This is a genomic window from Salipiger sp. ABF4_146 (assembly GCF_056161345.1).
This window is the reverse complement of record NZ_JBSWYX010000003.1, coordinates 110,156-165,357: the sequence shown is the minus strand read 5'-3', so window position 1 is coordinate 165,357 and position 55,202 is coordinate 110,156. Positions and strand designations below refer to the sequence as shown.

The following is a 55,202-nucleotide window of genomic DNA, read 5'->3' as shown; positions in this document are numbered from 1 at the left end:
TGGGACCACGCCAAGCTGCTGCTGCTTTTCGGCGTGGCAGAGGACCACGATAGCAACCCGATCAAGATGGGGCTGTCGCGGCTCAAGGCGCGCGGCGCCAAGGTGGTTTCCATCAACCCCGTGCGCTCGGGCTACAGCGCCATCGCCGACGAGTGGGTCGGCATCACCCCCGGCACCGACGGGCTGCTGATCCTGTCGCTGGTGCATGAGCTTTTGCGCGCCGGGCGCATCGACCTGCAGTTTCTTGCGCATTTCACCAACGCGCCGGTGCTGATCGATTGTGATCCGAAATCCGAAAGCTACGGTCTGTTCCTGCGCGACGCCGAGGGCCGGATGCAGGTCATCGACGTGCGCAGCGGTCGCCCCGCGCCGTGGGATGGCGAGGGCGTGGAGCCCAAGCTGACCGGTCACCTGCGCCGCGCCGGGATCACCCATCGCTCGGTGATGCAGATGATCGCCGCGCGCTACATGGTGCCGGATTACGCGCCCGAGGCGGTTGCCGAGCGCTGCGGCCTGCCTGTCGCGCGCATCCGCTGGCTCGCCGCCGAACTGGCGCGGGTGGCCTTCGAGGCGCCGGTGGAGCTTGACCGGCCGTGGACGGACTTCCGGGGCCGCGCGCATCGCAGTATGCCGGGCCGTCCGGTGGCCGTGCACGCCATGCGCGGCATCTCGGCCCATTCCAACGGCTTTCAGACCTGCCGCGCCCTGCACCTGCTGCAAAGCCTGCTCGGCGCGGTCGAGACACCGGGCAGCTTCCGCTTCAAACCGCCCTATCCGAAACCGCCCGAGGCGCACCCCAGGCCGCACGCGCAGTCCCGCCCCGGTCAGCCGCTGGAAGGTCCGCCGCTGGGCTACCCGCTTGGCCCCGAGGATTTGGCCGTGGACGCGGCGGGTGCGCCCCTGCGCATCGACAAGGCGTTCAGCTGGGAGGCACCACTGGCGGTGCACGGCATGATGCATATGGTCATCGCCAATGCTGTCGCGGGCGATCCCTACCGCATCGACACGCTGTTCTTGTATATGTCGAACATGGCATGGAACTCGGCGATGAACACCGCCGGCACCATGCAGATGCTCACGGCGGAGGATGAGGACGGCAATTATCTCATCCCGCACATCATCTACTCGGATGCCTACAATTCCGAGATGGTCGCCTATGCCGATCTGATCCTGCCCGACACGACCTACCTCGAACGGCACGACTGCATCTCGCTGCTCGACCGTCCGGTATCCGAGCCCGACATGGCCGCCGATGCGATCCGCTGGCCGGTGGTGGCTCCGGACCGCGACGTGCGGCCGTTCCAATCGGTGCTTCTGGACCTCGGCGCCCGGCTTGGTCTGCCGGGGATGTCGAAAGATGGCGCGCCGGTCTATGCCGATCACGCCGACTACATCACCAACCACGAGCGCAAGCCCGGCATCGGCCCGCTGGCCGGGTTCCGCATGGGGCCACGCGGGCTGCAGGACGGGCGCGGCACCCCCAACGCGGCGCAGCTTGACAGCTATATCGCGCAGGGCGGCGTGCACGGCATCCCGGTGCCGCCCGAGGCAGCCTATTACAAGCCCTGGAACCGCGCCTATCAGGACTGGGCGGTGGCGACCGGTCTGCTCGACGCCCCGTCGGCCGCGCTGGTGCAGCTTTGGTCCGAGCCGTTGCGCCGTTTCCAGCGCGCCGCCGAGGGGCAGGGCCCGCACCAGCCACCAGAGCATTTGCGGGAGCAGGTCGCCGAAGCGATGGAGCCGTTGCCGACATGGCGCGCGCCGGCCGCCGCGCCTTTCGAAGACCCGGCCGACTATCCGCTGCATGCGATCACCCAGCGCCCCATGGCGATGTATCACAGCTGGGGCGGTCAGAATGCGTGGCTGCGGCAGATCCACGCCGTGAACCCGCTTTATGTGCCCGGCGTCTGGTGGCGCGCGCTTGGGCTGGCCGAAGGCGACTGGGTCCGGGTCATCTCCAGCCATGGCGAGATCACCGTGCCCGCCGCCCGCATGGAGGCGCAGAGCACCGGCGTGGTCTGGACATGGAACGCCATCGGGAAGCGCAAGGGCGCATGGGGCCTCGACCCCGCGGCCCCCGAGGCCACGCGCGCCTTCCTGCTCAACCACCTGATCCCCGAGCTTCTCCCGGAGCGCGGCGATGGCCATCGCTGGTCCAACTCCGATCCGGTCACCGGGCAGGCGGCATGGTTCGATCTGCGTGTGCGGCTGGAAAGAGTCGCCCCACCGCCCGAGGCGCAACCCGCCTTCCCGCCGCTCTGCCGGCCTGCCTAGGCGCTTCGTCTAGACGCAAATATCCCGGGGTCCGGGGCAGCGCCCCGGTCCTTCGCCCGCCACCAAGACGAAACGCCAGACCATGACAGACCACCCCGACCACACGCACAGGCAACTTGGCCTCGTCATCGACCTTGATACCTGCGTCGGCTGTCATGCCTGCGTGGTGGCCTGCAAGGGCTGGAACACCGAAAGCCAGCCCAGCCCGCTGTCGGATCAGGACCCCTATGGCGCCGATCCCTCCGGTACCTTCCTCAACCGGGTGCACAGCTACGAGGTGATGCCAGAGAGCGGTCCGGCGCAGCTGGTGCATTTTCCCAAGTCCTGCCTGCATTGCGCCGATGCGCCCTGCGTCACCGTCTGCCCGACGGGGGCGAGCTACAAACGGGTCGAGGACGGCATCGTGCTGGTCAACGAAAGCGATTGCATCGGTTGCGGGCTCTGCGCATGGGCCTGCCCCTATGGCGCGCGCGAGATGGATTTGGCTGAGGGCGTGATGAAGAAATGCACCCTCTGCGTCGACCGCATCTACAACGACACCTTGCCGGAAGAAGATCGCGAACCCGCCTGCGTGCGCACCTGTCCGGCCGGGGCGCGGCACTTTGGCGATCTCGCAGACCCGGAAAGCGCCGTCAGCCTGCTGGTGCAGGAGCGCGGCGGGCTCGAGCTTATGCCTGAACAGGGCACTAAGCCGGTCAACCGCTACCTGCCGCCCCGCCCGCGCGATGCGTGGCAGGGCGAGGTGGACGTGCTTGCGCCGTTCCTCGCCCCGGTGGCCGAAGAGCCGCGGGGCCTGCTCGGCTGGATCGACCGCACGCTCGCGAGGCTCTGAGAATGCATCCGGCGCCCTCGCTTGTGCTCTTCACCACGCTCTCGGGCCTTGGGCTGGGACTGCTGTTCTGGCTCGGCATCGATCTGTCGCCGCCCACGGGCTGGACCGCCTTCGCCTTCCTCGGCATTGCCGTTACGCTGACGCTCGCCGGGCTGGCGGCCTCGGCGTTCCATCTCAAGCGCCGCGAGCGCGCGCTCAAGGCGTTCAGTCAATGGCGCAGCAGTTGGCTCTCGCGCGAGGCTTGGGCGGCGGTCGTGACGCTGCTGCTGGGGGGCAGCTACGGGCTGACCTTGCTCGTCGGGACGCCGTTTCTGCCGCTGGGCTGGCTGGCGGCGCTGGCCGCGCTGGGCACGGTCGGCTGCACCGCGATGATCTATGCGCAGCTTGCATCCGTCCCGCGCTGGCACCACCGCTCCACGCCGGCGCTGTTTGTGGTCTACGCGCTGGCTGGCGGGGCGCTGTTGTCGGGGCGGGTGAGCGCGGCGCTGGTTTTGCTGACCCTCACTGGCGCGCTGCAGATCTGGGTCTGGATCGACGGCGACAGGCGCTTTGCCCGCAGTGGCAGCACGCTGGCCAGCGCCACCGGCCTCGGCGGGCAGGGCGCGCCGCGGGCGCTGTTCCCGCCGCACAGCGGCAGCAACTACCTTATGCGCGAAATGGTCTTCGTGGTCGCCCGCCGCCACGCCCGGAAACTGCGGGGTCTGGCGCTGCTGCTGGCGGTGGCGCTGCCGGCGCTGCTGCTGCTCGCCATGCTGCTTGCGGCCCTTTCGGGGCCGCTGCTGCACCTTGTCGGCCTCATTTCTCTTGTCTCGCACGTGGCGGGCGTGCTTGTCTCGCGGTGGTTGTTTTTTGCAGAGGCCGAACATGTGGTGGGCCTCTACTACGGGAGTCGTTGAGTGTGCCGTTTCTCGCCGGGTTCGATGCGCGCTGGCCGGATCTGGCCAGCTATCTTGCCGGGCTGACCCGCGATCTCGACGAAACCCGGCGGCTCGACCGTCTTGCCGAACATCTTGCGCCCGAGGTCCTCTCGCATGATGGCATGGGCGCGCTGACCGGTCCCGAAGAGCTCGGCGCCGATCTGGCGGCGCGCGGTGCCGCGCTGAGCGACACGCGGCTGCTGCCCGAAGAGCGGGTCTGGCAGGTCACCGCGCAGACCGGTTTCGTCTCGGCCGAGCGGTTTCATGTCACCGCTCTGCACAATGGCGCGGGGCTCTATGGTGCGCCAACGCAGAGGCCGCTTGCGTTCACCCAGATGATGGAACGCCACTGCGTCGCGGGGCAACTGCGCGAGCAATGGGTGCTGCGTGACGAGGCGGCGATTCTGCGCCAGATCGGGATGGATGTGCTGGACGGCGCGCGCTGGCGGCTCGACGCCGCGCCGCGCGAGATCTGCCCGCCGCGATTTGCCGGGACCGGCAATCAGGACGCATGGGGCGGGGCGCTTGCCGCGCTTCTGGAGCGGGTGATGGACGGTGAACTGGCGGCGCTTTCGCAGCACTACGACCCGGCGGCGGAATTGTTCCTGCCCGGCGGCGCGATCGGCTGCGGTCCGCGCGAGGCCGAAGCCTTCTGGCTGGGGTTGCGCGCCGCCTTCCCGTCGGCCCGCTTCGAAGTTCAGCATGCGCTCGGCGCCGAGGACCCGCTGACGCCGCCGCGCGCCTGCCTGCGATGGTCGCTTCGTGGCACGCATGACGGTCATGGCGCTTTTGGCGCGCCCACCGGGGCGCCGGTCGACATTCTCGGCATGACGCAGACCGAGTTCGGCCCCGACGGGCTGCGCCGGGAATGGACGCTTTATGACGTGCCCGGTGTCTGGGCGCAGATATTGCGCGCAACGGGGAATTTCTGAGCCCGAGATCACCACCGCGCTGCGGGACGTCTGGTGGCCCGGCTCAGCCGATCAGACCGGCGGCGCGGTGCCGCCCAGCGGGTCCTCGCCAAAGCGGTTGCGTCCCGGGGTGCCTTTCGCCGCGAGCCAGACGATCAGGATGATGATCCCTATCAGCGGGATCAGCGCCAGCCAGTACCACCAGCCGCTCCGGTCGGTGTCATGCAGCCGTCGCACGGTGACCGAGATATAGGGCAGCAGCACCACCAGCCCGAAAATCGACGAGAAGGGTGCGAATTGCGTCTGCGACGATACGGCAGTGGTGGTTTCGGTGCTGACCGTGGTGGTCTGGCCAAACAGCGTGAGGTCGAGCAGCCCGAGCAGCAGCCCGCCGCCATAGACGAAGAGCGCGAACCACCAAAACTCGGATCGCGGTGCGCGCCCCGAGAAGGTCACATATTTGCGCAGGCAGGCTTTGACGGCGTCGGTGAACCCCACGGCGGGACCTCCTTGTGATGTCGATTGTCACGTCACCGGCAGGATAGGGCTCCATGCCCGCAGGTCCAACAGCGCAATAAGGCGCGGCTCCGCCTCAGCGCTTCTTCTTGCCGCCGAAGAAACCACGGATACGCCCGCCCGCCTCGTCGAGATTGTCGCCCATCTCTTCCAGCGCCGGATCAATGCGGGCGCGGCGGAAGCGCCGCCAGCGCACCCAGACCGCCCATGTGATCGCCGCCAGCAGCGTCAGGATGATGATATTGGTCCACGGGATAATGCGCACGTCCGGCCCGTCAACGGGCCGGATCTTCACCGCGTTGGGGTAGATCGACAGCACCTCGCTGCGCCAGCCGTAATGTTTGATCGCCACCCATTGCGGCTCGGCGGCGCCCGAGCGCAACTCGTTGGCTTCGGCCTGCAGGTTCGAGGTGTCGAACTTGAAATAGGGCGGCCAGCCCCAGCTAGTGTCCTCGTTGCGGTAGACCATCACCTCGTCGCTGGCCAGCCGGGTCTGGATGAAGAACACGTCGCGCCCGCCGGTGGCGGCGGCGCTGTCGCTGCCGGCCTGATTCCAGAACCAGCGGTTGAAGGTGCCGGGGGTTTCGCGGCGCTCGTAGGTGTCGGTGATCCGCGCGATGTCGTGCTGCGGCAGCGTGTAATGCAGGAACGCCCCGACAAGCACCCAGAAGAGCACGATGAAGGTCCATTTCACATAGGTCACGGGGGCTCTCCTGATGACTGCGGCTTGGGTGCGACCGGGGGCGATCGGGGTCGACGGGGCGGCATGCCCTTCCCCTCAGGTGACCTGTCGGGCCGGGAAAATCAACCGTCTAGCGGGAAAACAGGCCAAGCACCGCCGCCGGTTCACGACCGGCCCCCCTGCAACTTCGTCTAGATGGAAATATCCCGGGGGGCGAGGAACGCAGTGACGAGCGGGGCAGAGCCCCGCGCGCAGCGCCGAAGGGGGCATCCCCCCTCGACACCGATCTCTATCCGACCACGTTGAACGCCGGGCCGTAGGGGTAGCCGGTGATGTTCTCGGCCCCATCTTCGGTGATCACGAGAATGTCGTGCTCGCGGTAACCACCGGCGCCGGGCATGCCCTCGGGCAGGGTCAGCATCGGTTCCATCGAGACCACCATGCCCGGGCGCAGCACGGTGTCCACATCCTCGCGCAGCTCCAGCCCGGCCTCGCGCCCGTAATAATGCGACAGCACGCCAAAGCTGTGGCCGTAGCCGAAGGTGCGGTATTGCAGAAGATCGCGTTCCGACAGGAACGCGTTGAGCGCATGGGTCACCTGCGCGCAACTTACGCCCGGCTTCAGCAGCGACAAGCCAAGCTCGTGGGTGGCCACATTCGCCTCCCAGATCGCGCGGGACGCGGGATCGACCTCGCCGACAAAAAGTGTCCGTTCGAGCGCGGTGTAATAGCCCGAGATCATCGGGAAGCAGTTGAGCGAGAGGATGTCGCCGCGCTGCAGCGCGCGCGCGGTGACCGGGTTGTGCGCGCCATCGGTGTTGAGCCCCGACTGGAACCAGACCCATGTGTCGCGGTACTCGGCATTGGGAAAGCGCTTGGCGATCTCCAGTTCCATCGCGTCGCGCCCGGCCATGGCCACATCGATCTCACGCGCGCCGATTTGGATTGCCTCGCGGATGGCATAGCCGCCGATGTCGGCGACCTGCGCGCCATGGCGAATCAGAGCGATCTCGGCGGGCGATTTCATCATTCGCTGGCGCATGGTGGCCGGGGCGATGTCCTGCGTGGCAGACGGTACAAGGAAGTCATCGAGCAGCGCCTTCTGCGCCAGTGTCAGGTGATCGCCCTCGTAGCCAATGGCCTTGCCGGTGCCGGTCACCTCGCGCACCGCGCGCCACAGGTTATCGCGCGCCCAGTCGGTGTAGGTGATGTTGTCGCCATGACAGCGCCGCCACGGCTGGCCCGCGTCGATGCCGGCGCTGATCGTGACGCTCTCGGTTGGGGTGACGACCAGCGCGTAGGGGCGCCCGAAGCTGCAATAGAGAAAGCCCGAGTAATAGGCGATGTTGTGCATCGAACTGAGCACGCAGGCGTCGATGCCCTGCGCCGCCATTTCGGTGCGCAGCCCGGCGAGCCGCGCGTCATATTCCGCAGGTGCGAAGGGCAGAGATGCTTTCTCGCCGTTGTGGAAACGGTAGCTGGTGGGACGGGGGTTCGCTTGGTGGTCCATTTGGCCCTCCTTTGGATGCGGAGGGCGGGAACCCCGACCCTGCCGCAGTGGCAAAGCAAGGTCCCGGCGTTCAGGACGGATGTGTCTGAAGATCGACAGGGCGTGCCGCGCGGCACCGGCGACGCCATCGCCTGCCCGGTGGCAAGGATGCTGCGGGGCGGCTGGTTTGGCAAGAGGGCTGTTTCACGTGGAGCGTTCCGCTAGGACAGGCTCCTGCGGCGGGTCTTGCGCGAGGAGACCGCGCGTAGCGCTGGAAAAGAGGCGAGGGGCCAGCCCCTCGCGCTCCCCGGGATATTTTCGTCTAGACGAAGGGCAGGAGTTGACCTTCGGTCCGGCGTGTTCAGACGCTCAGGCAAACGTATTTCATTTCGAGGTAGTCCTCGATGCCGTGGTGGCTGCCCTCGCGGCCAAGGCCGGACTGTTTGACGCCGCCGAAGGGGGCGAGCTCGGTCGAGATGAGGCCGGTGTTGACGCCGACGATGCCATACTCCAGCGCCTCGGCGACCTTGTACACGCGGCTCAGGTCGTTGGCATAGAAGTAGGAGGCGAGGCCGAAGATCGTGTCGTTGGCCATCTCGATGACCTCGTCCTCATTCTCGAACTTGAACAGCGGTGCCAGCGGGCCGAAGGTTTCCTCGGTGGCGAACTTCATCTCGCGCGTGGCGCCGGTGACGATGGTCGGGCCGAAGAACTGACCCTGCATATCCTGCGCCTCGCTGCCGAGGATCACCTTGGCGCCCTTTTCCTTGGCGTCGGCGATATGCTCTTGCACCTTGTCGATCGCCTTGGAGGTGATCAGCGGGCCAAGATCGGTGCCCTCTTCCAGCCCGTCGCCGACTTTCAGCTTAGCCACCTCGGCGGCGAGCTTCTCGGCAAAGGCGTCGTAGACACCCGCCTGCACATAGATGCGGTTGGCGCAGACGCAGGTCTGGCCGTTGTTGCGGAACTTGCAGGCGATGGCGCCTTGCACGGCCTCGTCGAGATCGGCGTCGTCAAAGACGATGAAGGGCGCGTTGCCGCCCAGTTCCATCGAGCATTTCATCACCTGATCGGCCCCCTGACGCAGCAGGATGCGGCCCACCTCGGTGGAGCCGGTGAAGGTCAGCTTGCGCACCTTGGGGTTCTCGCAGAACTCCTTGCCCGCCTCCGAAGCCGAGGAGGTTGGCACCACGTTGAACACGCCGGCCGGAATCCCCGCGCGCTTGGCCAGCACCGCCAGCGCCAGCGCCGACAGCGGGGTTTCCGAGGCCGGGCGCGCGACGAAGGAACAGCCCGCCGCCAGCGCCGGACCGGCCTTGCGGGTGATCATCGCGGTGGGAAAGTTCCACGGGGTGATCGAGGCGGCAACGCCAATGGGCTGCTTGAGTACCATGATACGCTTGTCGCGGGCGTGGCCGGGGATGGTCTCGCCATAGACCCGCTTTGCCTCTTCGCCGAAAAACTCGATGAAGGAGGCGCCATAGGCGATTTCGCCCTTGGCTTCGGGCAGCGGCTTGCCCTGCTCGGCGGTCATGATGGTGCCGAGGTCGTCCTGATTTTCCATGATCAGGTCGAACCATTTGCGCATCACCTGCGCGCGCTCCTTGCCGGTCCATTGCGCCCAGCTTTTCTGCGCGATGTAGGCCCCGTCGATGGTGCCGGCGATCTGGTCGCGGCTGAGGTCGGCGACCTTGGCGATCACGTCGCCGCGCGCCGGGTTGGTCACGTCGAACTCGCCGTCGGCGCCGGTGATCCACTCGCCGTTCACGTAGGCGTGGGTCTCGAGCAGGGAGGGGTCCTTCAGCAGTCCGGGAAGATTGGTGGTCTGATCGAGCATGGCAGCCTCCTGTGTGCGTATCGCGCGGTCCGCCGCGTTTTATGCTGCGGGCGGCTGCGCATCTGTTATTTCCAAGTCTAGTACGAGAACGGAGAAAGACGATGGACCTTAGCGACGCATATGCCAATGCGGCTCATATCGACGGGGCGGCGGAGTATCCGCCGCGGTGGGCGGCTGCAGCCGAGGTCTTTCGCGACGAGATGCAGGCGGCAGGTCGGATGCGCAGCCTGTCCTATGGCGATGGTCCGCGGCAGGCGCTTGATCTCTTTCTGCCGCAGGGCGCGCCGCGCGGGCTCGTGGTTTTCGTGCATGGCGGCTACTGGCTGAAATTCGACCGCTCGGTCTGGTCGCATCTGGCGGCGGGGCCGCTGGCGCAGGGCTGGGCGGTGGCCATGCCGTCCTATGATCTTTGCCCTGACGTGCGGATCAGCGAGATTACCCGGCAGATCGCCGCAGCGGTGAGCGTGGCGGCGGGCGAGGTGGCGGGGCCGCTGCGGCTCACCGGGCACTCTGCCGGCGGCCATCTGGTGGCGCGGATGCTGGCGCCGGGAATGCTGCCCGATACGGTGGCGGCGCGGATCGCTGGCGTGGTGCCGATCTCGCCGCTTTCGGATCTGGCCCCGCTGATGCAGACCGACATGAACGCCGGGCTGAAGCTGGATGCGGCCGAGGCGGAGGCGGAAAGCCCGATCCACCAGCCCGCGCCGCAGGTGCCGGTGACGGTTTGGGTGGGTGGCGAGGAGCGTCCGGTGTTCCTGGATCAGGCGCGCTGGCTCGGCGAGGCTTGGCGCGGCACGGGGCGATGCGACGTGGTGATCCCGCCGGGGCAGCACCACTTCAACGTCATCGACGGGCTGGCCGAGCCCGAAAGCAAGTTGTGCCGGGCGGTGACAGGCGCCTGATCGGCGCAATCTGGGGTGGCGCGGCTGTGCCGCGCCTGCGCTGTCGGTGTATGCACGGCGGCGCTCTGGTGCCGCGCCGTTATTCAGAGAGTTCGACGATCTGCAAGAGTTGCCACACCGTCATGTCGTGCACCGGCTTGATGTCGAGCTCGGGGTGCGCGTCATAGGGAAACATCACCCACAGCGGGCCATTGTTCTCAAGGGGGAAGGGCTCGCCGTCGATGCGCGTGGTGATGATCGGATACTCGCCGGTCAGGTACTGCGCGCTTTTCGCCAGATCGATTTTCGCGTGGTAGCCGTCATCGGCGACGAACTCGATGGTTCCGCCCGCAGCCGGGTCGCGCAGCCCGGCTTCTTTCAGCACGTCGAGCAGCAGCGGGCCGCTGAAGCTCTGCTCTTCCCACGTCCATTGGGTCTCGGTGCTGAACTCGTGCTGGGGCAGTGCTTCCAGCGCGTCCCGGTCCAGCGCGGTTTCGGTGCCATCGGCTGAAATCAGCGTGAGCAGGGTTTCCGAGGCAAAAGCAGGGCAGGCGAGGCTGACGCAGAGCGCCAGCGCGCTGGCTGCGAGGCCGAGGCCGGAGCGGGGTGAAAATGCGGCCTGAGGCAGGATGCGAAATGCAGTCGACAAATCAAATCTCCTTCGTGACTCCAAAAGCTTATGGCTGAAGCAAGGACCGCGGAACATGTGATCGTGCCAGACCCTGCATAAGCTCGAAATTCCGTGAACCGTAGCCTGATTCTTCGGCATTTTGAGGGCCTTCCGCGACTTTCGGAAGCGCCGTGTGCTCGTCCCTCGTCATGAAGGGGTCACCTTACCATCACGCAGGCGTTACATCCCGGCCCCATGGCAGTGCGGACCGAAAACAGGGGGACGCCCAATGACCTTCCGCACGCTGTGCCTGACCTCGGCGCTGGCGCTTTTCGCCGGTGCCGCGCAGGCCGAGATGACCTTCAACCGCATCGCCAGCTTTGCCACGCCCGAGAACATGGCTGAGGGCGAGGACCGCGCCCGCGTGACCTCGGCCGAGATCATCTACGCCTCGGATGATGGCAATACGCTGGTCTACACCGACAGCCCGCTGGGCGTGATCGGTCGCATCGACATCACCGACCCGCGGGCGCCGCAACCGCTTGGCAACATCGAAGTGGGCGGCGAGCCGACCTCGGTTGCCGTGGCGGGCGATATCGCCTTTGTCGGGGTGAACACGTCCGAGAGCTACACCGATCCGTCGGGCAGGCTCGAGATGGTCAATATGGAGAGCGGTGAGATCACTGGCGCGTGCGACCTCGGCGGTCAGCCGGACAGCGTGGCACTGTCGCAGGACGGCAGCTTTGTCACCGTGGCCATCGAGAACGAACGCAACGAGGATGCCGGGGATGGCCGGGTGCCGCAGATGCCCGCGGGGTATGTGGCGATCCTCGACGTGGTGGATGGCGTGGCAGAGTGCGCCAGCCTTGTGAAAGCCGATGTGACCGGCCTTGCCGAGATCGCGCCGGAAGACCCCGAGCCCGAGTTCGTCGACGTCAACGGCGCGGGCGAGATCGTCGTGACCCTGCAAGAGAACAACCACATCGTCGTGCTGGACAAGGCGGGCGAGGTGCTCAGCCACTTCTCGGCGGGCAGCACCGACCTGACCGAGATCGACGCCACCGACGAGCGCGGCGCGCTGATCTTCACCGAGAGCCAGATGGGCCGCCTGCGCGAGCCCGACTCGGTGCAATGGCTTGACGACGATCACTTCGCCATCGCCAATGAGGGCGATATGGACGGCGGCTCGCGCAGCTTCACCGTCTTCAACAAGGACGGCACCGAGGTCTACGACAGCGGCAACAGCTTCGAACACGCCGTGGTGCAGGTGGGCCACTACCCGGACAAGCGCTCTGACGCCAAGGGCGCCGAGCCCGAGGGCATGGAGGTCGCGACCTTTGGCGGCACGCCCTACATGATCCTGCTCTCCGAGCGCGGCTCGGTCGCCGGGGTCTACGACATGGCCGATCCCGCCGCCCCGGTGCTGAAGCAGATGCTGCCCTCGGGCATTGCCCCCGAGGGTGCCGTGGCGATCCCGCAGCGCAACCTGCTGGTCACCGCCAACGAGGAAGATCTGATCGAAGACGGCGGTGTGCGCGCCCATGTGATGATCTACGAGTACGCCGAGGGCGCGGCAATGTATCCGACGCTGACCTCCGAAGGCGCGGACGAGCTGATCGGCTGGGGCGCGATCTCGGGCATGGTCGCCGGCGATGACGGCATGGTCTACGCGGTCAACGACAGCTTCTATGGCTTCCAGCCGCGGATCTTCACCATCGACCCCTCGTCGAAACCGGCACGGATCACCAAGGCGCTCGACGTGACCCGCGCGGGCCGCCCGGCGCAGAAGCTCGACCTCGAGGGCATCACGCTTGATGGGGAGGGCGGCTTCTGGCTGGCCTCCGAAGGGCGGACCGACCGGCTGGTCCCGCATGCGCTCTACCATGTGACGGCAGAGGGTGAGATCGACGATGAGGTGAGCCTGCCTGCCGAACTGCTGGCCGAAGAGAAGCGCTTCGGCTTCGAGGGCATCACCATGGTGGATGGCACGCTGTGGATGGCGGTGCAGCGCGAATGGGGCGATGACCCCGAGAACCATGTGAAGCTGGTGGCCTACAATCCCGAGACCGAGGAATGGGGCGCCGTGCGGTATGCCAAGGCGACGCCGGAAAAGGGCTGGGTCGGCCTGTCGGAGATCACCGCCCACGGTGAGCATGTCTATGTCATCGAGCGCGACAACCAGATCGGCGCCGAAGCGGTCACCAAGAAGGTCTACCGCATCCCGCTGTCGCAGATGGTGCCCGCACCGCTGGGCGGCGATCTGCCGGTGGTGAGCAAGGAAGAGGTGCGCGACCTGATCCCCGACCTGAAGGGCTGGGGCGGCTATGTGGTCGACAAGGTCGAAGGGCTCGCCATTGCTGCCGATGGCACAGCCTATGTCTCGACCGACAACGACGGCGTCGACGACAGTTCGGGCGAGACCTTCTTCTGGTCGTTCAAGCTCGACTGATTTTTCGGATCGACGGAGGGGCGCCGTGCGGGAGACCGGGCGGCGCCCTTGCCGTTTGGTGCGCTCGTGGCGGTGGTGTGCCGTGCGTATTTGGAAAGAGAAGAAGGATCAGGACGCGCGCAGGAGCGGAGGGATCAAGTCGGCCAGCAGGTCAAAGACGAGGCGGATGCGGCGCGAGCTGTGCAACTCGCGGTGGGCGACCAGCCAGACCGGGTAGGGAATTTCCAAAGACGGCAGGGCGCGGGTGACCTGCGGGTCGGGATCGCCGAGCCCGAGCGGGCCGACGCCAATGCCCAGCCCGGCGCGCGTCATCTGCCAGTGCACGAGGTGGCTCGAGCTGACCAGCGGGAAGTTCGCCTCGGTGACCGGCACCCCCAGATCGCGCAGGAAGCTCCGGTGGCGGCCGAGGTCCTCGAAGGCGATAAATTCGGCGGCGGCCAGATCGGGCAGGGCGGTGATCGGCGGCAGCGAGGCAAGGTAAGCGGGCGTGGCGTAGAAGCTGCCCCGGTCCTCGGCGATGCGTTTGGCGATGAAGTCGGGCTGCTCGGGGCGGGCGTTGCGCAGGGCGATATCGGCCTCGCGGCGGCGCAGATCGCGGATGGCGTTGGAGGCGAGGATCTCGACGGTCAGCCCGGGCGCGGCGGCGCGGATCTTCGGCAGGATTTGCGGCAGCAGCCACGCGGCGTAGATTTCCGAGGCGGTGATCGTGACGTGCCCGGCGATCTGCTGCTGCTGGCCGGAGGCGACGCGCGACAGGCGCTCTGCCGCCTCGCCCATGGCGCGGGCGTGTTCGGCCAGTTGCATGCCCGCCTCGGTGAGCGCAAGCCCGGTGCCGTGGCGTTCGAAGAGGGTGAGGCCGAGCTCCGCTTCCAACGCCGCCACCTGCCGTCCGAGCGTCGGCTGGCTCATCTGCAGCGCCCGGGCCGCGCCCGAAAGCGAGCCCTGCTCGGCGGTCGCGAGAAAGCCGCGCAGCCGGTTCCAGTCAAAGCGGAGGTTCTGCCAGTCCATATGGGAGATCCATGCAAATACGTATGGGTCTGGTGCATAATCGGTCAATATGCCTGCGTAATCATGGGGTGTATTTGCGGCGCATCCAATCAAAACCTGACTCTGAACCCATAGGAGCCCGTCATGAAAGCCGCCACAGCCCGCCGATACGGCCCCGCCGACGTTCTGCGCATCGAAGACCTGCCGCGCCCCGAGCCGGGGCCGGGCGAGATCCTGATCCGAGTGCGTGCGGCCTCGGTCACCACCGCCGACTGGCGTCTGCGCGCTGCCGCGTTTCCCGGGGGGCTGGCGCTGGTCGGGCGGCTGGTCGCGGGTCTTTGGAAGCCGCGCCATCTGGTGCCCGGTTCGGATGTGGCGGGCGAGGTGGCGGCTGTGGGCGCAGATGTCGGCGGCGTCGAGGTGGGGCAGCGCGTGCTCGCGGTGCTGGGTCATGGCGGGCACGCGGAATATGCGCTGGCCAAGGCCGACGGCGCGGTGGTGCCGATCCCCGAGGGCATGGGGTTTGACGCAGCGGCGGCGCTGCCCTTTGGCGGGCTGACGGCGCTGGAATTCCTGCGCGATGTGGCTGGCGTGACCGATGGGCAGCGGGTGCTGATCCTCGGGGCCTCTGGTGGCGTCGGGGCCTATGCGACGCAGATCGCCGCTGCGCTGGGGGCGCAGGTGACCGCCGTGGCAGGGCCGGGGCGCGAAGCCCTGCTGCGCCCACTCGGTGCGGCGGAGGTTTTGGACTACACGCGCGACCGGCCTGCCGGGCGGTATCATCTGGTCTTCGATACGCTGGGGGCGATGGACTGGCCGCAGAGCCGGCGGCTTCTGGACAAGGACGGGCTGTTCCTGCCGCTCAACTTCGGGCTGCGAGAGCTCGGGCACATGCTGCGGGCTAAGCTCTCCGGCGGGCCGCGCATGGCGCTGCACGTCAGTGGTGACAGCCGCGCGGGGCTTGAGGCTCTGCTGGACCTGTGGCGCGCGGGCAAGCTCCGCCCGGTGATCGACAGCCGGTTCGCGCTGGATGAGATTGCCGAGGCGCACCGCTTGGTGGAAGGGCGGCACCGGGCGGGCGCGGTGGTTCTGGAGGTTGCCGGAGAGTGATGTCCCAGATGGCTGCGCGGGCCGGTGGAAGTCAGCTACATGATCTGCCGGTGCCTCGCACGGGCCTTCTTCAGAACCGAGACCGCCGAGGAAAACCCGGCCGTCATCAAGCCGTGTTAGACTACCGCTCTCCATAGGCGGGAATGTCACGCGTCATATTCGGGAGTGGCTATGATGAAGGTGGTGAACTGGAACATCGAGTGGATGAACAAGTGGTTTTCGGGAAACCGCGCGCCAAGCTGGGGATCCGGGACGCTGAGCGAGGCGGACGCGCGTCTGGTGGCGCAGAAGGTGGCGCGGGTCATCAGGCGGCTGAGCCCGGATATCCTGTGCATTCAGGAAGGGCCGAGCGCGATTCAGGAGATGCAGCTGTTCATCGACACCTTTCTCTCCGAGGGCGGCGTTCCGCTCTATGAGGCGCTGATCGGCAGGGCCGGGGGTGCGCAGAAGCTTTATGTTCTGCACAAAGTCGGTGGCGAGGTCGATCTGCTGGATCACGCCACCGATGCGCTGACGCTGGAACTTGAGGATGTGTGGCTGGCCGATGTCGACGGCGACCTGCTGCTGCAGCCCTATGATTTCACCCGCGTGCCGATGGTGGTGGATGTCAAACCCAAGGTCGGCGTGCCGTTTCGGATCGTCGTGCTGCATACGAAGTCGAAATACGTGCACAACGGCGAGGCGCTGTTCAACAACCCTCTGCGCCGTCACGAGTTCATCGCGGCGGCGATGAAGGCGCGGCGGCGCATCGCGGCAGAGGGCTTTCGGATGCGGGCCTATCTGGATGAGGTGATCAAGCGCGACGGCGCGGAGCGGGTGATTGTCACCGGCGACTGGAACGACGGTCCGGGCCCGGACTTTTTCGAGCGCCAGTACCTGTCGCACAACATCGCCGACATCGTGCTGGGCAGCACCTTCTATCCCGACCTGATCTTCCACCACCCGATCCTACGCTTCGTCTCGCCGGCGTTGCAGTTCACCGCGCGGTTCGACGATTTTGTCGATCAGGTGAAGGACCGTCCACTGCTGCTGGATCACTTCGCCACCTCCCCCGCACTTGCCGCAGAGATCACCGATGCCGGTATCGCGCATGAGGCATACGAGGAAGAGATCGAAGGGTCGGGCGGCGCCAGGACGCAGCGGGCCAGCGACCATCGCCCGATCTGGCTGCAGTTCTAGCGGTGCCCAACGGCGACACGAAAAGGCCCCGGTGCGTCCACCGGGGCCTTGGTGCGCGCTCAAAGCGGGCGCAAGGGGATCAGTTCACCGACTTGCTGTCGACCACGTCCCTCTCGATCGCCGCGGTGCGCTGCGGGCGGGCGATGGCGATGCGGCGGGGTTTCAGCGCTTCGGGAAGCTCGCGGCGCAGGTCGATGTGCAGCATGCCATTCTCATGCGTGGCGCCTTCGACGCGCACATGATCGGCGAGCGTGAACCGGCGCTCAAAGGCGCGGGTGGCGATGCCGCGGTGCAGGTAGCTGCGGCCTTCACCCTCATCGGATTTCTTGGCCGAAACCACGAGCGCGTGGTCCTTCACCTCCACCGACAGATCCTCGTCGGAGAAGCCGGCCACCGCGATCGAGATGCGATAGGCATCGTCGGCGGTCTTTTCGATGTTGTAGGGCGGGTAGCTGGGTTGGGCCACGTCACTGGCCAGAGCCCGGTCCATCATGTCGGCGATCTGGTCGAAACCGACGGTGGCACGATAGAGCGGGGCAAAATCGAAATGTCGCATGGGAATCCTCCGTTGAGCGAAACCATTGTGATGCGCCTTTCCATGGGGAACAGGCGGCTGGGTTGGCCGGAGCCCTGTCTCAGGCGCCCCGGTAACTCTCAAATGGGGAGGGATTTTGCCGCTTTCAAGATCTGCGCGATGCGGGTCGCGCGCCAGCCTAGGGCCGCACGAAACGGGCCCCGGTGCTGTCGCGCCCGCCGCCCACGGTGATGCGTCGCGCGCCGGTGCTGGGGGCAGGGCGGGCTTGCTCGGCGCGTAGCCGCGCGGCCAGCGCGGGCACGAGGCCCGAGACACCGGGCCCGTAGGCGGTACCGCTCCCGGCGGAGGAAATCACCGACAGGATCCGCAACCGGCCGTTCTCGCGCAGGAACACAGGCGCGCCAGAACTGCCGAAGGTCACGTCGCAGTCAAAGCCAAGCACATCATCGGCGTAGCGCGCGGTGATGGCACAGGAGGGCTCACGCGAAAGCACTTCCTCGCGCCCCTGCCCATACGAGAGCACGGTCACCTCGGTGCCCTCGGGGGCGTGACCGAGCAGGCGGAAGGGATCGGCTTCGGCGATTGTCACCGGTGCCTCGAGTTGCAGCAGCGCCACGTCGGTGGCCACCATCTCATGCGTCGGTTTCGCCTGCTGCACATACGCTTCGGGCGTCACCCAGCGGCGCACCCGCTGGGCGACGATCTGCGTGCCATGGTGATAGCCTGCGCGAAAGGTCAGGCTGGCGGGCGGGCGCGGTCTGCCTGCGGCATCGTAGACGCAATGCGCGGCGGTCAGCACGATATCGCGCGAGATCAGCGCACCGGTGCAGATCGAATTCTCGCCCTCGAGCCGGCCCACCGCCTCCCACCCAAGCAGTTCGCCGCGCTGGTCGAGCACGTCGAAATTGGCGCCGCTGCCGGTGCGCGAAAGCGATTGCGCGTTGGCCCATGCGGGCAGCGCCAGCAGAGCGGCTATGAAGAGGACAGGCGCTTTCATGGCTTGATGAACTTCGCGCCGGTATCGCGGCGGCTGCCGGCGCTGAGCGGGTTGAACACGTCATCCTCATCAAGTGCGCCGCGCAACTGCGCCAGCGGTGTCGAAAGCCCGGTCGCCAGCGACACCTGTGCGCCGCCCGCCTGCGCCTTGGCCGAGATCACCGAGACAATGCGCGGCGTGCCCTCGGCAAAGGAAAAGACCGGCGAGCCGGAACTGCCGAAGTCCACCGAGCAGTCGAGCACGAGCATGCTGTCCCGCCGGTCGAGAACGCCGCAATAGTCCTGCAGAGCGGGCGCTTCCGAGCGGTCGTGGGCATAAGAGACGACGCCCAGTTCGTCGCCCGCCTCGGGCAGCGGGCCAAGGCCGAAGGGCGCGATGGCCGTGTTGCGGATTGGCAGCTGCAGTTCGATCACCGCCACGTCGTGGCGCACCCGCTCGGGGCTGGCGGGGGCCATGAAATCATACTCCTGCAGTGCCACCGCCCGGCGCACGCGGCGATAGGCCGCGGCCCGGCCATTGCGCCATCCGGCCAGGAACTGGATCTGATCCACCGGCACCCGTGCGCCGGTGCCCGCGTCAAACAGGCAATGCGCGGCGGTCAGCACGAGATCCGGCGCGATCAGCGCGCCGGTGCAGAACGCCTTGCCGCCGATCTCCAGACGCCCGACGGCTTCCCAGCCCCGCCCGTCCTCGCGGCTTTCCATGGAAAAGAGGCCGCCGCTCTGCGCTATGGCCGGCATGGCCAGCAGCGACGCGAGCAGCGCAATAAGGTATTTCACGCCGGTGACTCCCTGTTCGCCGGGTCACGCTAGGGAAACTCTGAGGCGAAATTTGGGCGCCGCGCCGGTGTGGCGCGGGCGCTTTCGCGGCGGTCAGGCGGTCTCTTCCAGCGCCCTCGGCTTCGGCCCGCCGGTGGCCCAGTCGAGCAGTTCCACCGTGTGCACCACCGGCACGCCGGTGCCCGAGCCGATCTGCATCATGCAGCCGATATTGCCCGCGGCGATCACCTGTGGTGCCTTCGCCTCCAGCGTGCCGACCTTGCGGTCGCGCAGCTGTTTGGAGATCTCGGGTTGCAGCAGGTTGTAGGTGCCGGCGCTGCCACAGCACAGGTGGCTGTCGGCCGGTTCCACCACCTCGAAGCCGGCGCGCTTGAGCAAGTCCTTCGGCGCCGATTTCACCTTCTGCCCGTGCTGCAGCGAACAGGCGGCGTGATAGGCCACGCGCAGGTCCTTCGGCCCTTCGGCCAAGGCGGCGTCGGGAATCTCCAAATCGCGCAGCAGCTCGCTGATGTCCATCGCCTTGGCCGACACCTCCGCCGCCGCCTCTGCGTGCGGGCCATCGCGGAACATATGGCCGTAGTCCTTCACCGTGGTGCCGCAGCCCGAAGTGTTGATGACGATGGCATCAAGGCCCGCGCCGTCGATCTCGGCCTTCCATGCGCGGATATTGGCCTCGGCAGAGCCATGCGCCTCGGCCTCGCGCCCCATGTGATGGGTCAGCGCGCCACAGCAGCCCGCCCCTTTGGCCACCACCACCTCGCAGCCAAGCCGCCGCAGCAGCCGGATGGTGGCGTCGTTGATGTCGGTGTTCAGCGCTTTCTGCGCGCAGCCGGTCATCAGCGCTACGCGCTTGCGCTGCGGCGCGGTGGCGGCAAAGTTTTGCGGGTCGTCGTTGCGGCTTACCGGCGGAATGCGCTTCGGCGCCATCTCCAGCATCGCCTTGATCCGCGCGTCCGGGATCAACCCGGCAAAGGGGCGCCCCAGCTTGGCCGCCGCCAGCGCGAGGCGGAAGCGCGTGGGATAGGGGATGATCCGCGCCAGCACCCAGCGCAGCGCCCGGTCGTGCCAGGGCCGGGTGTAGGTCTTTTCGATGTAGGCGCGCGCATGGTCCACCAGATGCATGTAATGCACGCCCGAGGGGCAGGTGGTCATGCACGACAGGCACGACAGGCAGCGGTCGATGTGCTTGACGGTCTTCTCGTCGGGCACCCGCTCGTTCTCGAGCATGTCCTTGATCAGGTAGATGCGCCCGCGCGGGCTGTCGAGCTCGTCGCCCAGCACCGCGTAGGTCGGGCAGGTGGCGGTACAGAACCCGCAATGCACGCAGGACCGCAGGATCTCGTTGGAGCGCTCGATCGCCGGATCGCGCAGCTGGTCGGGGGTGAAATTCGTCTGCATGTCTTGGTCCTCAGCTCACGCCATCAGCCCGGGCCATCAATCCGGGGTTCAGCACCCCGCGCGGATCGAAGCGGGTGCGCAGCCCGGCGCTCAGCGCGGCGACCGGCGCGGGCTCGGGGGGGAAGGCGGGCGTTTCGCCGCTGCCACGGACCCGTGTCGCATGGCCGGAAAAGCCGCCAAGACGGGCGCGCGCGTCGGTGCCTTCGGGCAGCAGCGCCCAGATCAATCCGCCGCCCCAATCGTAGAGCATTGCGTCGGCCTGCAGCCGCGCCGCCAGCTTCGGCGCATCCGAGGGTTTGCACGAGATGCGCCAAATATCCCCGGCGCGCCCCTGCAGCGGCGCCACATCGCGGATCCCGGCCCAGAGCGCGGCGCCATCTTCGGCCACATGGCTCTGCACGTCAGAAAACAGCGCGCGCATCTGCTCGAGCCGGTAGCCGACGGATTTCTCGAAGCCCTCGATGCGCAGCGCGGTCTGCCCGCTGGAAGGATCATGCGCGGCGCCGGTCACATCGAAGGGCGAGCCAAGCGCCTTTGCCATCGCCGCCACCGCAGCCTCGTCCGACAAGCCCTGCAGCAGCAGCGTGGCGGCGGTTTCGGGGCGGGGCAGTACCTTGAAACTGACCTCGGTCAACACGCCAAGCGTGCCGTGGCTGCCGGCCATCAGCTTCACCAGATCATAGCCGGTGACGTTCTTCATCACCCGCCCGCCGTTCGACACGATGGTGCCTGCGCCATCGACGAACCGCACGCCCAGCAGGAAATCCCGGCAGGCGCCCGCGGCGATGCGGCGCGGCCCCGAGGCATTGGCGGCGGTGATCCCGCCAAGGGTGCTCGCTCCCTCGCGGCCCAGCAGCGCGCGCAGGTCGGGCACCTCGAAGGGCAGGCGCTGGCCTTCGGCGTCCAGCGCGGCCTCGACCTCGGCCAGCGGCGTGCCCGCCTTGGCCACTAGCGTCAGAGCGCCGGGCTCATAGAGGGTGATGCCGCGCAGCCCGCTGGTGTCCAGCGGCTCGCCCTCGGCCATGGCGACGGCGCGGGTGCCGCCACCGCGGATCGACAGGGCGCCATTCGCGCCGAGGATCGCCTCGGCTAGATCTTTCTCTGTCTCTGGTCTCATGCCACTTCGTCTAGATGAAAATATCCCGGGGGTGCGGGGGCTGGCCCCCGCTGTTGGTGCGTGCGGGGGCTGGCCCCGCTGTGTGCTGCGTGCTGGGCCAGCCCGCGCCGCTCACTCGGCGGCCAGCGCCGCGCTGCGGCGCGCGTCCGAGGCGTCCAGAGGGAACACTTTGGCGGGGTTCAGCAGCCAGCCCGCGTCGAAGACGTCCTTCACCGCCATCTGCGCCTCAAGATCGGCGGAGCCATACTGCGTGTGCATCAGGTCGCGCTTCTCGATCCCCACGCCGTGCTCGCCGGTCAGGCAGCCGCCAACCTCGACGCAAAGCTTGAGGATCTCCGCCCCCAGCCGCTCGCACAGCTGCAGCTGGCCTTCCTCGTTGGCGTTGAACAGGATCAGCGGGTGCATATTGCCGTCCCCGGCGTGGAACACATTGGCCACCTTCAAGCCGAACTGCTCCGACAGCTCGCCGATGCGGCGCAGCACGTAGGGCAGTTCCGACACCGGGATCGTGCCGTCGAGGCACATGTAATCGTTGATCTGCCCCATGGCGCCAAAGGCGGATTTGCGGCCCAGCCAGATGCGGCCCGCCTCGTCCTCGTCCTTGGCTTCACGCAGTTCCACCGGGTTGTGGCGGCGGGCGATCGCGGTGATCTTTTCCAGTTGCTCGGCGATTTCTGCCTCCGAGCCTTCGACCTCGACGATCAGCAGCGCCTCGCACATCGGGTAGCCGGCGTGGGCAAAGGCTTCGCAGGCTTCGATGCAGGGCCGGTCCATGAACTCGATGGCCACCGGCAGCACGCCCGCCTTGATGATGTCCGACACGCATTCCCCGGCGACCTCATTCGAGGCGAATCCCATGAGCACGGGGCGCGCCCCCTCGGGTTTGCGCAGGATGCGCAGCGTGGCCTCGGTGACGACGCCAAGCTGCCCTTCCGAGCCGCAGACCACGCCCAGCAGGTCGAGCCCCGGCGCATCGAGATGCGCGCCGCCCAGTTCGATCACCGTGCCATCCATCAGCACCATGGTCACGCCCAGCAGGTTGTTGGTGGTCACCCCGTATTTCAGGCAATGCGCGCCGCCCGAGTTCATCGCGATATTGCCCGCGATGGCGCAGGCCAACTGCGACGACGGGTCGGGCGCGTAGAAGAAATCTTCCTCGGCCACCGCGCCGCTGACCGACAGGTTGGTGCGCCCGGTCTGCACCCGGATCACCCGGTTGGCGTAATCCGTCTCAAGCACTTGGTTCATCCGCGCCACGCCGAGGATCACCGAATCGGCGGTGGGCAGAGAGCCGCCCGCAAGCGAGGTGCCCGCGCCGCGCGGCACCACCGGCACGCCTTCGTCGTGGCAGATCTTCAGCACCTCCGAGACCTCTTCGGTGCTCGATGGCAGCACCGCGCACAGCGGCGGACAGCGGTAGGCGGTCAGCGCATCGCATTCATAGGCGCGGGTTTCGGCCTCGTCCGAGATCACCGCGCTGGCAGGCAGGACCTCGCGCAAGCGCGCGACGATCCGATCCTTGCGCGCAAGAATGCTGGCGTTGGGGGCTGGCATCTCCATCGGGGTCTCCTCCTCGAATTGGTAAAGTCATATAACCAATTCTGTGCGAGGCCAAGAGATTTTGCCACAGAGGGCCGGGCCGGCTTCGGGGCCTCTTGCGCGGCGTGGACGAATGATAGCAGGTAAACCCATGGACTGGCTCAAGATCATACATATTCTCTGCGTCATGGGGTGGATGACCTCCATTTTCGCCGTGCCGCGCGCGCTGATCTACTGGAAGCGCGACTACGCCAAGACCGGCGCCTTCGGTCCGCTGGGCGATCTCACCTACCGGCTCTATCGCTTCTCTGCGGGTCTGGCGGTGATTGCGGCGATCACCGGCGTCTGGCTGGGCGTCTACTGGGGCTTTCCGCCGTGGCTGCACGCCAAGATCGGCCTCGTGGTGCTGCTGGCGGCGCATTACGTCTGGACCGGCGTTCTGGTCGGTCGGGCCAAGCGCGGCGAGTTCCGCGAGTCGGACATGTTCCTGCGCATCTTCAACGAGATCAGCGTGGTCGGCACGATCGCCATCCTGTGGCTCGTCGTGGCAAAGCCGTTCTGACCATGGGGCCGTGGCTCGATACGCTCACCTCGTTTTCGCCGGTCGATCTGGCTGGTGTTGCACTGCTGCTGACCTGCTGGCTGGGGGGCTCGTGGTTCATCGAGAACCCGCCCAAACGCCGCCCGTCGGTGACTGTGCTGATGGCGCGATACCGGCGGCAATGGATGAAGCATTTCGTCACCCGCCAGCCGCGCATCTTCGACTCGCAGATCGTCGGCAGCCTGCGGCAGAGCACCGCCTTTTTCGCCTCTACCTCGATGATCGCCATCGGTGGGATCTTCGCGCTGCTGGGCAACCCCGAACAGGTGCGCGGCGTGGCCGAGGATCTCTCGGCGGGCGGCGATGCCCCGGCGATCGTCTGGGAAGCAAAGCTGCTGCTGATCCTCGTGTTCGCGGCCAATGCCTTTCTGAAATTCGTCTGGTCCAACCGGCTGTTCGGCTACTGCTCGGTGATGATGGGCGCCACGCCCAACGACAGCAGCGCCACCGCCTACGCCCGCGCGGCGAAAGCGGCGGAGATCAACATTCTGGCGGCCCGCAGCTACAATCGCGGCTTGCGGTCGGTCTACTTCGGAATCGGCTCGTCGGCTTGGTTGCTGGGCGCGTGGCCACTGGTCGTGGCGGCGGTGATCACGCTCGGGGTGATCCTGCGGCGTGAGTTCACCTCGCAATCGCGCGAGGTGCTGCTGGCCGCCGAAGACGAGTAGGCACGAGCCTTCGCAGGCTTTTGCACATCTCTTCGCTGGCATCTGTGCCATACTGCCGAGCATGAAACCCATGCTTGCCTTGCTGCTTTGTCTTGCCGCGTTGCCACTTGCCGCCGCCGAGCCAGAAGTGCTGTCGGCCGAGGCAGAGCGCGTCGGAGAGGGCTGGCGCGTGTCGGTGACGCTGGCCCATCCCGACACCGGGTGGGAGCACTATGCGGATGGCTGGCGGGTCGAGACCGAAGACGGCACCGTGCTGGGCACCCGTGTTCTGGCGCACCCGCATGAGGCCGAGCAGCCTTTCACCCGCAGCCTCTCCGGCGTCGCTGTCCCCGCGGGGACAGGGCGCGTGTTTATCCGCGCGCGCTGTCTGATCGACGGCTGGGGCGAAACCCGCCTTGCGCTTGATCTGCGGTGATCAGCGCCGGCCTTCGCGCAGCCATGCCCCGACGATGAAGCCCGCGGCCAGCAGCAGCGTCAGCCAAGCGGGCAGCAGCGGGATGCGGGTGATGTCCATGGTCTCAAAGGCCTCGCGCGGGGTGATGCCGAGCCAGCCGCGACCGGCGGCGGGGCGTCCGGCGCTGACCGTGCGGATGCTGGGAAAGCCGTCTTCGATCCGCGCCTCGCCACCGCGCAGCGACGACACCACCGGCTCCAGCGCCGCGCCGCTGGCGATGGTCTGCTCAAACTCGCGCGGGGCGGCGGGGCCAAGGCCGATCACCGCCTCCTGATCACCTTCGCTCAGGCGGTAAAGGCCGATCTCGGGGCCCTGATAGATCGCCTCGAAGCGCCCGGGCGACACCTCTTCGAGAGGCACCTCTTCTTCGGTGCCATCGGGCCGCGTGACCGTCACCGCACCGACACCCTCTTCCAGCGTGCGGCGGATAATGCGCATCGACTGGCCGGTGGCCTCGGCCCAGAGCGCCTCTTCCTCAAGTTCGGGCTCTTTCATCATCCAATGCGCCAAGCGGCGCAGCAGGTCGAGTTGCGGGCCGCCACCCTCGAACCCTCGTGACCAGAGCCACGCCTGATCCGAGGCGATGAGCGCCACGCGCCCCTCGCCGACCCGGTCGAGCACCAGAAGCGGGCGTTCCTCAGCGCCGGACATCAGCACTTCGGCGCTGTCGTTCGGTTCGACTTCGATCTGCCGCATCCAGCGGCCCCAACTATCGGCGCCGGTCAGACCGGCGGTCACCGGATGACGCTCGCCAAGGTCTGTGACCTGCGGGCGATAGCCTTCGTCGATGACGCGGGCGGTGGGTTCGGCGGGCAGAATTTCGGAAAGGGGAGAGCGGTAGATGGAATCGGCGCTGGCGAAATCCGGGCCGGCGGCAACCAGCACCGCGCCGCCCTGCTCGACATAGTTGCGCACATTGTCGAGATAGATGGCGGGCAGGATGCCGCGCCGCTTGTAGCGGTCGAAGATGATCAGGTCGAAATCCTCGATCTTCTCGAGGAAAAGCTCGCGCGTGGGGAAGGCGATGAGCGAAAGTTCGGTCACCGGCACGCCGTCCTGCTTTTCCGGGGGGCGCAGGATGGTGAAGTGCACCAGATCAACGGAACTGTCCGATTTCAGAAGGTTCCGCCACGTGCGGCTGCCGGAATGGGGCTCGCCCGAAACCAGCAGCACGCGCAGCCGGTCGCGCACGCCGTTGATCTGCACCAGCGCGGTGTTGTTGCGGTCGGTCAGTTCGCCCTCGGCCTCGGGCACGGTGAACTGGATCACGTTGAGCCCGCCGTGCGGCAGGGTGACCGGCAATTCGATGTCCTGACCAAGTGGCACGCGGAAAGTCTCCGGCTCGCCGCCATCGACAGAGATCTCCAAATCGGTCTCGGATTCCTGCGGCGCGGCGCCGTCATCCTCGACGCGCAGCGTCAGGGTGACCGGCTCGCCGAGAATGGCGAAGGCCGGCGCGTTCTTGACGATCAGACGGCGGTCCCAGTCGGTCTCGCGCCCGGTCAGCAGCAGGTGCAGAGGCGCGGGCAGCGACGGGGCGCGTTCAAGATCGTGCAGCCGCCCGTCCGACAGCAGGAAGATCCCGGCGATGCGGCCGCGCGGTTCCTCGGCCAGCGCTTCGGACAAGGCGGTCATCAGTAGGGTGCCGCTGTCGCCATCGCCATCGGGCACGGTGATGCGGCGCACCTCGGTGTTGGGGCGGGCGGTGAGCCGCGCTTCCATCACATCGGCGGCCTCGGAGGTGGTTTCGAGCCGGTCACCGAGGCGTTGCGAGGCGCTCTGGTCCTCGAGCATCAGCACGATGTCCGAAAGCGGTGCGCGGTCCTCCTCCTGAAACGACGGCTGGGTCAGCGCGGCCACCAGCACCAGACCGGCGCAGAGACGCAGCGCCCAGCCGGGCATGCCGCGCCAGAGCGCCAACAGCACCGAGGCCAGCGCCAGAACGCCCAAGCCGGCGATCAGCGGCCAGGGCAGCAGCGGGTCGAAGACGATTTCGCCGGTCATAAAGCCTGCCTGTTCATTGTCTTGGTCGGGGCCGCCGTCATTGGCCCAGCCTGTCGAGCAGCGCCGGGACGTGCACCTGATCGGATTTGTAGTTGCCGGTCAGCACGTGCATCACGAGGTTGACGCCAAAGCGGTAGGCAATCTCGCGCTGCCGCTCGCCGGCAAAGCCCGAGCCGATGCGCACCAACGGGTTGCCTCTGTCGTCCACCGCCCATGCCGCGGACCAGTCATTGCCGCCGATCACCACCGGGGTGACGTTGTCGTTGAGGTTGCGGAAGGGCATCCCCTCGATCAGTTCGGCATCGGGCGGCGCCGCCTCGACCCAGACGTCACGGCTGGTGTAGCGACCGGGGAAGTCCTGCAGCAGGTAGAAAGTGCGCGTTAGAACGTGGTCCTGCGGCACCGGCTCCAGCGGCGGGATGTCTAGCGGTCCGGCCAGTTCGCGCAGCTTGCGCCCCTCGGGAGAGGCGGCGCCGAAGCTGGCCACATCGGCATCGCGCGTGTCAAAGAGGATCATCCCACCCGAGCGAAGGTATTCGTTGAGCTTGGCATAGGCGGCGGGCGACGGCGTCGGCTGCGAGGGCACGATCGGCCAGTAGAGCAGCGGGAAGAACGCCAGTTCGTCGGTTTCCAGATCGACGGCCATCGGATCGGAGGGCTCGACCGAGGTGCGGAAGTAGAGCGTATCAGACAGGCCGCTCAGACCGGCCTGCGCCAGTTCGTCCACCTGCGCATCGCCGGTGACCACATGCGCCAGCGTCAGCTCGCCGGTGGCGGCCTCGGCAAAGGCATCGGACACGGGGCTGCTGCGCGTGTTTTCCTGCGCCTGAGCCGGGCCCGGTGCGGTGAAGGAGCCGGCCGCAAGCGCCAGAAGCACCGCGGCTGCCGTGCCGGTGGGCCGGGCACCGCGCAGACGACCCGAGAGGGCTAGCGACGCGATCACATCGGCCAGCAGCAGCGCAATGGCCAGCGCCAGAAGCCAGCCTGCAAGCGGGGTCTCCTGCGGTCGGCTCAGCCCTTCAACCGGCACCGTGTCGGGCCATGTGGCCGGCTGCAAGGCGGTGTCTGCGGTGACGACATTGCGCGCGAGACTGCGGTCGTCGCCCTGATAGAGGCCGGGGCGCAGTTCCGGGCCGAGCGGATCTGTGAGCAGCGCCTCGCCCGCGACGCCGGGCAGGGTGCCAGCGTCGGTGACCGCGCCGAAGCCGTCGAGCACGCGCAGCGGCTGCCAGACCGTGCCGGCCAGATCGCCGGGCTCGGGCGTGGCGGGCATGGCAGAGATCGCCAGCCGCTCAAGCATCTGCACGAAGAGGCCCGACAGTGGCAGGGTCGACCATTCGGCGTTGGCGGTGACATGGGACAGCACCACCTGACCAGAGCCGACGCGCTTGCGGGTGACCAGCGGCGTGCCATCGCTGAGTTGCGCGATGACCCGGTCGGCCAGCGTGGGATCGGGCTGCGCCATGACCTGACTGGTGACGGTCACATCCTCGGGGATCTGCAGCCCTTCGAAGGGGCTGCCGGCGGGGAAGGGGGCCAGCGTCTTGGGTTCGCCCCAACTCATCGCGCCGCCAACGGACCGCCCGCCCGCGCGCAGGCGCACGGGCATCAGCGGGTCTTCGCGGTCGCGCGAAAGATCCGATGCAGCGAGGCGCGGGCCGGCGAAGCGCAGCAATGTGCCGCCCCCTTGCAGCCATTCGGTGACGCCCTCGGTCTCGGCGGGGCCGAGCGTGGCGACATCGGCCAGCGCGATCACATCGGGGTTGGCGGGCAGGACCTCGGTCAGCGCGCCGTCGAGGATATCGACGTCCTGCTCCAGCGCCTTGTGCAGGTAGTAGAGCGGCGAGAGCAGTTCCAGCCCCTCGCGGTTCTCGTTGCCGGCGATCAGCGCGACCTCGCGGCGGCGCAGGCTGTCGTCCGGCAGGCTGACAGCGCCGGCATTGCGCGCGCCGTCGATCTCGAAGCGGGTGATGCGGGCGCGCAGTTCGGCGGGCAGCGACAGGTCGAGCGTTCCCTCGGTGGCGCCGTCTTCGAAGGTCAGCGGAGCGCGCACCAGAACCGCGGGGTTGCCCGCCGGGTCGAGCCCGTGCGCGGCGATCGAGATCTCGCGCTCGGCGCCCGCGTGCAGGCGGCGTGCCGTCACCTGCACATTGCCGTCGGCAAAGCTGGGCGGCAGCAGCGCGGTCAGGTTTCGCGGGCTTTCGAAGACGGTGACCTGCCCGTGGTCCATCAGCGCATTGAGCAGCGGCTCGCGGCTGTCGCGGGCGAGCCCGTCGGACATCCAGTAGCTGTCGAAATCGCCGTCGGGCAGCAGCGCCATGGCGCGGCCAGTCTGGCTTTCGCCCGGCTCCCATGCTGCAGGTTGCAGCCCGCCGAGACGGCTGCGCAGCACCGCGGCCTCTTGGAATTGCGGGGGGTCGGGTTCGGTCAGGCGCAGCACGGCGACACGCCGCGCGTCGCGTTCAGCGCGGGCCAGCAGCGCATCCAGCGCCGCCTCGCGGGCGCGCCAGTCAGACGCCGACGACCAACTGGCATCCATCACCACCAGCAGCGGGCCGCTGCCGGCGGTCTGCGCATCGTCCTCGGGGTTCAGGATCGGCCCGGCAAGGCCGATGATCACCGCCGCCACCGCCAGCATGCGCAGCAGCAGCAGCCACCACGGCGTGCGGTCGGTGACCTGATCGTCGTCTTGCAACCCGAGCAGCAGCGCCACCCCGGGAAACAGCCGCCGGATCGGTGCGGGCGGCACCGCGCGCAGGATCACCCAGAGCACCGGCAGCGCCAGCAATCCAAGAAGCAACCAAGGGGCCGTGAAGCCCAGGGGGCCGAGAACGGTCATCCGTGCCCTCCGTCCATCGCGCGGTACACCCACAGCAGGGCGTTCTGCGCGCTGTCACTGGTATGATGGCATAAAAACTGCCAACCCGTTAAGCGGGCAAGATGTTCAAGCCGCGCTTTGCGTTCCGCCAGCCGTTCCAGATAGCGCGCGCGCAGGTCGCCCGCCTTCAGCGTCTCATGCGCCAAGGTCTTGCCAACGCTTTCGAAAATCGTGCGCCCCTTGAACGGGAAGCTCTCTTCCGACGGATCGAGCACCTGCAGAAGCACACCGCGCACGCCGCGGTCGGCGGCCTTGGTCAATGCCGCCTCGACCGGGGCAAGATCGCCCATGAAGTCCGAGACGAACATCGCGCGGGCGTGCGGGATCATGCCGCGCGCCTCCGGTTCGGAATAGTCGTCCTCCCCCTCTTCGCTCATCGCCTCGGCGAGCCTGAGGATCTGCACGTCGCCGTTGCGCGGCGGCAGGGACCAGCCGGTGAAGCCCACCCGCTCGCCGCCGCGGATCAGCAAGATCGCCGTGGACAGCGCCACCAAACGGGCGCGGTCGCCCTTGGCGGGCAGGTCCTTGTCCGACGAGAATCGCATCGAGGCGCCGCTATCGACCCAGAGCTGCACGCTCTGCGCGATCTGCCATTCGCGTTCGCGCACGAATTGCTCGTCGCCGCGACCCGAGCGGCGCCAGTCGATGCTGCGGTAGGTGTCGCCGGGGCGCAGCGGGCGGTATTGCCAGAAATCGTCGCCCAGCCCCGAGCGGCGGCGGCCGTGTTCGCCCAGCAGGACGGTGCCCGCCAGATGCTCGGCCCGGGCGAGAAGGGCCGGGAAACGGGTGGCTTCTTCCTGTGCGCTCTGCCGGAGCTGGGCGATGGGGCTGATCAAGCCGCAGCCTCAGAGGGCGTGAGCGTGGCGCAGACCTCGTCGATGATGGTGCCCAGATCCTCGCCGCGGGCGCGGGCCGAGAAGGTCAGCGCCATGCGGTGCACCAGCACCGGGCGGGCCATGTCGATCACATCGGCGGGGGAGGGCGCGAGGCGGCCCTGCAGCAGCGCGCGGGCGCGGACGGTCAGCATCAACGCCTGTGCGGCGCGCGGGCCGGGGCCCCATGCCACGGTGTCTTTCACGCGTGTCGAGGCGGAGGGATCGGCCGGGCGGAAGGCGCGCACCAGATCGAGGATCATCTCGACCACCGAGTCGCCCACCGGCATGCGGCGCAGCAGATGCTGTGCGGCGATCAGCGTGGCAGGGTCGAACACCTGATGCGCCTGCGCCTCTTCGGTGCCGGTGGTGGCCAGAAGGATGTCTTTCTCGGTCTTGCGGTCGGGATAGGCGACGTCGATCTGCACGAGGAAGCGGTCAAGCTGCGCTTCGGGCAGCGGGTAGGTGCCCTCCTGCTCGATCGGGTTCTGCGTCGCGAGCACGTGGAACGGCAGGTCCAGCGTGCGGGTCTCGCCGCCGATGGTCACCGATTTTTCCTGCATCGCCTGCAGCAGCGCTGACTGGGTGCGCGGCGAGGCGCGGTTGATCTCGTCGGCCATCAGCAGCTGGCAGAAGATCGGGCCGGGCAGGAACTTGAAGGCGCGCGAGCCGTCGGCTGTGGTTTCCAGAACCTCCGAGCCAAGAATATCGGCGGGCATCAGGTCGGGGGTGAACTGCACGCGGTTGCCATTGAGGCCCATCACCGTCGACAGGGTTTCCACCAGCCGGGTTTTGCCAAGGCCGGGCAAGCCGATGAGCAGGGCGTGACCGCCGCAGAGCAGTGCGGCAAGGGTCAGGTCGACGACCCGCTCCTGACCGATGAAACGCCGGGTGATCGCCGCTTTGGCTTCGGCGAGCTTTTCTTCCAGCGCCTCGATCTCGGCAACCAGGTCTTCGGACATGGGGGAGACTCCCTTGCGTAAATCCTTTACCGAAGCGAGTGTATCGCGGGGGTGGAAAATGGCAAAAGTAATGCGCACACAAAATTACGTGACTCCCTCTGCTGAGGGCATAGCTGCTGCAGCACGCGCCGCTTCGGGCCGCGGAGCGCCGCCGGTGGAGCAATGGAACCCGCCTTTTTGTGGCGATCTCGACATGAGAATTGCCCGCGATGGCACGTGGTTCTACCTCGGTACGCCGATTGGGCGCTTCGAGTTGGTGAAGCTTTTTTCGTCGATCTTGAGGAAAGACGGCGACAAATACTTCCTCGTGACGCCGGTCGAGAGGGTCGGGATCACGGTGGAGGATGCGCCGTTCGTGGCCATCGACTTCGAGGCCGAAGGCGAAGGAACCGCGCAGGTGCTGACCTTCCAGACCCATGTGGGCGATTTTGCCGTCGCCGGGCCAGAGCATCCGATCTGCGTGGTGCGCGACCCCGCCAGCGGCGAGCCGTCGCCCTACATTCACATCCGTGCCAATCTAGAGGCGCTGATCGACCGCAAGAGTTTCTACCGGCTGGTCGAATTGGGCGCGCACCATGAGCATGAGGGCGCGAGTTGGTTCGGACTGTGGTCGTCCGGTGAGTTCTTTCCGATGATTCCCTCGGAGGAGTTGGACGTCTGAGGATCGGGCACTCGGCCCGCCCCCCTGTGCTGTCTTCGGGATGTCTGGCGCGACTATGACCGAGGTCGGCGGAGGCGAGACATCCATGCCGCGCGATCGCGCCGGGCCCGGCCTGAGACTCAGTCGCCGAGCTTGGCGTGCACCTCGTCGAGGTCGATCTCGCCGATCGGCATCTTGTTCGCCGGGTTCTCGAAATCGTAGCGGAAAAGATCGAAGTCGCGCTTGTAGATCTCATAGACCAGATGCATCGACAGATCGTCGAAGTAGTCTTCGACCGGATGCGCGCGCTTCGGCCCGTGGCTTTCGGATTCGTTGAAACGCGGGATCGCCGAAAGGTCGACGGTGTGACGGGTCTGCACGCGATCAAGCACGCCCTGCATGCCTTCGTCGAATTTCTCGGTCCAGACTATCTGGTCGTAGCGCCCGCCACCCGCGATGAAGGTCGAGACATGGCCCGATACCGAAGACCAGTGAATGTCGGGGTCCATCGGGCGGCGCCAGCGGATGCTGTCGCGGGCAAAAAGCAGGAACCGCCGGAACGAGCGGATCTGGTCGAAGTCTTGCTTGCCGTCCTCGCCGCCGACCTCGATGCCGTATTTCTGCACCAGCATCGGGACCATATTGCCGCGGTAGCGGTTGCCGTTGCGCTGGATGCCGCAGATCTTGTCGAAGAAGCTCGACAGAATGCGCGTGTAGGGGTTGCGCACGCAGGTGAAGGCGGGCGCGCTGCGGGTCTTCACGTTGGCCTTGATCGGGTTCTGGCTCTCGTCGCGGTTCCACTTGTGCAGGCCGCGCTCGGCGTCATGGATGTCGCCGTCGAAGAACTCCCCATGGTCCGAGTAGTACATGATCTGGCCGATGGTGGAGCAGGCGCATTTCGGCACGACCCGGTAGATCATGCTTTCGCTCTCGGTCATCCAGGTACCCGGAAACCCCATACTCTCAACTCCTTGCATCGGCCCCGCTTGTCGCAGGCTCCATGGGCATGCAAAAAAGCAAAAGACACTGGCCTGTACAACGTCTTCGCAGCGGTAAAGGCGAAGATGCGGGCGAAAATTGGGCGGACCTCATCCTTTGGCGAAGATTGCCTTCATACTGCTGTGCCACAAGGATCCGGACGCGATCATCCGGCAGGCGCAGAGCCTGACCGCTGCGGGCGATTGCATGGCGATCCACTTCGATGCGCGCGCGCCCCTCGCCGACTATCAGAAAATTCGCGCCGCGCTTGCCGACGCCCCCAATGTGACCTTCGCACGGCGGCGGGTGAAATGCGGATGGGGGCAATGGTCGCTGGTGCAGGCCACATTGGCCGCCCTGACCGCAGCGGTCGATGCCTTTCCACGGGCGACGCATTTCTACATGCTGTCGGGCGACTGCATGGCGATCAAGTCGGCGCAATACGCGCATGATTTTCTTGATGCGCGCGAGGCCGATTACATCGAAAGTTTCGATTTCTTCCGATCGGACTGGATCAAGACCGGCTGGAAGGAAGAGCGGCTGATCTACCGCCATCTGTTCAACGAGCGCACCCAGAAGCGGCGCTTCTATGCGATGTTCGAGGCGCAGCGGCGGCTCGGCCTGACGCGGCGCATCCCGGCCGATCTGGAGGTGATGATCGGCTCGCAATGGTGGTGCCTGCGGCGGCGCACCGTCGAAGCGATCCTGAGCTTCGTCGCCGCCCGGCCCGACGTGGTGCGCTTCTTCCGCGGCACGTGGATCCCCGACGAGACCTTCTTTCAGACGCTGGTGCGGCATCTGGTGCCCGAGGCGGAGATCGACAGCCGCACGCTGACCTTCCTGATGTTTTCGGACTACGGCATGCCGGTCACCTTCTACAACGATCACTACGATCTCTTGCTGGCGCAGGATTTCCTCTTTGCCCGCAAGATCAGCCCCGGCGCGCAGGACCTGCGCCGACGGCTGGGGGTGCTCTACGCCTCGGAGGGCGTGCAGTTCCGGATCTCGAATGAGGGGCGCTCGCTCTACAGCTTTCTCACCAAAAAGGGGCGCATCGGGCGCCGCTTCGCGCCGCGCTTTTGGGAAACCGAGAGCTCGCTGGGGCGTGAGCGCGAACTGCTGATCGTGGTCAGCAAGAAATGGCACGTGGCGAAACGGCTGATCGGCCACATCCGCGACAAGACCACGCTGCCCTGCGTCGATTACCTGTTCGACGAAGAAAGCTGCCCGCTGCCCGATCTGGGCGGGGTGCAGTCGACCATGGACAAACGCCACCGGCATCGCCGGGCGCTGATGCGCATGCTCTATGACTATTTCGGCGACGCGCGGCTGGTGATCTGTATCGATCCCGGCAGTCTCGATCTGATCGAGGATTTCTGCCGTGACCGCGCGGTGACGCGCCTGCTGCAGATCGACTGCGAGTTCTCCGACGGCTTCCTTGCCGGGCATGCCACGCGCATGGGCCTTGCCGGAGAGCGCACTTCCGAGGCCGCCATGGCGCGGCTGATTCCGACCATCCGCAACGACATCGAGCACGAGAGCGATCAGTTGCGCGATGCCAACCTGCCGGGCCACATCCACCTGCGTGAGCGCGACCCGCGCGAGGCGCAGGTGCGGGCGCTGGCGCAATTCCTGTCGGTCGCCCCGGACACCGCGCGGGCGATCGCCGCCGACGACAAACTCTTTTGCGACTGAGCAGAAATCAGAGGACCCCCATGGCTTACAGCTACGACGACCAGAACATCTTCGCCAAGATCCTGCGCGGCGAGATCCCCAATGACACCGTGCTGGAAACCGAGCACAGCCTCGCCTTCCGCGACATCCGCCCGCAGGCGCCGACGCATGTGCTGGTGATCCCCAAGGGCGCTTACGTCTGCTACGACGATTTCGCGCAGAACGCCTCGGAGGCCGAGATCGTCGACTATACCCGCGCCATCGGCAAGGTCTGCGAGATGGAGGGCGTCGCCGCCGACGGCTTCCGGATGATCTCGAACGCGGGCGTCGACGGGGTTCAGGAAGTGCCGCATCTGCATGTGCACATCCTCGCCGGGCGACCGCTGGGACGGATGCTCGAGAAGGGCTGACCCCCGGCGCTGCGCCTGCCGCCCGCGTCGGACCGCCTCCGGCGGGCGTATTTGCCAAAGAGAAGAAGCAGGGGCGGCGCGCGCTTGCCGCCACCAAAAAGCAGCCCTACGCAAAAAGAAAAGGCGGCGCCGGTGTTCCGGCGCCGCCCTTTCATTGTTCCCAAAATACGCCCGCGGCAGGCCCGTCAGGCGGCGGGGCGGCTGCGGGTCAGGTCAAGGAAGACATCTTCCAGATCGGCCTGCTCGGTCCGCACGTCGCTGAGCGAGATGCCATGCGCGCGCACCAGCCCCAGCACGTCCTCGGCCGAGGTCTCGCGCGCCCGGTAGCTGAGCGCGATCAGCCCGCCCTCGCGCCGCTCGGCGGTGATGCCGGGCGCTTCGGGCAGGGTCTCGGGCATCGTTTCGGGGGTGATCACCATGGTCTTGGCGTCGATGTTGCCCAGCAGGTTGGCGGTGGTGTCGCGCGCCGCCAGCTCGCCGTGGTTGATGATGGCGATCTCGTCGCACATCTCCTCGGCTTCCTCGAGGTAGTGGGTGGTGAGGATGATGGTCATGCCGCGCTCGCGGTTGAGCCGCCGCACGTTGCGCCAGAGCATCTGCCGCAGTTCGATGTCGACCCCGGCGGTGGGTTCGTCGAGCACGAGGATATGCGGATGATGCACCAGCGCCTTGCCCAGCAGCAGGCGGCGGCGCATGCCGCCCGACAGCGTGCGGGCGTAGGCTTCGGCCTTGTCTTCCAGACCGACCATCTCGAGGATCTCGTCGGTGGTGCGATCGGCTTTCGGCACACCGTAGAGCCCGGCCTGCACCTCCAGCGCGGCGCGCGGGGTGAAGAACGGGTCGAGGTTCAGTTCCTGCGGCATCACCCCGATCGAAGCGCGCGACTGGCGCGGGTTGCGGTCTTGGTCCCAGCCCCAGATCGACACCTTGCCGGCGCTTTTGGTCACCAGCCCGGCGAGAATGTTGATCATCGTCGACTTGCCGGCGCCATTGGGGCCGAGCAGACCGAAGATCGAGCCTTGCGGCACGGTCAGATCGACGCCCTTCAGGGCCTGCTTGCCCCCGGCGTAGGTCTTGGTCAGCCCTTCGATGCGGATCGCGTCATCGCTCATGCGCGCTTGCTCCTGTGCCAGAGTTGTCTCATAACGCAAGTAGTGCAAAGCCAGTGAAAAGGGAACCGGAGCATGACCACCGAGGCGCCCGAGACAAAGCTCGTCGACAGCTACCGCATCGCCTGTGATGGCGGCGAGGGGGCGCTTGGCCACCCGCGCGTCTGGCTTTCCATCCCGCAGGACACCGGTTTCGTCGAATGTCCCTACTGCGATGCAAAGTTCGTGCACAAGGATTTCGAGGGCAAGGTCTGAGCACGCGCCGCGCTGCCTGACGTTCCTTCATGATTGCCGTCCTTCTCAAGGTACTTCCGTTCTTCGCTTTGATCGGCCTCGGCTACGGGGCCGCGCGGGTGCGGTTCTTTTCCGAGGAGTCGGTAGCCGCGATCACCCGTTTCGTCTTTTATTTCGCGCTCTCGGCGATGCTGTTCCGCTTTTCCGCGACGCTGTCGTTTTCCGAGATCTTCGATCCCAACGTCGCGTCGGCCTATCTGCTGGGCACGGCGGCGGTTTACAGCGTGGCGACGGTGGCGGGGTTCGTGCGGCGTCAGGACGTGCAGACCACCGCGATCGAGGCGCAATCGGCGGCGATCGGCAACACCGGCTTTCTGGGTGTGCCGATGCTGGCGGTGCTGCTGGGCCAAGAGGCGGTGGGTCCGATCATCCTGATGCTCTCGGTCGACCTGATCGTGTTTTCCTCGCTGCTGGTGATCCTCGTGTCGGGCGCGCGCGGCGGCGGCTTTTCCCCGGCGCTGCTGGGCACGGTGGCGCGCGGGCTGGTCAACAACCCGATGATCGTGTCGATCGTCGCGGGGCTGGCGGTCTCGGCCAGCGGGCTGCCGATGCCCGCGCCGGTGGACTCGTTTCTGACCACGCTGGGTAACGCCGCCACGCCGGGCGCGCTTTTCGCCATCGGCGCATCGCTCGCGACCAAGAGCGCCGAGCGGTTGGCGGTGGCGGGCTGGCTCAGCTTTTGCAAGCTGGTGCTGCATCCGGGGTTCGTGGCGCTGGCCGCCTTTTTCGTGTTTCCGGTCACGTCTTATCAGGCGGCGGTGATGGTCTCGGCGGCGGCGCTGCCGGTGGCGGGCAATGTCTTTATCCTCGCGCAGCACTATGGCATCGCGCCGCAGCGGGTCTCGGCGGCGATCCTGATCTCCACCGCCGCCAGCATCCTGACCGTCAGCGCGGTGATTGCGTGGGTGCATCCCTGAGCCGCCTTCGCTGAGCGCACCACGTTCGTCGGCCTTGCGCTGGCGCAGCCTAGCGCGGTAGCCCTTGCCCCAAACAGGAGTATCGCCATGGAAACCAAATCTGAAAACCGTTGCTTCGGCGGCACGCAGGGCGTCTACAGCCACGCCTCCGAGGCCTGCGGCTGTGACATGACCTTCGGGCTGTTCGTGCCCGAACTTGCGAAGGACATGGAGGTGCCGGTGCTGTGGTACCTTTCGGGCCTCACCTGCACCCATGAAAACGCGATGACCAAGGCCGGGGCACAGGCCTGGGCTGCCGAGGCGGGGATCGCGCTGGTTTTCCCCGACACCTCGCCGCGCGGCGCCGGCGTGGCCAATGACGAGGATTACGATCTGGGGCAGGGCGCGGGCTTTTACGTCAACGCCACCGAAGAGCCCTGGGCCCCGCATTTCCGCATGTGGGACTACGTTGCCGAGGAACTGCCTGCACTGATCGGCAAAGAGTTCGCGCTGGACATGGACCGGCAGGGCATCACCGGCCACTCGATGGGCGGTCACGGCGCGCTGACGCTGGCCATGAACCTGCCCGGACGCTTCCGCTCGGTTTCGGCTTTCGCGCCGATCGCCAACCCGACGCAGAGCGACTGGGGCCGCAAGCAGCTTGGCGCTTATCTCGGCAGCGACGAGAGCACATGGGCTAAGCATGACGCGACGCTGCTGATGCGCGAGAGCGGCTTCGATGGCCCGGTGCTGATCGATCAGGGCGGCGACGACCAGTTCTTGCACCTGCTGAAGCCCGAGGCGCTGGCTGAGGCGATGGCGGCGAAGCGGCAGGACGGCAGCTTCCGCATTCAGAAGGGCTACGACCACAGCTACTTCTTCGTGTCGTCCTTCATGGAAGAGCATGTCGCCTTCCACGCCGAGGCGCTGCTGGGGTGACGCTATACATCGACGCCGACGCCTGTCCTGTGAAGGAGGAGGCCGAGCGCGTGGCGACCCGCCACCGCCTGCCCATGGTGCTGGTGTCCAACGGCGGGTTGCGTCCTTCGCGCAACCCGCTGGTGCAGATGGTCACCGTTTCCGCCGGGCCGGACGAGGCCGACATGTGGATCGCCGAACGCGCCGGCAAGGGCGATGTGGTGGTGACCAACGACATCCCGCTGGCGGCGCGCTGCATCGAGGGCGGGGCGCGGGTGCTGCGCCCGGACGGCGAGATCTTCACCCCCGGCAACATCGGCGCGCAGCTGGCGATGCGCGACCTGATGCAAGATATCCGCGCTTCGGATCCATTCTACTCTGGCGGGAAAGGTCGCAGCTTTACAAAGAGCGACCGAAGCCGTTTCCTAAATGCTCTAGAGCGCGAGGTACGCGCTGCAGGGGACTAGGAAATGACTATCCAAGCCGTCGTCTTCGACATCGGCAATGTGCTGATCGAATGGCAGCCAGAGCGATACTTTGATCGCCTCATGGGAGAAAGCGCGCGCCGCGCGATGTTTTCTGAGGTTGATCTTCATGAGATGAACGACCGCGTCGACCAAGGGAAAGACTTTCACGACGAAGTCTATGCCCTTGCCGAGCGGCATCCGAAGTGGCGCGAGCAGATCCGCCATTGGCACGATCACTGGATCGAATTGGCGCGCCCGGAGATTCCGCGCTCGGTCGCGCTCCTGCGCGCGCTGCGCGCCCGTGGTGTTCCCGTGTTTGCGCTCAGCAATTTCGGGATTGGCACCTTCGAACTGGCGCAGACGGTCTACCCGTTCCTGTCGGAATTCGATCAGCGCTTCATCTCGGGCTATATGGGCGTGACCAAGCCTGCCGCCGAGATTTATGCAAGGCTGGAGGCCGAGACAGGCGTTGCGCCGGAGCGGCTGCTGTTCACCGATGACCGTGACGACAATATCGCCGCGGCCGCCGCGCGTGGCTGGCAGGTGCATCCGTTCCGTGGGCCAGCGGGCTTTGAGACCTGCCTCGTGGGCCATGGGCTGCTGCCGGAGCGCGATGCCGCATGAGCTACACTCTCGGTGTTCTCGCCGCGGCGATTCCCGTCATCGCCGCCCTGCCGGTCGTCGGTGAGCTTCGCCGCCGCCCGCTTACAGATCTTCGCCGCTCGCAGGCACCGGGCAAATTCGCCCAGCTGAGCCGCGGGCGCACGCATTATCAGCTTATGGGGCCCGAGACCGGCCCGCTGGTGGTCTGCATTCACGGTCTCACAGCGCCATCGCCCGTGTTCCATGCGCTGGCGCGGCATCTGGTCGGGCAGGGCAAGCGGGTGCTGATCTACGATCTCTACGGGCGCGGGTTTTCTGACCGTCCGCGAGGGGCGCAGACGCCTGCCACCCTGACGGCGCAGCTAGAAGACCTGCTGGCAGCGCTCGATCTGACGGAGCCGATGACCTTGCTGGGCTATTCGCTTGGCGCGACGGTCGCGTCGGCCTTTGCCGCCGATCACCCCGAGCGGGTGTCGCGGCTGGTGCTGGTTGCCCCTGCGGGGATCGAGTCGGACCTGTCGCCGGTGGTTGAATGGACCCTGCAGCACCGGATCTGCGGCAGTTGGTTGTTCCACATGGTGTTTCCCAAGGCACACCGGCAGAACGTGATCGAAAGTTCGGACAGCCGCAGCGAGGTGCCGGAGTTCGATGAGATTCACCTCGATGAGCTGACCCGGCGGGGCTTCGTGCGGTCAGTGCTGGCAAGCCTGCGCGGCTGCCTGCAGGAGCCGCAGGAGGCGGCGCATCTGCGGATCGCGCAGCTTGGGCTGCCAGTGCTTGCAGTGTGGGGCGCGCAAGACCGGATGGTGCAGGCCGGGGCGGCCGAGCAGCTCGAATCGTGGAACCCGGGGCTGCAGCAGGAGGTGATCCCCGACGCGTGGCACGGGCTGCCGCACACGCACGCGTATCAACTGGCCGAGCTGATCGCGGGCCATGAAGAGGCGCTCAAGCGAGCCTGAGCGCCACCTGCCCGGCCGGTCTCAAGCCGGCTGGGTCGTGGTTGCGAGCCGAGGGCTTTCACGCACCGGAAGGTGCAGCACCGCGCTCAGCGCGCCGACCCCCACGCCGATCCACCATACAAGCGTGTAATCGCCGTAGATGTCGTACATGCGCCCGCCCAGCCAGACGCCGAGGAAGCCGCCGAGTTGGTGGCTGAAGAACACGATGCCGTAAAGCGTGCCCATGTAACGCAGCCCGTAGAGATGCGCGACCAGCCCCGAGGTCAGCGGCACGGTGGCCAGCCACAGCGCGCCCATGACCACCGAGAAGACCAGCACGCTGACCGGGGTGATCGGCAGCATGATGAAAAGCGCCGCGACGATGGTTCGCCCGCTGTAGATCAGTGCCAGAAGGTATTTGCGCGGCCAGCGCTTGCCCGCCCATCCCGCCAGCAGCGTGCCACCCACGTTGGCCACGCCGATGACGGCGATTGAGACCGCGCCAAGCGCCGAGGTGGTGGTCACGCCGATATTGTGCAGCACGCTGCCCACGGCGATCGGGCTGCACAGTTCGGTCACGAAGGCCGGGAAATGCGCGGTGACGAACGCCAGCTGGTAGCCACAGGAGAAGAACCCAAGGAAAATCAGCGAGAACGACGGATCGCGAAACGCGCGGCGCAGGATGGTGCCCATGCTCTCCTCGATCTCGGCCTTGCTGGCGGCGGGGGCGCGCATCAACGGCAGGAACAGCAGCACCGCGAGGATCGCGGCGGTGAACACCATGAACACTTCCTGCCAGCTCATCAGGCCGAGCATCCATTCGGCCACCGGCGCGCCGAAGATCTGTCCGGCGCTGCCTGCTGCTGTGGCAATGGCAAGGCTCATCGAGCGGTTCTCGTCGGATGAGGCGCGCCCGACCACCGCGAGGATCACGCCAAAGCCGGTGCCAGCAACGCCGAAGCCAACGAGCACCTCGTAAAGCTGATGCTGCAGCGGGCTGACGGCAAAGCTCGACAGCACGAGGCCGGCGGCATAGATCACCGCGCCCATGATGATCGCCTTGCGATCGCCGATCTTCTCGGCCAGCGCGCCAAAGAGCGGCTGGCCGATCCCCCATGCGAGGTTCTGGATGGCGATGGCGAGCGAGAACTCGGCCCGCGGCCAGTTGAATTCCTCGGCGATCGGGATCTGGAACACGCCAAAACTGGCGCGGATCGCGAAAGAGATCAGAATGATCAGGCAGCCCACGGCAAGGACGGGCGTGAAGAGGGGGGTGCGGGTCATACGCGGGGGCTCCTGTGAACCGCGGCACACTCGCGGCATTTGAACGCAGGGTCAATTCGGCTTTCGTGATTTCAATCATCACGTTGCCTGATGTGTGGCCAATGCGGGCCCAAAGGGTCGAGGCCTCTACACAATCGCGCTGCGGCGCGCTATGGCGCTTGCATGACCACGCTGATGGACCTCTACGACGAGCGTGTGGCCGACGGCCATCTTCTGCGCGACCCGGCGCAGGAAGAGGCGTTGCCGCACTTCGAGCGCATCCGCGCCGAGCTTGCCAAGCCGGTGAAGAAATCGCTGTTCCGCCGCCGCGAGCCGGAGCCGCCCAAGGGGCTCTACCTCTGGGGCGGCGTCGGGCGCGGCAAATCGATGCTGATGGACCTCTTCGTCGACAGCCTGCACGTGCCGGTGCGCCGGGTGCATTTTCACGCCTTCATGCAGGAGATGCAGAGCGAACTGCACCGCCTGCGCGAACAGGGCGTCGAGGATCCGGTGGTGCCGATGGCCAAGAAGGTTTCGGACGCGGTGAAGGTGCTGGCCTTCGACGAGATGCAGATCACCGACATCGGCGACGCGATGCTGGTTGGACGGCTTTTTGAACAGCTTTTCGCGGCGGGAACCGTGGTGGTCACCACTTCGAACCGGGTGCCTGACGATCTTTACAAGGATGGTCTCAACCGCCAGCTCTTCCTGCCGTTCATCAAGCTGATCAAGGAAAACCTGGACGTGCGCGAGCTGGCGTCGGAGAAAGACCACCGGCAGGACCGGCTGAAGGGTGCCCAAGTTTACTTCTGCCCGGTCAATCCCGAGACGCGCGCCGAGATCGACCGGATCTGGAAAGAGCTGACCCACGGCAAAGAAGAGGTGCTGACGCTGCACGTGAAGACCCGCAAGGTCGAACTGCCGCGCTACTGGAACGGCGTGGCGCGGGCGCGGTTCTACGATCTGTGCGGGCAGCCGCTTGGCCCGGCGGACTACCTCGCGCTGGCCGACGCGGTGCGGGTGCTGGTGATCGAAGACATTCCGCGGCTGGGACGTGGCAACTTCAACGAGGCGAAACGCTTCGTGACGCTGGTTGATGCGCTCTACGAGGCCAAGGTCAAGCTGATCGCCAGCGCGGTGGACGAGCCCGAGAGCCTCTATGTCGAGGGGGCGGGTGCTTTCGAATTCGAGCGCACCGCCAGCCGCCTGCGCGAGATGCAGGATGCCGATTGGGGCAAGCCGATCGATTGAGCACTGCGGCGGGTCAAACGTGCCCGCGGGAGCGTCTCAGCGCAAACGTCTGTGCCCCCAAAACTGTGCCCCAGACAAAAAAAGGAAGGGTCCCGAAGGACCCTTCAATACTGCTCGTTTTATAAAGTCTTCTGCCTGCGATAGAAATTCCACTTCCGGCCCAAGTGGGGGCCGTGGGCAAGGCAGAGGTGTCGGTGGTTGGCCGCATCAGAATTGCGATGCCGCCGGTCCTGTCCCTGTAGCGCCGTCTTGGAAGGGCGCCGTCCCGTAACGCTCTGTCTGTCCCCGTCGCTTGCACCGCGCAGATTGAGGTGAAGCTAAACCTTGTACCCCAATCCTAGGTGAGCGGGAAACAATCCGTCAAGATATAGTTGGTTAAACGAACCCTAAGAGTCCATTTTTCTCGCACCACCACACATGGTGCCCTCGGGTCAGCCGTTTTCGCGCAGAACCGTGCCCGCCAGATAGAGCGAGCCACAGATCAGGATGCGTGCGCGCGGCTCTTCGGCGGTGATCGCGGCGAGCGCGGCAGGCACGTCGGCGGCGGCATGCGCGCGCAGTCCCGACGCGCGGGCGGCGCGGGCGGTGTCCTCGGCCTCCAGTGTTGCGGGGGCATCCGGGATCGACACAGCGGTGAGGCTGTCGGCCACGCGTGCCAGCGGACGCAGGTAGCCGCCGGTGTCCTTGGTGTTCAGCATGCCGCAGATCAGATGCGTGGGGCGCCGCGGCATCCGCGCCAGATGCTCGGCCAGAGCCTCGCCCGCCGCCGGATTGTGGCCGCCGTCGAGCCAGAGCTCGGCCTGCGGCGCTGCCTTGAGCAGCGGACCATGGCTCAGGCGCTGCATGCGGGCGGGCCAGTCGGCCGAGGTGACGGCGGCCTCGCAGGCCTCTTCGCCGAACCCGAGGTGCCGCAGTGCCGCCAGCGCCGCGCCGGCGTTGGCCAGCTGGTGACGACCGGGCAGGTTGGGCATCGGCAGATCCAGAAGGCCGGTCTCGTCCTGATAGACAAGGCGACCGCGTTCTTCGGCAACGTGCCAGTGCTGACCGTGCGCCAGCAGCGGCACGCCGAGCTTTGCGGCACGGGCCTCGATGACCTCCATCGCCTCCTCGGGCTGTGGGCCGACCACGCAGGGCACGCCATGCTTGAGGATGCCCGCCTTTTCCCCGGCGATGTCGGCGAGGGTTTCGCCAAGGTATTGCTGATGGTCCAGCGAGATCGGCGTGAGGATGGTCAGCGCGGGCTTTTCCACCACGTTGGTGGCATCGAGCCGCCCGCCAAGGCCGGTTTCCAGCAGCGTATAGTCCGCCGATGTCCGGGCGAAGGCCAGCAGCGCGGCGCAGGTGGTGATCTCGAAATAGGTGATCGCTTCGCGCTGGTTCTTGTCCCAACACTCGTCGAGCACGGCGCTCAGCGCGTCTTCGGAGATCAACTCGCCCGCCAGCCGGATGCGCTCGTGAAAGCGCACGAGATGCGGCGAGACATAGGCGTGCACGCGCTTGCCTCCCGCCTCGAGCCCGGCCCGGATCATTGCCTGCGTCGAGCCTTTGCCGTTGGTCCCGGCAAGGTGGATCACCGGAGGCAGGGCGCGTTCGGGGTGGTCCAGCGCCTCAAGCAGCCGCCAGACTCGGTCGAGCGTAAGATCGATGATCTTGGGGTGCAGGGACATCATCCGGTCGAGGATGACATCCGACCCGGCGGCGCCGGAAACGCTGCTCACGCTGGTCACTTGGCGGATTTCTTCTTCTTGTCGGCTTTGGCATCATCCTTGGGCGCGGCCTCGGCCGGAGCGTCCGCGCCCGGCGCCGGCAGATCGCCCGCGACGGCGGGCGGCATACCCATCAGCATGCGCAGGATGGTGGTCAGCTCGCCGCGCAGTTCGCGGCGGTCGGTCACCCGGTCGAGCATGCCGTGCTCGAGCAGGTACTCGGCGCGCTGGAAGCCCTCGGGCAGCTTTTCACGAATGGTCTGCTCGATCACCCGCGGACCGGCGAAACAGATCAGCGCGCCGGGCTCGGAGATCTGCACGTCGCCCAGCATGGCGTAGGACGCGGTGACGCCGCCCGTGGTCGGGTGGGTCAGCACGACGACATAGGGCAGGCCTGCCTCGCGCAGCATCTGGATCGCCACGGTCGAGCGCGGCATCTGCATCAGCGACAGGATGCCTTCCTGCATCCGCGCGCCGCCAGCGGCCGAGAACAGGATCAGCGGGCGCTTGAGCTTCACCGCCTCTTCGGCGGCGGCGACGATGGCGTTGCCGACGTACATGCCCATCGATCCGCCCATGAAGGTGAAGTCCTGCGCGCAGGCCACCACGGGGGTGCGGTTGATCTCGCCCGAGGCGACGAGCATCGCATCCTTTTCGCCGGTCGAGCGCTGCGCGGCCTTCATCCGGTCGGGGTATTTCTTCTGGTCCCGGAACTGCAGCGGGTCGGCGATCGGCTCGGGCACCGCGACCTCGTTGAACACGCCGCCGTCGAACAGCGCATCAAAGCGCGCGCGGGGGGTGATGTTCATGTGGTGGCCGCAATTGGTGCAGACGCCGAGATTGTCCGTCACCTCGCGGTGGAACAGCATCGTCCCGCAGGAATCGCATTTGGTCCAGAGATTGTCGGGGACCTCGCGGCGCGAGAAGATCGAGTTGATCCGGGGACGGACGTAGTTGGTGATCCAGTTCATTGCGGTGCTGCCCTTGTTTTCCGAGCGTGCCCTGCGGCGTCAGGGGCTTTGGGTTGGCGCTGACTTAAGCAAGCGGCAGGAGAAATGCAATCGCGGCCTGCGTGACAGCAGCAAGCCCGCGGTCAGCGCCGCAGCGCCAGCCGGGCCGCAAGCCAGCTTATCAGCAGGGCAATCAGGTCGAGCGGCAGAATGCGCATCAGCGTCTCGGTGTCGTCCAGCGCGAAGGGCCAGTGCCTCAGCGCAAGGCCCGACATCTGGCCGTCGGGCGCGACCAGGGCCAGCGCCACGATATTGTTGGCGAAATGCAGCGCGATCGCCGGGCCCAGAGTGCCGGCGCGGGCCGTGAGGTCGGCGGCGGCGAGGCCGAAGAGAAAGGCCCAGAGCGCGACATAGATCGCCGCGTCGCCATAGGTGCCGGGCGCGTAATGCCCCAACGCAAACAGCGCCGAGGGTAGGCACAGCCAAACCCACGGCTGCGGAAGCCGCGCGGCAAGCTGGGTTTGCAGGTAGCCGCGAAAGAGCAGCTCTTCGCTGGCGGTCTGCAGCAGGATCGCGGGCAGGATCAGCGGCAGCAGCGCCAGCCAGCGCAGCGGCGCGAGCCCCGGCTGTAGCGGTGTATCCTGCGCCCAGATCGTTGCCGCAGAGGCGATCAGAGCCGCCGCGCCCGCGGCCAGTCCGACTCGCATGAACTGGCGCAATGCCACCGGGGGCGGGCCGATGAGCGTGATCGCAGCGCGCCCGTGCAGCGCCCGTGCCGCGGCGATGGCCCCAACGCCCATGGTGCCCATCGAGACCAGCAACAGCAGCATTCCGGCCGGCGCGTCGGCCTGCCGCACCGCCGCCGCGAGCGCGCTGTCACTGCCCGGCGGCAGGAACAGCGTGACCATGGCAAAGAGCATCTGACCGAGCACGAAGCTCACCGCCGCGGCGACGCACAGACCAAGTGCCAGCCGCCAGAGTTCGGGGCGGCGTGCAGTGGCGGTCAGCATGACGAAGGGACGATAGCTCATCGCCGCGACCCGCGCCGTGGCGCGGCAGCATGGGGGTGCGAAACCAATAATACGGCACCGGTCGGTAAAACGGTTGATCGAAACACTTTGGTTGTCCAGTTTTCGCCAAGTTTCGAGTGGCCAGCCGATCCTGTCAATTCCCACCATGGTGAAGCGCAGGTGAAAGGCGGGCTTTCATTCTTGTGAAGCCGCAAGGGGTTCGCTAACCGGGTGTGATGATATCGAGCCTTCGAACCAGCCGTCTTCCGGGGCGGCACATTGGTGCCCTGCTTCTTGCAGCCGCCGTTCTTGCTGGGTGCAGCGGCCAGATCGGCAGCCCGCCAACGCCGCTGCGGCAGGTGCAATTCGCCGGCGGCGCTGTGGTGGTCGCCGGGCCCGAGGGCTACTGCATCGACCCGACCACGCTCGAGCGTAGCGCCGGTCAAGGCTTTGCGCTACTGGCCTCCTGCCACATCCTCAGCGGCGGCGAGGGCGCGGCGGTCGCGCCGATGATGCTAACCGTAACGGTCGGCCCGGCGGGAGACGGGCGCAGTCTGCCATCGCCAGAGGTGATGGCCGCCGAGGCGGGCCAGACAGAGATCGCGGGCGGTGGGGTGCGCAATGGATTGTCGCTGGTGCATCTGGGCGCGGGCGGCAACCGGATGCTGGAGGCGGGCGATCCGCGCTACTGGCGCGGAGCCTTCCATCAGAACGGGCGGCTGGTGATCCTTGCGCTCTACGCGCCCGAGGGCAGCGTGCTGGCCGGTGGAGATGGCGCGACGATGCTGCGGGCGGTGCGTGCGCGAATCGACGCGCTCAGCCCCGAGGCGGCGGCGCAACGCTAGGCGCCCGATGCGCCTCGCCCCCGTTTATTCGATCTTGGGGATTTGCCATAACAACGCGAACGCCGGTTCGGTCCAAAGCGCCGGACGGGGGCGGGCGTATGGGGCAGGGCGGATTGCGATGGGACACGGCAGATGAGCGAAGACAGGGGCATGCGCTGGGGGCGCCGGGCGCTGCAGGCGCTCGTGTTGCGCCGCTGGACACGTGCCGCCGCCGCAGCCCCTAAAACGCCGCTTGCCGAGTTGCGCAGCCAGCGCGGCGCCGCGCGCCGTCTGCGGCAGCAACTCGATCGGCTGCTTTATGTGGCCGAAGAGCGGCTGGCCCTGCCTTTGGTCGGCAACCAGAGCTTTCCGCGCCCGGCGGATGCCGATTGGGCGTGGCGCCCGCAACTTTGGCGCGGGCCGCTGCCGCAGCCGGGCGTCGCCTCGGTGCCTGCCAAGGCGCCACTCGGTGACGAGGCGACGCTGTTTCACGATTGCCCGCGATCAGAGATCACCCTGCGGCAAATCCGTAACCTGCGGGAATCCGATCTCGCGCCCTATGGGCTGCGGCTGGATGTGTTCCGGTTTCGCGGGTCCTACCTTTCGCTGGCGGTCGCCTTGCCCGAAGAGGCCTGCCAAGGTCTGACGCGGCGGCATCTGATCCGGGTCGAGACCATCGCCGAGATGGAAAAACCGCTGGAGCTGTTCGCCCGGCTCAACATCCGTCACGGTCCCAACACCGAACAGATCGTCCGCGAACTGCCGCTGACCGACGCAGAGATCAGCGTCGAGTTCGATCTTGCCTACACGCGTCTGAACGAAAAGCGGGTGGATGCCATGTGGCTCGATCTGATCTTCGAAGCGCCGGAAATGAACGAGGTGATCCTGCGGGATCTGACCTTCAGCCGCCGCCCACGGGCGGAACTTTGAGCCGGGGACGCTGATGAGTGACTACACGCTGACCAAGACGCGCTTTCGCGAGGGCATATGGCAGGGGCTGCTGACCGGCCCTGCGGACGGTCAGCCCGAGCTTTCGGTCTGCCTCGAGGGCGCGTCGGTGCGGGGGGTGACACTTTCTGCCTTGGACACCGCCGGGCAATGGGCGCTGGAGGTTCCGGTGCCGGTCGAGGCGGTGGGCGACGGGGTGCAGACCTTCGTGATCCGCGAGATGGGCAGCGGTGAGATGCTGGAAAGCTTCACGCTGATCGCCGGCGAGGCATTGGGCGATGACATCCGGGCCGAGATGTCGCTGCTGCGGGCCGAACTCGATATGCTCAAACGCGCGTTCCGGCGGCACTGCCTCGAGACCGGCGGCTAGGCCTGCGCCGCCTGCCGGCACCGCTGCTGGTTGACCTTCTGCACGCCAGTGGCCAGTGTGCGCAGGATTTTTCCCTTTCGGCGCGTCGCCGCGGAGTCCCCACATGTCCCCCTTGCGCGGCATTGCGCTGAAACTCACCTCCGTGGTGCTCTTCGTCATCATGTCCGCGCTGATCAAGGCCGCCTCCGATCAGGTGCCGACGGGCGAGGCGGTGTTCTTCCGCTCGTTCTTCGCTATGCCGGTGATCATTGGCTGGCTGCTATGGCGGGGCGATCTGAACTCGGGTCTGCGGGTGGTCAGCCCGCTGGCGCATTTCCTGCGCGGCATCGTCGGAGTGGCGGCCATGGGCTTCACCTTCGCCGCGCTGGGGCTGCTGCCGCTGCCCGAGGTGACCGCGCTTGGATATGCTGCGTCGCCGCTCACCGTGCTGTTCGCGGCGCTGCTTCTGGGCGAGAAGATCCGCCTGTTCCGCACCTCGGCGGTGCTGATCGGGCTGCTCGGTGTGATGATCGTCATGGCGCCGCTGCTGACGGTGTCGGAGGTCAGCACTGCGGTGCTTTGGGGTATTGGGTTCGTGATGACCGCGGCGGTGCTGCGCGCCTTGGTGCAGATCCACATCCGCCGCATGGTGCAGACCGAGCAGACCTCGGCCATCGTGTTTTTCTTCTCGCTGACCTCGACCGGCCTGTCGCTGCTGACCTTGCCGTTCGGTTGGGTGGTCCCAAGCCCGACCGAAACGATGATGCTGATCGCAGCGGGGCTTCTGGGTGGGGTGGCGCAGATCTGCCTGACGTCAGCCTACAAGGGCGCAGAGGCCGCGCTTCTGGCACCGTTCGACTACGCCTCGATCCTGTTTGCCATTCTCATCGGCTACGTGGTCTTCGCCGAGGTGCCGACCCCGCTGATGCTGCTTGGTTCGGCGATCGTCATCGCTTCGGGCATCGCCATCATCCTGCGCGAGCGGGCGCTGGGGCTGAAACGCTTCAAAGCCCGCCCGGGGATGACACCGCAGGGCTAGGGCAGGCTGCGATATGCGCTAGGCTTCGCCGACATTACCGGGATCGGCGCGTAGATATTCCGTCAGACGGCTCATGTCTTGCTGCAGGTGATAGCGCGTTGCCGCCGCGGCCCCCTCTGCGTCTCGCCGGGCGAGGCAGCCGACGATCGTCGCGTGCTGCTTGATCGCGCCGTCGGGCGAGGTGTCATAGGTGCCCATGGTGAAATGCACGCGGTCTGTGGTGCGTTTCCAGCGCTCCAGTTGCTGCCAAAGATCGCTGTGGCCCGCCGCGTCGCAAAGAGTCCGGTGAAAGCGATCGTCGAGGCGCAGAAGGTCTTGCGGCTTGCGCGTGCTGACCAGTTTCTGACGAACGATCTGATCGCGCAGGCTGGATAGAAGCGCGGTATCGGCCGTGGCGGCGGCGCGGCGCACGATTGCGACCTCGGTCTGCTCCCGCAGAAAGCAGGCCGTCCGCACCTGAGGTTCCGATATGGGCCTGACCGTGATTTTATTGGTGCCGCCGCGGGCCACGAGGCCTTCGTGTTCGAGAAGAAGCACGGCCTCGGCGAGTGTGTAGTGCGACACGCCGGTGTTTTCGGCAAGGTCTGTGGGGCTCAACTGCAGGCCCGGAGAGAGCCGGTTGCGCGAAATCGCGTCGCGCAGTGCCCGGACCAATGGAAGAGCGGGGCAGCCGCGGTCCTCTTGGTCCGGGGTGATGTCCCTGTAAATCCATTATCTTAGATTCAGCTTTGGCGCGATTTACAGTAGTGCCGGGTTTTCAATCCTGCAACGCCGTTCATTTTCGGGCAGGGCCGCCGATGTCTTCGGGTGCGACGGCGACGCTTTTCATCACTGCATGGCACGCGACGCCGGGTGCCAGAGCAAGCGTTTCGGCAGAGCGGCGGGTGATCCGGGCAAGGATGCGCCCAGCGTCAGTATCGAGCGAGACCATCGTGCCGGGGCCCTCGCCGGCGCGGATTTCGTGCACTCGCCCCGCAACGATGTTGAGCGCCGACAGGCCCTCGGGCCGCTGCCGCGACAGGATCACCTCATGCGCCGCGATGCGCACCCGCACGCGCGTGCCGGGTGCGGCGCCGAGACGCGGGATCAGCAGCGGCGCATCACCGGCGCGCAGTTCGGTCAGCCCGTCTGCGTGGTGGCACACCACATGCGCGGTGAGCAGTGCCCCCGCCGCCCGCGCGCCCAGCGGGGTGACGGCCGGATCGCTCAGCACTTCTGCGGCTGGGCCCTGCCGGGTGACCCGACCCTTTTCTAGTGCGACCACCGTGGTGGCCAGCCGCGCGACCTCGGCGGCGGAATGGCTGACGAACAGGATGGGGATCGACGCGGCATCGCGCAGGCGTTCGAAATAGGGCAGGATCTCGGACTTGCGCGCCTCGTCGAGCGAGGCGAGCGGCTCGTCGGCGAGGATCATCTGCGGCGCGGACAGCAGCGCCCGCCCGATGGCCACCCGCTGTTTCTCGCCGCCGGAAAGCGCGCCGGGCCTGCGACCAAGCAGCGGCCCGATGCCCAGCATCTCGACAACGTGGTGAAAATCGGCGGGCGCCGCGCCGCGCGGCGCAAACCACTGGCCGTAGCGCAGGTTCTGGCGCACCGTCATATGCGGAAACAGCCGCCCCTCCTGAAAGACGTAGCCGATGCGGCGCCGATGCGGCGGCAGCCAGACCCGCCGCGCGCTGTCCATCAGCAGCAGATCGCCCGCCGCAATGCGCCCGGCCTCGGGTCGCAGCAGCCCGGCAACCGCGTTGATGATCGTGGTCTTGCCCGAGCCCGAGCGTCCGAAGAGCACGGTTACCCCGGCGGGCGCCTCGAAGCGCGCGTCGAGGTCGAAGCTCTGGAACCGGTGCTGCAGAGAGACAGACAGCGTCATGCGCCCGCCACCCGCCGCTGTGCCCGGCGCGCCAGCCATTCAGAGAGCAGCAGCGCCGACATGGCCACGGCGACAGAGACTGCCACCAGCCGCAGTGCGGCGCTTTCGCCGCCGGGGATCTGCAGGAAGGCATAGATCGCCGAGGGCAGGGTCTGGGTCTGGCCGGGAATGTTCGACACGAAGGTGATCGTCGCGCCGAACTCGCCCATCGCCTTGGCAAAGCCCAGCACCGCGCCGGCGATGATCCCCGGCGCGATCAGCGGCAGGGTGACGGTGACGAAAACCCACGCGCGCGGCGCGCCCAATGTCGCGGCGGCCTGTTCGAGCTTGGGATCCACAGCCTCCAGCGACAGGCGGATCGCCCGCACAAGCAGCGGAAAGGCCATAACCCCGGCGGCCAGCGCTGCGCCGGTCCAGCGAAAGGCGAAGACGATGCCGATCTCTTGCAGGACAGACCCCACCGGCCCCTGCGTGCCGAACGTCAGCAACAACAGATAGCCGGTGACCACCGGCGGCAGGATCAGCGGCAGATGCACCAGCCCATTCAGCAATTGCCGACCCGGAAAGCGCCAGCGTGCCAGCGCGTAGGCGGTCAGCAATGCCAGCGGCAGACCGCCCAGCGTGGCCCAGAACGACACCCGCAGCGACAGTTGCACCGCCTGCCACTCTTCGGGGCCGAGCCAGTCCATTCAGCCGTCCGCCTCGGTTTGTTCGGCCATCACGAAGCCCTGCCGCTCAAACGCGGCACGGGCTTCGGGGCCGTGCAGATAGTCAAGAAAGGCCGCCTCGGAGGGCGTGTCGCGCGTGGCGATATTTGCCACGGGGTAGATGATCGGCGGGTGGCTGTCGGCGGGAAAGGTGCCGATCACGCTGACGTTGTCATCCGCGGCGGCATCGGTGGCATAGACGATGCCGAGCGGTGCTTCGCCGGTGGAGACCAGCGCCAGCGCCGCGCGCACGTTGTCGGCCTGCGCAACGCTTGCAGAGGCCTCGCTCCACAGGCCAAGGCTTTCCAGCGCCGCCTTGCCGTAGATGCCCGCCGGCACCGCATCGACCAGCGCCATCGCCAGCCGGCCGCCGCCGAGCAGGGCGGGCAGGTCGAAATCGGAGGTGATCTGGACCGGTGCGGCATCCGTGCCATGGGCGATCAGCACGATGGAGTTGCGCAGCAGGTCGCTGCGGGTGTCCGGCTCAAGCAGCCCCTCGGCGCCTAGTGCATCCATCCACTGCGGGTTGGCCGAGATGAAGATATCGGCGGGCGCGCCCTGCTGAATCTGCCACGCCAGGGCCGAGGATCCGGCGAACGAGACGGTGATCGTGTCGTCCGAACTGGCCTCATAGGTGGCTTTGATCTCGTCCATCGCGTTCTTCAGGCTGGCGGCGGCAAACACCGTCACGGTCTCCGCCTGCGCCACGAGCGGAAGGCCAAGCAGGAGCGCAGCGGCTGCAAGGCGCGCGAAGGGGCGGACAAAAGGCATCGGGGAAAATCCTGAAAATCTGATATGTTCCGGGAAACATATCGCAATCGGGAGGCGGCCGGGCAAGCGTTATTTCCCCTCGGGAATATCGACGTGATCATTCGGTGCCCGCAACAGGTTCTGCAGCGTCTCGATCCGGTCGGCCCCGGCCTCGGCGATGGTTTCTTCCAGCGCCCGGTAATTGGCCAAAACCTCGGTGCCGGTGTCGGTCAGATGCGCGCCGCCGCCCTTGCTGCCACCGCGGCTGCTCTCGACCAGCGGCGCGCGAAACGCGGTGTTCATTTCCTCGACGAGGCTCCACGCCCGCTTGTAGCTCATCGCCATGGCGCGCCCGGCGGCGGCGATCGAGCCGGTCTCGCGGATATGCTCCAGCAGATCGGCCTTGCCGGGGCCGAGCATGGCATCGGTGCCAAAAAGGATGCGCAGCCGCAGTCGCGGGGCGCTGTCTGGAGGTGTCTGGCTCATGCGCAAGTCATCCCGCATCGCGGGCAGGCTGGCAAGCGGCGGCATCCGGGCGCGCTGTCGATGGTCTGCGTTCGGGCGCATTGCTGCAACGATCCGGCGCGCAGGGCCGTGGCGCGTTCAGCTGCCCTTGTCTTTCCCCGACGTCTGTCCAAAACTGGCCGCAATCAAGCAAGGCGCCCCGCATAAGGCCGCCCGAAGGGACAACAGGGAGATATCCATGCTCAAACAGCTTCTCGCCTCGGCGGCGCTTGTCGCCTGCGCAACGGGGGCCTCGGCCGAGACCAAGGTCGGGCTGATCACCACGCTGTCCGGCGGTGGCGCGGGCCTTGGCATCGACACGCGCGACGGCTTCATGCTGGCCATCGAAGAGGCCGGGCGCGACGATTTGGAAGTGGTGATCGAGGACGACCAGCGCAAACCCGACGTCGCTGTGCAGATCGCCGACCGGATGATTCAGTCCGAGAAGGTGGACGTGCTGACCGGCATCGTGTGGTCGAACCTCGCCATGGCGGTGGTGCCCTCGTCGACGGCGCAGGGGCTGTTCTATCTTTCGACCAACGCCGCACCGGCGCAGCTGGCGGGCCGGGGCTGTAACCCCAACTACTTCTCGGTGTCCTACCAGAACGACAACCTGCACGAAGCAGCGGGCGCCTATGCCGCCTCTGCGGGCTACGAGAACGCCTTCATCCTCGCACCGAACTACCCGGCTGGGAAAGACTCGCTCAACGGCTTCAAGCGCTTCTTCGAGGGGGAACTGGCGGGCGAGGTCTACACCAAGCTGGGCCAGACGGACTATGCCGCCGAGATCGCGCAGATCCGCGCTTCGGGCGCCGACAGCGTGTTCTTCTTCCTGCCCGGCGGCATGGGGATCTCTTTCCTCAAGCAATACGCCGACAGCGGCGTCGAACTGCCGCTGATCGGGCCGGCCTTCTCGTTCGATCAGAACATTCTGCAGGCCGTGGGGGATGCGGCGCTTGGCGTGAAGAACACCTCGTCGTGGAACAAGGACCTCGAGAACGAGAGCAACGCGCATTTCGTAGAAGCCTATCTGGCCAAATACGACCGTCTGCCCTCGCTCTACTCGGCGCAGGGCTATGACACCGCGCTGCTGCTGCTCTCGGCACTGGACAAGGCCGAGGTGAGCGACAAAGACGCCTTCCGGTCTGCTCTGGAAGAGGCCGATTTCGCCTCGGTGCGCGGTGACTTCGCATTCTCGCCCAGCCATCACCCGGTGCAGGATCTGTATGTCCGCGAGGTGGTGCAGGAGGGCGACATCCTGACCAACAAGATCGTCGGCACGGCGATCGAGGATCGTGGCCACGCCTACGAGGATGAGTGCAAGATGTAAGGCGGCGGCCCACGTGGCTGGCGAAAGACCTGTGACTATTCCAACGTTCGATCCGAACCGCCCGGCCGCAAGGCCGGGCCGAGCCCGCCCGTTTCGATGGGCGGGCTTTTCGATGCCGTCGCGCGCGGCGCGCGGGCAATCGCGGCCCGGTGCCGCGGATCACATCGCAAGGGCGCCCGCATGACTCCCATCCTCATCGCCGAGCAGGTGCTGAACGGGCTGCAATCCGGCGTCATGCTGTTCCTCATGGCCGCCGGGCTGACGCTGATCTTCGGCGTCATGGGGCTGATCAACCT

At 66.8% G+C, this 55,202-nt stretch carries 54 protein-coding genes (2 of these 54 running past the window's edge); 27 read left to right on the top strand and 27 right to left on the bottom strand.

All coding sequences use genetic code 11. The features are described 5' to 3' along the window. From ACXAJT_RS06165 to ACXAJT_RS06150, 4 genes are all read left to right on the top strand, one after another. Positions 1–2,274, top strand: the 3' portion of a protein-coding gene (locus ACXAJT_RS06165) for a molybdopterin-dependent oxidoreductase (protein ID WP_475233862.1). It extends 513 nt beyond the left edge of the window; 2,274 of the gene's 2,787 nt are visible here — the last part of the coding sequence; its start codon lies off the left edge, out of view; the stop codon is at positions 2,272–2,274. Between the two features lie 82 nt (positions 2,275–2,356). Next, positions 2,357–3,106 carry a 4Fe-4S dicluster domain-containing protein gene (locus tag ACXAJT_RS06160; RefSeq protein ID WP_475233861.1) on the top strand — a complete coding sequence of 250 codons (750 nt, stop codon included), beginning with the start codon at positions 2,357–2,359 and terminating at the stop codon, positions 3,104–3,106. A gap of 2 nt (positions 3,107–3,108) precedes the next feature. Then, positions 3,109–4,002: a dimethyl sulfoxide reductase anchor subunit family protein gene (locus tag ACXAJT_RS06155; protein ID WP_475233860.1), complete on the top strand. Its 894-nt coding sequence runs from the start codon at positions 3,109–3,111 to the stop codon at positions 4,000–4,002. 2 nt (positions 4,003–4,004) lie between these two features. Then, the gene (locus ACXAJT_RS06150; RefSeq protein WP_475233859.1) at positions 4,005–4,955 is read left to right on the top strand and encodes a nuclear transport factor 2 family protein; all 951 of its coding nucleotides are present in this window, start codon (positions 4,005–4,007) and stop codon (positions 4,953–4,955) included. Between the two features lie 51 nt (positions 4,956–5,006). On the opposite strand, the gene ACXAJT_RS06145 is transcribed toward ACXAJT_RS06150, so the two are convergent. The 4 genes from ACXAJT_RS06145 to ACXAJT_RS06130 all read right to left on the bottom strand — a co-directional run bounded on the left by ACXAJT_RS06145 (position 5,007) and on the right by ACXAJT_RS06130 (position 9,458). Next, positions 5,007–5,432, bottom strand: coding sequence for a DUF805 domain-containing protein (locus ACXAJT_RS06145; protein WP_475233858.1), 426 nt, complete (start codon positions 5,430–5,432; stop codon positions 5,007–5,009). A gap of 94 nt (positions 5,433–5,526) precedes the next feature. Continuing rightward, positions 5,527–6,153: a DUF1523 family protein gene (locus ACXAJT_RS06140; protein WP_475233857.1), complete on the bottom strand. Its 627-nt coding sequence runs from the start codon at positions 6,151–6,153 to the stop codon at positions 5,527–5,529. Between the two features lie 268 nt (positions 6,154–6,421). Continuing rightward, positions 6,422–7,642: an aminopeptidase P family protein gene (locus tag ACXAJT_RS06135; RefSeq protein ID WP_475233856.1), complete on the bottom strand. Its 1,221-nt coding sequence runs from the start codon at positions 7,640–7,642 to the stop codon at positions 6,422–6,424. A gap of 340 nt (positions 7,643–7,982) precedes the next feature. Beyond that, positions 7,983–9,458 (bottom strand): NAD-dependent succinate-semialdehyde dehydrogenase, encoded by a 1,476-nt coding sequence (locus ACXAJT_RS06130; protein ID WP_475233855.1) that lies wholly within the window; start codon positions 9,456–9,458, stop codon positions 7,983–7,985. A 101-nt stretch (positions 9,459–9,559) separates the two neighbouring features. On the opposite strand from ACXAJT_RS06130, the gene ACXAJT_RS06125 reads away from it, so the two are divergent. Continuing rightward, positions 9,560–10,360 carry an alpha/beta hydrolase gene (locus ACXAJT_RS06125; RefSeq protein ID WP_475233853.1) on the top strand — a complete coding sequence of 267 codons (801 nt, stop codon included), beginning with the start codon at positions 9,560–9,562 and terminating at the stop codon, positions 10,358–10,360. A gap of 79 nt (positions 10,361–10,439) precedes the next feature. Here ACXAJT_RS06125 and ACXAJT_RS06120 read toward each other — a convergent pair whose 3' ends face one another. Further along, the gene (locus ACXAJT_RS06120) at positions 10,440–10,988 is read right to left on the bottom strand and encodes a putative pterin-binding protein (RefSeq protein WP_475233851.1); all 549 of its coding nucleotides are present in this window, start codon (positions 10,986–10,988) and stop codon (positions 10,440–10,442) included. A gap of 250 nt (positions 10,989–11,238) precedes the next feature. On the opposite strand from ACXAJT_RS06120, the gene ACXAJT_RS06115 reads away from it, so the two are divergent. After that, positions 11,239–13,398, top strand: coding sequence for an esterase-like activity of phytase family protein (locus tag ACXAJT_RS06115; protein WP_475233849.1), 2,160 nt, complete (start codon positions 11,239–11,241; stop codon positions 13,396–13,398). Positions 13,399–13,506: 108 nt separating this feature from the next. On the opposite strand, the gene ACXAJT_RS06110 is transcribed toward ACXAJT_RS06115, so the two are convergent. After that, a complete protein-coding gene (locus ACXAJT_RS06110; RefSeq protein ID WP_475233846.1) occupies positions 13,507–14,406 on the bottom strand; it encodes a LysR family transcriptional regulator in 900 nt (299 codons plus the stop codon). Between the two features lie 123 nt (positions 14,407–14,529). Here ACXAJT_RS06110 and ACXAJT_RS06105 point away from each other — a divergent pair, with 123 nt between their 5' ends. Both ACXAJT_RS06105 and ACXAJT_RS06100 read left to right on the top strand, forming a co-directional pair. Next, positions 14,530–15,495 carry an NAD(P)-dependent alcohol dehydrogenase gene (locus tag ACXAJT_RS06105; protein WP_475233844.1) on the top strand — a complete coding sequence of 322 codons (966 nt, stop codon included), beginning with the start codon at positions 14,530–14,532 and terminating at the stop codon, positions 15,493–15,495. A 174-nt stretch (positions 15,496–15,669) separates the two neighbouring features. Continuing rightward, positions 15,670–16,674, top strand: coding sequence for an endonuclease/exonuclease/phosphatase family protein (locus tag ACXAJT_RS06100; protein WP_475233842.1), 1,005 nt, complete (start codon positions 15,670–15,672; stop codon positions 16,672–16,674). A gap of 79 nt (positions 16,675–16,753) precedes the next feature. Here the strand turns inward: ACXAJT_RS06100 and ACXAJT_RS06095 are convergent, their stop codons facing one another. From ACXAJT_RS06095 to ACXAJT_RS06070, 6 genes are all read right to left on the bottom strand, one after another. Next, positions 16,754–17,230, bottom strand: coding sequence for an Hsp20 family protein (locus ACXAJT_RS06095; protein WP_475233841.1), 477 nt, complete (start codon positions 17,228–17,230; stop codon positions 16,754–16,756). A gap of 157 nt (positions 17,231–17,387) precedes the next feature. Beyond that, a complete protein-coding gene (locus ACXAJT_RS06090; RefSeq protein WP_475233839.1) occupies positions 17,388–18,206 on the bottom strand; it encodes a trypsin-like serine peptidase in 819 nt (272 codons plus the stop codon). Continuing rightward, entirely contained in the window at positions 18,203–18,946 is a 744-nt protein-coding gene (locus tag ACXAJT_RS06085) for a trypsin-like serine peptidase (protein ID WP_475234172.1), read from the bottom strand. Before ACXAJT_RS06085 ends, ACXAJT_RS06090 begins: the two co-directional genes overlap by 4 nt. Before the next feature lie 132 nt (positions 18,947–19,078). Next, entirely contained in the window at positions 19,079–20,383 is a 1,305-nt protein-coding gene (gene glcF / locus ACXAJT_RS06080; RefSeq protein ID WP_475233838.1) for a glycolate oxidase subunit GlcF, read from the bottom strand. Positions 20,384–20,393: 10 nt separating this feature from the next. After that, a complete protein-coding gene (locus ACXAJT_RS06075; RefSeq protein WP_475233836.1) occupies positions 20,394–21,500 on the bottom strand; it encodes an FAD-binding protein in 1,107 nt (368 codons plus the stop codon). 111 nt (positions 21,501–21,611) lie between these two features. Further along, positions 21,612–23,060: an FAD-linked oxidase C-terminal domain-containing protein gene (locus ACXAJT_RS06070; protein WP_475233834.1), complete on the bottom strand. Its 1,449-nt coding sequence runs from the start codon at positions 23,058–23,060 to the stop codon at positions 21,612–21,614. Between the two features lie 130 nt (positions 23,061–23,190). Between ACXAJT_RS06070 and ACXAJT_RS06065 the strand changes: the two genes are divergently transcribed. The 3 genes from ACXAJT_RS06065 (at position 23,191) to ACXAJT_RS06055 (ending at position 24,723) form a co-directional block, all read left to right on the top strand. Further along, positions 23,191–23,601 carry a CopD family protein gene (locus tag ACXAJT_RS06065; RefSeq protein WP_475233831.1) on the top strand — a complete coding sequence of 137 codons (411 nt, stop codon included), beginning with the start codon at positions 23,191–23,193 and terminating at the stop codon, positions 23,599–23,601. Between the two features lie 2 nt (positions 23,602–23,603). Continuing rightward, a complete protein-coding gene (locus tag ACXAJT_RS06060) occupies positions 23,604–24,308 on the top strand; it encodes a DUF599 domain-containing protein (protein ID WP_475234171.1) in 705 nt (234 codons plus the stop codon). A gap of 61 nt (positions 24,309–24,369) precedes the next feature. After that, entirely contained in the window at positions 24,370–24,723 is a 354-nt protein-coding gene (locus tag ACXAJT_RS06055; protein WP_475233829.1) for a hypothetical protein, read from the top strand. On the opposite strand, the gene ACXAJT_RS06050 is transcribed toward ACXAJT_RS06055, so the two are convergent. From ACXAJT_RS06050 to ACXAJT_RS06035, 4 genes are read right to left on the bottom strand one after another with little or no spacing between them, the layout of a single operon-like run. Continuing rightward, positions 24,724–26,766, bottom strand: coding sequence for a glutamine amidotransferase (locus ACXAJT_RS06050; RefSeq protein ID WP_475233828.1), 2,043 nt, complete (start codon positions 26,764–26,766; stop codon positions 24,724–24,726). A 37-nt stretch (positions 26,767–26,803) separates the two neighbouring features. Continuing rightward, a complete protein-coding gene (locus ACXAJT_RS06045) occupies positions 26,804–29,605 on the bottom strand; it encodes a DUF4159 domain-containing protein (RefSeq protein WP_475233826.1) in 2,802 nt (933 codons plus the stop codon). Next, complete coding sequence (locus tag ACXAJT_RS06040; RefSeq protein WP_475234170.1) at positions 29,602–30,477, bottom strand: DUF58 domain-containing protein; 876 nt, start codon at positions 30,475–30,477, stop codon at positions 29,602–29,604. The genes ACXAJT_RS06045 and ACXAJT_RS06040 overlap by 4 nt, the downstream gene beginning before the upstream one ends. Further along, positions 30,477–31,478 carry an AAA family ATPase gene (locus ACXAJT_RS06035; protein ID WP_475233824.1) on the bottom strand — a complete coding sequence of 334 codons (1,002 nt, stop codon included), beginning with the start codon at positions 31,476–31,478 and terminating at the stop codon, positions 30,477–30,479. Before ACXAJT_RS06035 ends, ACXAJT_RS06040 begins: the two co-directional genes overlap by 1 nt. A gap of 70 nt (positions 31,479–31,548) precedes the next feature. Between ACXAJT_RS06035 and ACXAJT_RS06030 the strand changes: the two genes are divergently transcribed. Further along, positions 31,549–32,139 carry a DUF1285 domain-containing protein gene (locus ACXAJT_RS06030; RefSeq protein ID WP_475234168.1) on the top strand — a complete coding sequence of 197 codons (591 nt, stop codon included), beginning with the start codon at positions 31,549–31,551 and terminating at the stop codon, positions 32,137–32,139. A 119-nt stretch (positions 32,140–32,258) separates the two neighbouring features. Here the strand turns inward: ACXAJT_RS06030 and ACXAJT_RS06025 are convergent, their stop codons facing one another. Further along, the gene (locus tag ACXAJT_RS06025; RefSeq protein ID WP_475233823.1) at positions 32,259–33,077 is read right to left on the bottom strand and encodes a sulfotransferase family protein; all 819 of its coding nucleotides are present in this window, start codon (positions 33,075–33,077) and stop codon (positions 32,259–32,261) included. A 136-nt stretch (positions 33,078–33,213) separates the two neighbouring features. Here ACXAJT_RS06025 and ACXAJT_RS06020 point away from each other — a divergent pair, with 136 nt between their 5' ends. Next, entirely contained in the window at positions 33,214–34,791 is a 1,578-nt protein-coding gene (locus ACXAJT_RS06020; protein WP_475233822.1) for a DUF5928 domain-containing protein, read from the top strand. Between the two features lie 20 nt (positions 34,792–34,811). Continuing rightward, the gene (locus ACXAJT_RS06015; protein ID WP_475233819.1) at positions 34,812–35,180 is read left to right on the top strand and encodes a histidine triad nucleotide-binding protein; all 369 of its coding nucleotides are present in this window, start codon (positions 34,812–34,814) and stop codon (positions 35,178–35,180) included. Between the two features lie 185 nt (positions 35,181–35,365). Here the strand turns inward: ACXAJT_RS06015 and ACXAJT_RS06010 are convergent, their stop codons facing one another. Then, positions 35,366–36,292, bottom strand: a complete 927-nt coding sequence (locus tag ACXAJT_RS06010) for an ABC transporter ATP-binding protein (protein WP_475233817.1) — start codon at positions 36,290–36,292, stop codon at positions 35,366–35,368. Between the two features lie 72 nt (positions 36,293–36,364). On the opposite strand from ACXAJT_RS06010, the gene ACXAJT_RS06005 reads away from it, so the two are divergent. The 6 genes from ACXAJT_RS06005 to ACXAJT_RS05980 all read left to right on the top strand — a co-directional run bounded on the left by ACXAJT_RS06005 (position 36,365) and on the right by ACXAJT_RS05980 (position 40,426). Beyond that, on the top strand, positions 36,365–36,544 hold the full coding sequence (locus ACXAJT_RS06005; RefSeq protein ID WP_475233815.1) for a zinc-finger domain-containing protein: 180 nt from the start codon (positions 36,365–36,367) through the stop codon (positions 36,542–36,544). 29 nt (positions 36,545–36,573) lie between these two features. Then, positions 36,574–37,500, top strand: a complete 927-nt coding sequence (locus tag ACXAJT_RS06000; protein ID WP_475233812.1) for an AEC family transporter — start codon at positions 36,574–36,576, stop codon at positions 37,498–37,500. A gap of 87 nt (positions 37,501–37,587) precedes the next feature. Continuing rightward, positions 37,588–38,418 (top strand): S-formylglutathione hydrolase, encoded by an 831-nt coding sequence (gene fghA / locus ACXAJT_RS05995; RefSeq protein WP_475233810.1) that lies wholly within the window; start codon positions 37,588–37,590, stop codon positions 38,416–38,418. After that, entirely contained in the window at positions 38,415–38,864 is a 450-nt protein-coding gene (locus tag ACXAJT_RS05990; RefSeq protein WP_475233808.1) for a YaiI/YqxD family protein, read from the top strand. Before fghA ends, ACXAJT_RS05990 begins: the two co-directional genes overlap by 4 nt. A gap of 3 nt (positions 38,865–38,867) precedes the next feature. Then, positions 38,868–39,488 carry an HAD family hydrolase gene (locus ACXAJT_RS05985; protein ID WP_475233806.1) on the top strand — a complete coding sequence of 207 codons (621 nt, stop codon included), beginning with the start codon at positions 38,868–38,870 and terminating at the stop codon, positions 39,486–39,488. Beyond that, positions 39,485–40,426: an alpha/beta fold hydrolase gene (locus tag ACXAJT_RS05980; RefSeq protein WP_475233804.1), complete on the top strand. Its 942-nt coding sequence runs from the start codon at positions 39,485–39,487 to the stop codon at positions 40,424–40,426. Before ACXAJT_RS05985 ends, ACXAJT_RS05980 begins: the two co-directional genes overlap by 4 nt. A 21-nt stretch (positions 40,427–40,447) precedes the next feature. Here the strand turns inward: ACXAJT_RS05980 and ACXAJT_RS05975 are convergent, their stop codons facing one another. Next, a complete protein-coding gene (locus tag ACXAJT_RS05975; protein ID WP_475233802.1) occupies positions 40,448–41,689 on the bottom strand; it encodes an MFS transporter in 1,242 nt (413 codons plus the stop codon). Between the two features lie 162 nt (positions 41,690–41,851). Between ACXAJT_RS05975 and zapE the strand changes: the two genes are divergently transcribed. After that, a complete protein-coding gene (zapE, locus tag ACXAJT_RS05970; protein ID WP_475233801.1) occupies positions 41,852–42,919 on the top strand; it encodes a cell division protein ZapE in 1,068 nt (355 codons plus the stop codon). 431 nt (positions 42,920–43,350) lie between these two features. Here zapE and ACXAJT_RS05965 read toward each other — a convergent pair whose 3' ends face one another. The 3 genes from ACXAJT_RS05965 to ACXAJT_RS05955 form a co-directional block, all read right to left on the bottom strand. After that, positions 43,351–44,589: a bifunctional folylpolyglutamate synthase/dihydrofolate synthase gene (locus tag ACXAJT_RS05965; RefSeq protein WP_475234166.1), complete on the bottom strand. Its 1,239-nt coding sequence runs from the start codon at positions 44,587–44,589 to the stop codon at positions 43,351–43,353. A 53-nt stretch (positions 44,590–44,642) separates the two neighbouring features. After that, positions 44,643–45,596, bottom strand: coding sequence for an acetyl-CoA carboxylase, carboxyltransferase subunit beta (accD, locus tag ACXAJT_RS05960; protein ID WP_475233798.1), 954 nt, complete (start codon positions 45,594–45,596; stop codon positions 44,643–44,645). A gap of 122 nt (positions 45,597–45,718) precedes the next feature. Continuing rightward, the gene (locus tag ACXAJT_RS05955) at positions 45,719–46,606 is read right to left on the bottom strand and encodes a lysostaphin resistance A-like protein (protein ID WP_475233796.1); all 888 of its coding nucleotides are present in this window, start codon (positions 46,604–46,606) and stop codon (positions 45,719–45,721) included. A 338-nt stretch (positions 46,607–46,944) separates the two neighbouring features. Here ACXAJT_RS05955 and ACXAJT_RS05950 point away from each other — a divergent pair, with 338 nt between their 5' ends. The 4 genes from ACXAJT_RS05950 to ACXAJT_RS05935 all read left to right on the top strand — a co-directional run bounded on the left by ACXAJT_RS05950 (position 46,945) and on the right by ACXAJT_RS05935 (position 49,745). Then, positions 46,945–47,430: a dihydroxy-acid dehydratase gene (locus ACXAJT_RS05950; RefSeq protein ID WP_475233794.1), complete on the top strand. Its 486-nt coding sequence runs from the start codon at positions 46,945–46,947 to the stop codon at positions 47,428–47,430. A gap of 132 nt (positions 47,431–47,562) precedes the next feature. Continuing rightward, positions 47,563–48,339: a DUF6478 family protein gene (locus ACXAJT_RS05945; protein WP_475233792.1), complete on the top strand. Its 777-nt coding sequence runs from the start codon at positions 47,563–47,565 to the stop codon at positions 48,337–48,339. Positions 48,340–48,352: 13 nt separating this feature from the next. Further along, the gene (locus ACXAJT_RS05940) at positions 48,353–48,727 is read left to right on the top strand and encodes a hypothetical protein (RefSeq protein WP_475233790.1); all 375 of its coding nucleotides are present in this window, start codon (positions 48,353–48,355) and stop codon (positions 48,725–48,727) included. A gap of 103 nt (positions 48,728–48,830) precedes the next feature. Beyond that, the gene (locus ACXAJT_RS05935) at positions 48,831–49,745 is read left to right on the top strand and encodes a DMT family transporter (RefSeq protein WP_475233788.1); all 915 of its coding nucleotides are present in this window, start codon (positions 48,831–48,833) and stop codon (positions 49,743–49,745) included. A gap of 18 nt (positions 49,746–49,763) precedes the next feature. Here the strand turns inward: ACXAJT_RS05935 and ACXAJT_RS05930 are convergent, their stop codons facing one another. From ACXAJT_RS05930 to ACXAJT_RS05910, 5 genes are all read right to left on the bottom strand, one after another. Continuing rightward, positions 49,764–50,399: a GntR family transcriptional regulator gene (locus ACXAJT_RS05930; protein WP_475233786.1), complete on the bottom strand. Its 636-nt coding sequence runs from the start codon at positions 50,397–50,399 to the stop codon at positions 49,764–49,766. 121 nt (positions 50,400–50,520) lie between these two features. Continuing rightward, positions 50,521–51,615 (bottom strand): molybdenum ABC transporter ATP-binding protein, encoded by a 1,095-nt coding sequence (modC, locus tag ACXAJT_RS05925; protein WP_475233784.1) that lies wholly within the window; start codon positions 51,613–51,615, stop codon positions 50,521–50,523. After that, a complete protein-coding gene (modB, locus tag ACXAJT_RS05920; protein ID WP_475233783.1) occupies positions 51,612–52,304 on the bottom strand; it encodes a molybdate ABC transporter permease subunit in 693 nt (230 codons plus the stop codon). Before modB ends, modC begins: the two co-directional genes overlap by 4 nt. Next, on the bottom strand, positions 52,305–53,093 hold the full coding sequence (modA, locus tag ACXAJT_RS05915) for a molybdate ABC transporter substrate-binding protein (RefSeq protein ID WP_475233781.1): 789 nt from the start codon (positions 53,091–53,093) through the stop codon (positions 52,305–52,307). A gap of 69 nt (positions 53,094–53,162) precedes the next feature. After that, entirely contained in the window at positions 53,163–53,558 is a 396-nt protein-coding gene (locus tag ACXAJT_RS05910; RefSeq protein WP_475233780.1) for a winged helix-turn-helix domain-containing protein, read from the bottom strand. Between the two features lie 217 nt (positions 53,559–53,775). Between ACXAJT_RS05910 and ACXAJT_RS05905 the strand changes: the two genes are divergently transcribed. Beyond that, positions 53,776–54,906 carry an ABC transporter substrate-binding protein gene (locus tag ACXAJT_RS05905; protein WP_475233778.1) on the top strand — a complete coding sequence of 377 codons (1,131 nt, stop codon included), beginning with the start codon at positions 53,776–53,778 and terminating at the stop codon, positions 54,904–54,906. A 180-nt stretch (positions 54,907–55,086) separates the two neighbouring features. Beyond that, positions 55,087–55,202 carry the 5' end (the start) of a branched-chain amino acid ABC transporter permease gene (locus tag ACXAJT_RS05900; RefSeq protein ID WP_475233777.1) on the top strand. The gene runs 805 nt beyond the window's last position, so only the first 116 of its 921 coding nucleotides appear in the window; the start codon lies at positions 55,087–55,089; its stop codon lies off the right edge, out of view.

Coding starts and splice junctions, on each gene's coding strand:
- ACXAJT_RS06030 (WP_475234168.1), top strand. CDS start 31,549: ATGCGCACACAAAATTACGTGACTCCCTCTGCTGAGGGCATAGCTGCT.
- ACXAJT_RS05980 (WP_475233804.1), top strand. CDS start 39,485: ATGAGCTACACTCTCGGTGTTCTCGCCGCGGCGATTCCCGTCATCGCC.
- modC (WP_475233784.1), bottom strand. CDS start 51,615: ATGACGCTGTCTGTCTCTCTGCAGCACCGGTTCCAGAGCTTCGACCTC.
- ACXAJT_RS06110 (WP_475233846.1), bottom strand. CDS start 14,406: ATGGACTGGCAGAACCTCCGCTTTGACTGGAACCGGCTGCGCGGCTTT.
- ACXAJT_RS06115 (WP_475233849.1), top strand. CDS start 11,239: ATGACCTTCCGCACGCTGTGCCTGACCTCGGCGCTGGCGCTTTTCGCC.
- ACXAJT_RS06060 (WP_475234171.1), top strand. CDS start 23,604: ATGGGGCCGTGGCTCGATACGCTCACCTCGTTTTCGCCGGTCGATCTG.
- ACXAJT_RS06130 (WP_475233855.1), bottom strand. CDS start 9,458: ATGCTCGATCAGACCACCAATCTTCCCGGACTGCTGAAGGACCCCTCC.
- ACXAJT_RS06000 (WP_475233812.1), top strand. CDS start 36,574: ATGATTGCCGTCCTTCTCAAGGTACTTCCGTTCTTCGCTTTGATCGGC.
- ACXAJT_RS05910 (WP_475233780.1), bottom strand. CDS start 53,558: ATGAGCCAGACACCTCCAGACAGCGCCCCGCGACTGCGGCTGCGCATC.
- ACXAJT_RS05945 (WP_475233792.1), top strand. CDS start 47,563: ATGAGCGAAGACAGGGGCATGCGCTGGGGGCGCCGGGCGCTGCAGGCG.
- ACXAJT_RS06065 (WP_475233831.1), top strand. CDS start 23,191: ATGGACTGGCTCAAGATCATACATATTCTCTGCGTCATGGGGTGGATG.
- ACXAJT_RS06005 (WP_475233815.1), top strand. CDS start 36,365: ATGACCACCGAGGCGCCCGAGACAAAGCTCGTCGACAGCTACCGCATC.
- accD (WP_475233798.1), bottom strand. CDS start 45,596: ATGAACTGGATCACCAACTACGTCCGTCCCCGGATCAACTCGATCTTC.
- ACXAJT_RS05985 (WP_475233806.1), top strand. CDS start 38,868: ATGACTATCCAAGCCGTCGTCTTCGACATCGGCAATGTGCTGATCGAA.
- ACXAJT_RS06105 (WP_475233844.1), top strand. CDS start 14,530: ATGAAAGCCGCCACAGCCCGCCGATACGGCCCCGCCGACGTTCTGCGC.
- ACXAJT_RS06025 (WP_475233823.1), bottom strand. CDS start 33,077: ATGGGGTTTCCGGGTACCTGGATGACCGAGAGCGAAAGCATGATCTAC.
- ACXAJT_RS06075 (WP_475233836.1), bottom strand. CDS start 21,500: ATGAGACCAGAGACAGAGAAAGATCTAGCCGAGGCGATCCTCGGCGCG.
- ACXAJT_RS06090 (WP_475233839.1), bottom strand. CDS start 18,206: ATGAAAGCGCCTGTCCTCTTCATAGCCGCTCTGCTGGCGCTGCCCGCA.
- ACXAJT_RS06095 (WP_475233841.1), bottom strand. CDS start 17,230: ATGCGACATTTCGATTTTGCCCCGCTCTATCGTGCCACCGTCGGTTTC.
- ACXAJT_RS06155 (WP_475233860.1), top strand. CDS start 3,109: ATGCATCCGGCGCCCTCGCTTGTGCTCTTCACCACGCTCTCGGGCCTT.
- modA (WP_475233781.1), bottom strand. CDS start 53,093: ATGCCTTTTGTCCGCCCCTTCGCGCGCCTTGCAGCCGCTGCGCTCCTG.
- ACXAJT_RS06050 (WP_475233828.1), bottom strand. CDS start 26,766: ATGACCGGCGAAATCGTCTTCGACCCGCTGCTGCCCTGGCCGCTGATC.
- ACXAJT_RS06055 (WP_475233829.1), top strand. CDS start 24,370: ATGAAACCCATGCTTGCCTTGCTGCTTTGTCTTGCCGCGTTGCCACTT.
- ACXAJT_RS06035 (WP_475233824.1), bottom strand. CDS start 31,478: ATGTCCGAAGACCTGGTTGCCGAGATCGAGGCGCTGGAAGAAAAGCTC.
- ACXAJT_RS06015 (WP_475233819.1), top strand. CDS start 34,812: ATGGCTTACAGCTACGACGACCAGAACATCTTCGCCAAGATCCTGCGC.
- ACXAJT_RS05975 (WP_475233802.1), bottom strand. CDS start 41,689: ATGACCCGCACCCCCCTCTTCACGCCCGTCCTTGCCGTGGGCTGCCTG.
- ACXAJT_RS05965 (WP_475234166.1), bottom strand. CDS start 44,589: ATGATGTCCCTGCACCCCAAGATCATCGATCTTACGCTCGACCGAGTC.
- ACXAJT_RS06070 (WP_475233834.1), bottom strand. CDS start 23,060: ATGGAGATGCCAGCCCCCAACGCCAGCATTCTTGCGCGCAAGGATCGG.
- ACXAJT_RS05935 (WP_475233788.1), top strand. CDS start 48,831: ATGTCCCCCTTGCGCGGCATTGCGCTGAAACTCACCTCCGTGGTGCTC.
- ACXAJT_RS06125 (WP_475233853.1), top strand. CDS start 9,560: ATGGACCTTAGCGACGCATATGCCAATGCGGCTCATATCGACGGGGCG.
- ACXAJT_RS06010 (WP_475233817.1), bottom strand. CDS start 36,292: ATGAGCGATGACGCGATCCGCATCGAAGGGCTGACCAAGACCTACGCC.
- ACXAJT_RS06100 (WP_475233842.1), top strand. CDS start 15,670: ATGAAGGTGGTGAACTGGAACATCGAGTGGATGAACAAGTGGTTTTCG.
- ACXAJT_RS05940 (WP_475233790.1), top strand. CDS start 48,353: ATGAGTGACTACACGCTGACCAAGACGCGCTTTCGCGAGGGCATATGG.
- ACXAJT_RS06135 (WP_475233856.1), bottom strand. CDS start 7,642: ATGGACCACCAAGCGAACCCCCGTCCCACCAGCTACCGTTTCCACAAC.
- ACXAJT_RS05955 (WP_475233796.1), bottom strand. CDS start 46,606: ATGAGCTATCGTCCCTTCGTCATGCTGACCGCCACTGCACGCCGCCCC.
- ACXAJT_RS06160 (WP_475233861.1), top strand. CDS start 2,357: ATGACAGACCACCCCGACCACACGCACAGGCAACTTGGCCTCGTCATC.
- glcF (WP_475233838.1), bottom strand. CDS start 20,383: ATGCAGACGAATTTCACCCCCGACCAGCTGCGCGATCCGGCGATCGAG.
- zapE (WP_475233801.1), top strand. CDS start 41,852: ATGACCACGCTGATGGACCTCTACGACGAGCGTGTGGCCGACGGCCAT.
- ACXAJT_RS06085 (WP_475234172.1), bottom strand. CDS start 18,946: ATGCCGGCCATAGCGCAGAGCGGCGGCCTCTTTTCCATGGAAAGCCGC.
- ACXAJT_RS05905 (WP_475233778.1), top strand. CDS start 53,776: ATGCTCAAACAGCTTCTCGCCTCGGCGGCGCTTGTCGCCTGCGCAACG.
- ACXAJT_RS06045 (WP_475233826.1), bottom strand. CDS start 29,605: ATGACCGTTCTCGGCCCCCTGGGCTTCACGGCCCCTTGGTTGCTTCTT.
- modB (WP_475233783.1), bottom strand. CDS start 52,304: ATGGACTGGCTCGGCCCCGAAGAGTGGCAGGCGGTGCAACTGTCGCTG.
- fghA (WP_475233810.1), top strand. CDS start 37,588: ATGGAAACCAAATCTGAAAACCGTTGCTTCGGCGGCACGCAGGGCGTC.